Source organism: Kribbella pratensis (assembly GCF_004365355.1).
Taxonomy (GTDB): domain Bacteria; phylum Actinomycetota; class Actinomycetes; order Propionibacteriales; family Kribbellaceae; genus Kribbella.
Map to the genome: position 1 here is coordinate 226,083 of NZ_SODP01000004.1, position 57,671 is coordinate 283,753.

A 57,671-nucleotide genomic window follows, 5' to 3' on the forward strand; every position below is an offset into this window, starting at 1 on the left:
GTCGACGGCGACCACGGCACGAAGTGCGACCCGCTGCGGTACCCCTTCGGCGCCTTGTCCGCGGGCACGAGCTTCCAGGTGCGGCCACCGTCGTACGTGATCGAGGCCGCCTTGACCGCGTCGGTCGGCTTCTCGAAGTCACCGCCGACCGCGACGCCGAACAGCGGGTTGCGGAAGGCGAGGCTGAAGATGCCGGCCGCCTGGCCACTGGCCATCGGCGAGTCCGAGACCCGCCAGTGCCGCCCGCCGTCGCTCGTCCGGAACACCCGCGGCCGGTCGCCGCCGCCGGTCGCGAACCACGCGGTCCGTCCGGGTCCCGCGACCAGGCAGGTCCCGCTGGCCGCGAACGCGAACTCGCCGGGCAGCGCGGCCGGCATACCGGCGTTCGACTGCACCTTCCACGACTGCCCGCCGTCCGACGTCGCCGCGATCCGGAACTTCCCGTCGACCGGGTCGCTCATCGCCAGCCCGTGCTTGTCGTCGTTGAAGGCGAAGCAGTCGTAGAACGCGTTCACGTCGGTGTTGCGGAACGTCTCGGTCCAGTGCTTGCCGCCGTCGACGGTCCGGTACACGCGCGAGTCCTCACCGACCCCGATCGACAGCGCGACCGCCCGCTTCGCGTCGAACGCCTCGACATCGCGGAACTGCAACGCCTCCGCACCCGCCGGGCTGACGTTCTGCCAGTGCTTCCCGCCGTCGACGGTTCGCAGTACCGTCCCCGCGGTCCCACCCACCCAGGCGACGTCCTTGCTGACCGCCGCGAGCCCGCGGAACTGCGCCGTACTTCCGGTCGGCGTCAGCTCCCAGCGGTACGACGGCCCGCCGTGCGCCTGGGCGGGGATGACCTGGGACGACATCAACAACAGACCTCCTGCCGCGAGAGCGGCCACACGCAGGATTCTCATGCGCGAGAACCTAGCCCAACATCAAACCACCGTCAGCTGGAACGACTGCGTCGCGGCGCCGTTGCAGGTGAGTTGGACGAGTTGCGTGCTGTCGGCGGTGGAGCCGCCGGGGACCGTGAGGCATTTGCTGCTGAAGCGGCTGACGAAGTGGAAATAGCCGCTGCCTTCGGAGACGGCCTGCCATTGCTGGTTGTTGCCGTTGCTGTATGTCCACAACTGCAGGCCGGCGTTGTCGGCCGCGGACACCCCGGTCACATCGATCACCTTGGTGGCGTCGTTGCGGTTGTTGACGCGCGTGAATCCACCGGACGTCGGCTGGAACTGGAACTGCTGCGCCTGCGTGCCGTTGCAGGTGTACTGCTGGATGACGGTCCCGTTGGCGACTCCGGCCGCGCGGGCGTCGACGCACTTTCCGTTGCCCTTGTTGGCGAGCTGGTACCACGCGGTCAGCGACGGCTGGTCGACCGGCGGCGTCGTACCGCCACCACCGAGCCATTTCAACGCGTCCATCATGAACTGGTTCTGTGCCGGGCTGTCGAACGTCGACGAGAGCCGGGTGTTGGTCTCGTAATTCATCGCGTTGTGGCCGAAGTTCGCGTAGATCATCTTGTAGTTCTTGTTGGTCCAGATGATCGGGTAGTAGCCCGACGTCCAGATGTTGCCCTGCTGGTTGCCGACCGGGAAGCTGGACGGGTCGATCGAGGCCAGGACCTGAATATCGGGGTTGTTCCGCAGGTCGTTCTGCCAGCTGTACCACTCGCTCACCGACGAGCGGAACGTCGCTCCGGTGTTCACCAGTGAGGGATGCGAGCGGTTCTCGGTCCTCAGCGTGACCGCGCTCGGTCCCCAGGTGTTCGACTCGAACCGGCCGGTGCCGAGCAAAGTGTTGTTGAACCACGGCCAACCGCCACTCGCGTCGTTGTACGCCGACACGTGGAAGCCGAAGAACGCACCGCCGTGATCCATGTAGTTCTTGAACCCGTTGCGTTGCGCGTCGCTGTGTGGCGAATCGTCGAGGAACATCACCACCTGGTACTGCGATGCGCTCAAGTTGTTGAGCTGGTCCCAGTTGTTGGTCGATGTGTACGAGAAGCCGTTCTGCGCACCGAACTGCGGGAAGCGCTGATTCGCTTCCTTCTCGAAGTCGATGTGCGCGGCGTCGTAGGTGCCGCTGTAGAAGGCGAGCACGTTGAACGTCGCCTCGACCTTGGCGACCGCAGTGGAGGTGAGCCCGCTGATCAGCAGCACCAGTGCGAGCAGGAAGGCGGGCAGGCGAAATCGATCGGAAAGCATGGGGGCGGACCTTTCCGTCAGAACTTTATGAAATTTCAGAGCTTAAATTAACTCCCGATCTAAGCCCTGTCCAGAGTTCATCGCCTGACTGCCCAGAACACTCAGCAACTCCAGCTTCTCCGCGCTCTCGCTGCCCGGCTCCGCGGTGAACACGATCAGCGTCTGCTGCTGGTCCCGGTTGTCGATCAGCTCGCAGTACAGCTCGAGGTCCCCGACCGACGGGTGCCGGAACCGCTTGGTCCGGCTGTGCGCGACGACGACCTCGTGCGCGTCCCAGATCTTGACGAACTCCGGGCTCAGCTTCTGCAGCGCCTTCACGAGCGAGGCGGAGTACGACTTCGGTCCGTCGATGGTCGCGGTCGTGCGCAGCATCGAGACCAGCAGCTTGCTGTGCGTCGTCAGCTCGGGTTCGGCGTACAGCGTCCGGGTCTCGGGGTGGGCGAACCAGCGATAGACCTCGCTGCGCTCCATGCCCTGGAAGTTGGTGAGCTCACCGGCGAAGGCGACGTGCGTCGGCGTCTGCGCGAGCACCTCGCCGCACCGGTTGAGCAGCATCGCCGGGGTGTCGTGCAGGCGGTCGAGGATCCGCAGCATGCCGGGGTCGACGTGGCACGCCCGCGTCGCCCGCGGCGGCGTACCGTGGCCGGCCAGCAGGAACAGGTGGTCGCGCTCCTCGAGTGTCAGCCGGAGCGCGCGGGCGATCGCGCCGAGCATCTCGACCGACGGCTGCGGGCCGCGTCCGCCCTCGAGCCGGCTGTAGTAGTCGGCCGACATCGACGCCAGCGCGGCGACCTCCTCGCGCCGCAGACCGGGGGTACGGCGCCTGCGCCCGCGGGGCATGCCCACGTCTTCGGGTTGCAGGGCCTCCCGGCGTTTGCGCAGGAAGTCGGACAGATCGGCGTACTCCATGACTCCAGTGTCCACGCCGCTCAGCCGTTATCCACTGCTTGCGGAGCAGTGGCTGAGCGCGGCCTGGTTGCCGTCGGCATCCGGTCGCAGGCTGGAGACATGAAAACCACAGGGAACACGATCTTCATGACCGGCGGTACGTCGGGTATCGGCCTCGAGCTCGCCCGCCGGTTCCGCGACCTCGGCAACACCGTGATCATCAGCGGCCGCCGCCAGGAGCTGCTCGACACGATCGCCGCCGAGGACGGCATCGAGGGTATCTACCTCGACGTCGCCGACCCCGCCTCGATCACGGCCGCCTTCGAGAAGGTGACCGGCGCTCACGACGTCAACGTGCTCGTCACGATGGCCGGCATCATGCAGATCGAGGACCTCCGCGACCCAGGTCACCTGCCGACCGCGGAGCAGACCATCGACATCAACCTGCTCGGCACGATCCGCGCTGTCGCCACCTTCACACCGTACCTGCTGAAGCAGACCGACCCGGTGATCCTGACCGTTTCGTCCGGTCTCGCCTCGGTGCCGCTGACGATCACCCCGACGTACAGCGCCACGAAGGCCGCGATCCACAGCTACACCCAGAGCCTGCGGATCCAGCTCGCGGACACCGGCATCCAGGTGATCGAGCTCGTCCCGCCGGCGGTGCAGACCACGCTGATGAACCAGGAGAACGACGAGCGCGCGATGCCTCTCGACGAGTACCTCGACGAGACGATGCGCATCCTCCAGGACCAGCCCGACGCCGAAGAGGTCCTCGTGGACCGGGTCCGCTTCCTCCGCCACGCCGAACGCGAGAACCGCTACGAAAACGTCCTCGGCGTCCTGAACTCAGTCCACTAATGCCTGCTCGATGCGCTCGACCTTCGCGGTGAGCTGGCCGGTGTACCCGGGCCGGATGTCGGCCTTGAGGACGAGGCTCACGCGGGGCGAGACGGCGGCGACCGCGTCGACGGCCTGTTTCACGACGGCCATCACCTCGTCCCACTCGCCCTCGATGTTCGTGAACATCGCGTTGGTCTCGTTGGGAAGACCGGAGGCGCGGACGACGCGGACGGCCTCGGCCACCGCCTCGCTCACCCCTCCGGTCTCGTCACCGGCCGACGGGCTGATGCTGAAAGCGACGATCATGCGTCCAGTTTGTCAGGCTCCTCGGCAGCGCGGCGCTCGGCTCCAGATGTGGTCAGCAGCGCCTTCTCCTTGATGAACAGGACCGCGACCAGAGCGAGGATCGCGAACGGGACCGACATCATGAACAGGTCGGCCGTCGCGTCGCCGTACGCGTTCTCGACGACCGTGCGGACCTGCTCCGGCAGGTCCTTGATGTTCGGTACGGCGCTGCCGCCCGACGAGGCCCCGCCCGGGTTCAGCGTCTCGGTGACCTTGTTCGCGAGGATCGCGCCGAGCACGCTGACGCCGATGGTGCCGCCCATGCTGCGGAAGAAGCTCACCGCCGAGGTGGCGGCACCCAGCTCCCGAGCCGGTACGTCGTTCTGCGCGGCCAGCACCAGGTTCTGCATGACCAGACCGATGCCGACACCGAGCACGAGCATGAACCCCCACAGCATGTACTTCGACGTCTGAGCGTCGATCGTGCCGAACAGCGCCAGCCCGATCGGCAGCAGCACGCTGCCCACGATCAGGTAGATCTTCCACCGGCCGTACTTCGTGATCAGCCCACCGGCGATCGTCGACGCGACCATCATGCCGATGATCAGCGGCAGGCTCATCAGGCCGGCCTTGGTCGGCGAGTAGCCCTGCGCGATCTGGAAGTACTGGGCGAGGAACACCGAGCCGCCGAACATCGACACACCGACCAGCGCGCTGGCGATGATCGACAGCGTCACCGTCCGGTTGCGGAAAAGGTCCATCGGGATGATCGGCTCAGGGTGCCGGCGCTCGACCAGCACGGCGGCCACGAGCACGACCAGCGCCGCGCCGACCAGTCCGAAGCTCCAGCCGGAGACCCAGTCGAACTTGTTGCCGGCGAACGAGGACCAGACCAGCAACGTACTCACGCCGCCCATGATGAGGACCGCGCCCCACCAGTCGATCTTCACTTCCCGCCGTACGGTCGGCAGCTTCAACGTGCGCTGTAGCAGGATGATCGCCGCGAGCACGAACGGGACCCCGACGAGGAAGCAGGCCCGCCAGCCGAGCGGGGAGTCGACCAGGAAGCCGCCGAGCAACGGCCCGCCGACCGTCGCCGACGCGAAGATCGCACCGAAGATGCCCGAGTACCGGCCGAGCTCGCGCGGCGGGATGATCGCCGCCATCACGATCTGCACGAGCGCGGTCAGACCGCCGCCGCCCAGGCCCTGCAGCACGCGGCTGCCGAGCAGTACCTCGATGTTCGGCGCGAAGCCCGCGACCAGCGAACCGACCACGAAGAAGCCCAGCGACAGCTGGACGAGCAACTTGTTGTTGTAGAGGTCGGCCAGCTTGCCCCACAACGGCACGGTTGCGGTCATCGTCAGCAGCTCGAGCGTGACGACCCAGGTGTACGACGATTGGCTCGCGCCCAGGTCGTGGATGATCCGCGGCAGCGCGGTGGACACGATGGTGCCGGCCAGGATGGCCACGAACAGCCCCATCATCAGGCCGGACATCGCCTGCACGGTCTGCCGCGGGGTGAGTGCAACGGTGGCGGTGGCCTCACCCGCCGCCGGATCCGGCGTGGATGACGTCGTCGTCATGACTGACCTTTCGGGTCGAAGGCAGGATCGATGCCTTGGGCAAGTAGTTGGAAGCCTTCGCGGACGAACTCGAGGACGGGGCGGCCGGGCGCGGCCTTGTGCAGCTCCATCGCCACCCGGCAGGCCGCGCCTGCCGCGCTGACGATCAGCGCCGGACGGGTGGAGCCGGCCGGTTCGCCCATCCGTTCCGCGAGGGCGGCGGTGAGTTGCCGCTCGTCGTCGATGCTCGACAGCATCAGCTGGTACAGCAGGGTCGGGGAGCTCATGATCAGCTCACCCCGGCGGGACAGTTCGCCGTCGCTCTCCAGGTCGCGCAGGACGTCCTGGACGGCGTACCACATCGTGGTCAGCGGCGATTCCCCGGCGGGCGCCGTCCGCATCCGGTCCAGCGCCCGCTCGAGGTGCTCGGGATTGCGCCCGAGGATCGCGTGCTCCTTGTGCGGGAAGTAGTTGAAGAAGGTCCGCACCGACACGTCAGCCGCCTCGGCGATCTCCTCGACCGTGACGTGATCCGGCCCCTTCTCCAGCGCCAGCCGCAGCGCCGCATCGGCCAGCGCCGCGCGCGTCTGCAGCTTCTTGCGCTCCCGCAACCCACCCTCAGCCCCCACACGATCGAGGGTAAGAAAAACTTGCAGCCAGTGCAAACTATTAATCCTGCAACTTTGCAGGCCTGCAAGTATCAGCCCTGGCGGCGGACGAACTGCGGGAGCCGCAGGATGTTGTGCGGGTACGGGAGCGGGCGGTCCGCGGCTTCGGTCAGCCGGTCCATCTGGTCGTCGGTGAGTGCCCAGCCGGTTGCGCCGAGGTTGTCGGCGAGCTGCTCCGGAGTGCGCGCGCCGATGATCGGCGCGGTCAGCCCCGGCCGTTGCACGACCCAGCGCAGGGCGACCTGAGCCGGAGTACGGCGTACTTCGTCGGCCACGGCGCGCACCGCGTCGAGGACGCGCCAGGTCCGGTCGTTGTCGTGGGCGTCCCAGTCGGCCTGGTTGCCGCGGCTGCCCTCAGGCGGACCGCCGGCGTCCTTGCTGTACTTCCCGGACAGCCAGCCGCCAGCCAACGGGCTCCAAGCGATCACGCCGGCGCCCTCGGCGAGGCAGACCGGGATCAGGTCGAGCTCGGCGTCGCGGTCGAGGAGGTTGTAGAGCGGCTGCAGGCAGACGTACGGCTCCCAACCGTGCCCGCGGGACAGGTCGATCGCCTTCTGCAGCTGCCATCCGGTCAGGTTGCTCGCTCCGATGAAGCGGACCTTCCCGCTCGTCACGAGAGCGTCGAGGGTGCTCAGCGTCTCCTCGAGCGGGGTCGCGTCGTCGAAGACATGGATCTGGTACAGGTCGATGAAGTCGGTCTGCAGCCTCCTCAGACTGTCCTCGACACCCGCCAGGATGTGCTTCCGCCCGGCACCACGAACGGGCTGGCCCGGCCCGGCTTCGCCGTACACCTTGGTGGCGATCACCAGGTCGTCGCGATTCCGGTTCTTGAGCCAGCTACCGATGATCTCCTCGGAGGAGCCGGCCGAGTACGTGTCGGCGGTGTCGATCATCGTGCCGCCGGCGGCGACGTACTCGTCCAGGATCCGGTGGGCGGTGGGTTCGTCGGTCTCACTGCCGAACGTCATGGTGCCGAGGCACAACTCGGTGACCTCGAGGCCGGTCCGGCCGAGGAAGCGCTTGTCCATGCGGTTCAACGTATCCGCAACCGGGATCCACGCCGGTACTTTTCGGCGGTACTCCGTGTACTGCACGCCGTAGCGCTGCTGTAGCACTGGCTCCTCGTAAGCCTTCACGAAAGCGGCCATCACGGCCCACGCGATCACGCCGTACCCGAGGACCCGCCAGTCGAGGAACAGGAGAGCCTGCCCGAGGATCGCGGTGACCACGCCGACGTACATCGGGTTGCGGACGAAGCGGTAGTCGCCGCCGACCACGAGTTCCTCCGTCGGCGCGACCGGCGCCGGCGTACCGCGGCCTTCCCGGACGAAGCGGACGAAGGCTCGCAGTACGACGAACGCACCCGCGGCCACGATCACGAAGCCGGGCCAGAACCTCGGCGCCGCCCAGCCGCTGATCCACCACGGCAGCACGCCGCCCACCACACACGGCGCCGCGAAGAAGAACACCGTGCTGCCAAGGATGGCTCTGACCATCGGGAATCCCTTATAATTAATAGGAAGCCTCCGACACGGTTCCCGTGTGCGGAGGCTCTTTCGTATGACGACTCTTCTCTACAAAGCCGCCGGCGAAATCCGCGGTGACGACATCCTGCCCCTGAACGACCTGCGCGTGCACTACCCCGACCTCTACGAACGCCACTTCGCGAAGTACGCCGACCGCCCGCAGCGCGCGAGCGCCCCGGTCTATCCCCTCGACTGCACCTGGGCCGACGTCGTCTTCCTGTCACCGGTCCACCCGGCCCCGATCTTCGAAGCACTGCACGAGTCCGGCCGGATCGGCCCCGCCGTGATCAAGTACTGGACGCTCGACGCCGAGCTCCTCGACCCGGCCAGGACGTGCATCCTGCTCAAACGCCACGATCCCGCGCAGCGCCCGCAACCGCCCGAGGACTTCATCCCGTACTCCGCCGACGCCGCCGCCGCGCTCTCCACTCCGTCGGAGAAGGCGCTCCACCGCCTCCGCAACCTGAACGCAACCGAGCCGCTGTATCCCTGGGCCGACATCCCGCACATCCTGCACCGCGGCCCGATCCCCAAGCGCCTCTTCCGGACCAGCACCGGCACACCCGTGGTGAGTTGATCGCCAATTGGAGTTCGAGTCTGGTAAGAAATTGACTTAGGGTCGACCCACCCAATGCCGAGGAGGATCCTGTGTACAAGGTCAGCCGCACCGGCAGTCGCGCGCTCAGTGCCGGCGCCGCGGTTGCCACCGCCACCCTGCTGCTCGCAGGGTGCTCAGGCAACGCGTCCCAGGGCTCCGGGTCGGCCGGCTCCGACTCCACGTTGGTCTTCGGCATCACCGCGGACCCGACCCAGATGGTCCCGTGGACCAGCACCTCCGAGCAGTCGATCCAGGTGCTCTCGCAGGTCTACTCGACCCTTCTGGACACCGACGCGGACCACAATCCGGTCGCCGGCCTGGCGGAGCTCCCGAAGATCTCCGCCGACGGCATGACGTACACCTTCGCCCTGAAGAAGGGCCTGAAGTTCACCAACGGCTCCGCGCTCGACGCCACCGACGTCAAGTACACCTTCGACAAGATCATGGACCCTGACTCCAAGGCCAGCTCGAGGTCGTACTTCGCCTCGGTCGCCAGTGTCCAGGCGCCGGACCCCAACACGGTCGTGGTGAAGCTGAAGAAGCCGGACGCGTCGTTCCCCGTCGGGCTGACCGGGGTCAACACCGGCATCGTCCCGTCGGACGTCCCGGTCGACAGCTTGGAGACGAAGCCGGTCGGCTCCGGCCCCTACCAGTTCGTCGGCCGTACGCCGAACGAGTCGATCACGCTGCAGCGCAATCCGGACTTCTCCGGCGGCAAGCCCGGCGCGGCCAAGCTGGAGTTCCGCATCATCCCCGACGACCAGTCGATGGTCTCGGCGCTGAAGACCGGATCGGTCGATGTGGCGGTCTTCGACAACCCCGTGACGGCCAAGACCGCGACGTCGGACAAGGTCAAGGTCGACACCGTCTCCTCGCTGCAGTACCACGTGTTGCAGCTCCGGGCGGCGGCTCCGGTGCTGGCCAACGTCAACGCCCGGCTGGCGATCCAGTGCGCGATCGCCCGCAAGGAGGTGGTCGACTCCGCCGCGCTCGGTGCGGGCGACGTCACCGGCCCGATCACCTCCCCCGAGTTCAAGTCCGACCCGAATGCCCAGCCGTGCGCGACGCAGGATCTCGCGAAGGCGAAGGACTACCTGGCCAAGGCGGGCAAGCCCGGCGGATTCGCCCTCAACCTGATCACGTCGCAGGGCCTGTACTCGACCGCGGTGAACGAGGCCCAGAACGTCCAGGCCCAGCTCGGCAAGGTCGGCATCAAGGTCAACGTTCAGACGCTGGACTCGAACACCTATGTACAGAAGTGGCTCGCGGGAGACTTCGAGGCCGCCATCGCGCAGAACGGCGGCAGCGCCGACCCGAACACCATGTACGCCCGGTACTTCACATCCACCGGCAGCTACAACAAGGTGGCCGGCTACAGCTCGCCGGAGCTCGACAAGTTGTTCGCCGAAGGCATCGCCACCACCGACACGGCCAAGCGGCAGGCGATCTATAAGGAGCTGTCCGAGCAGCTGGTGAACAACGCGGCGTGGGTCTGGTTGTTCACGCCGAAGGAATTCATCGCGGTCAACACCAAGGTCAAGAACTTCGAGGCGCGCAGCGACGCGAGCCTGTCGACGCTCTGGAAAGCCTCGCTGTCCTGATGATGTACCTCCGTCACCCCATTACCCGACGGGTCGGTGAGGCCGTCCTGACGCTCGTGGGTGTGTCCGTACTGACGTTCGTGCTCCTCCGCGTTGTCCCCGGCAACCAGATCACCGCGTCGTACGGAACAGCTGCCGGTGAGCTGTCGCCGGAGCAGGTCCGGTCCCTCGAGGCGTACTACGGCCTCGACAAGTCGCTGCCGGTCCAGTACTTCGACTGGCTTCGCGGGGTCCTGACCGGCAACCTCGGCGTCTCCACCACCTCGCACGTCAGCGTGGCGCAGCTGACCGCGCAGGCGTTGCCGAACACCCTCGAACTGGCCGTGCTGTCGATCCTGGTCGGTCTCCTCCTGGGTGTGCCGCTGGGCGTGCTCGCCGCGAGCCGTCCGGGCAAGACCCGGGACAACCTCACGCAGTTGAGCAGTCTGCTGGCGTTGTCCGTTCCGTCGTTCCTGCTGGCCACCGTCCTGGCCAGCTGGCTGGCCAACAACTTCGGCTGGTACCCCAACGGCGAGGGATTCCGCACACTCGTCCAGGACCCCGGCCTGAACCTGCAGCAGATGATCCTGCCGGTCCTGGTGCTCGGCATCAGCATCGCTCCGCCCGTCCTGCAGACCACGCGGACAGCGATCCTGGCCATCCGCGCCGAGGACTACGTCCGCACGGCCCGGGCCAAGGGCGTGCCCGCACGACGCCTGCAAACCAGGCACATTCTGCGCAACGCCCTGATCCCGGTGGCGACGATGACCGGCCTGCAGTTCGGCTTCCTGCTGGGCGGCGCCCTGGTTGCCGAGCAGATCTTCGCTATCCCGGGGATCGGCCGGCAGGTCCTGCTCGGCCTCACCCAGAAGGAGTACGCCGTCGTGCAGAGCACCGTGCTGATCATCGCCACGATGTTCGTGCTGGTGAACCTGCTCACCGACCTCGTCTACCGCGTCGTCGACCCGAAGGCGCGGGTCCGATGAGCGCGGCGACCGAGCTGAACAACGTTCCCGACGTCCCGATCGACGCGACGCGGCGCACGCGCGCGTGGCTGTCGGCGTTCCGGACCCCGGCAGGCGTCGTCGGCGTGATCCTGATGCTGATCGTGCTCGTCGTCGCATTGCTGTCGCTGTTCGGCCTCACGCCGTACGACCCGGCGCACCAGAACGTCGCAGACTCGCTCAAGTCTCCCGGCTCGGGCCACCTGTTCGGCACCGACCAGTTCGGCCGGGACATCTTCTCGCGGGTCTCCTCCGGACTGGCGAATTCGTTGCGGATAGCAATCGTCTCGGTGGCCGCGGCCGCCATCTCCGGAACTGTGCTCGGCGTTCTCGGCGGCTACTACCAGGGAATCGTCGACCGCATCGTCGGCGTCGTCACCAACGTGCTTTTCGCCTTCCCGTCGCTGTTGCTGGCGCTCGCCCTGGCCGCGACGCTGAAGCGCAACTGGTTGACGGTCAGCCTCTCGATCGCCATCGTCTACCTGCCGATCTTCGCCCGCGTCGCGCGCGGGCCCGTACTGACGTTGCGCTCCGCCGACTACGTGCTGGCCTCGACCGCGATCGGCCGCAGCCGGTTCTCGACGCTGTTCGAGCACGTCCTGCCCAACATGCGCGGCATCCTGGTCGTCCAGATCACCCTGTCGCTGTCCTGGGCGATCCTGACCGAGGCCTCGCTGAGCTTCCTCGGCTTCGGTACGCCGCCGCCGGCCGCGTCGCTGGGTGGGATGGTGTACGACGCCCAGACGCTGTCCAGCGTTGCGCCGTGGATGCTGCTGTTCCCGGGCATCGCGCTGATCGTGGCAGTCATCGGTCTCAACCTGCTCGGTGACAGCCTCCGCGCCGCCCTCGACCCCAGGACCGGGGGCCGTCGATGACCGCACTCGGCGACGTCGTCGACCGGCTGCTCGGTCTCGGCGACGAGCGCCATCGGTCGGCCAGCGCGATCGTCGGAGTACGGATCGGCTCGAAGAGCCAGGTGGAGGCCGAAGGCTGGGCGGTGCTTCCGGGTCCCGGCGCCGCCGGTGTCCCGATGACTCGCGGGCTCGCCCTCGACCTTGCCTCCGTCACAAAGGTTGCCTCGACGACCACGCTCGCCATGTGTTTGGTCGCGGAAGGTCAACTGGACCTCGACGCACCGGCCCGGCGGTATCTCCCCCACTTCATAGGCGAGGCGACCGTCGAACAGTTGCTGACGCACACAGCCGGGCTACAACCTTGGTGGCCGCTGTACTGCGAACCGGGCGACCGCGACGCTGCCCTGCACCGTGCGCAGGCAATCCCGCTCGCCGCCGCGGCCGGCACCACGTGGAGGTACTCCGACCTCGGACTGATCCTGGCCGGACTTGTCATCGAACGCATCACGACGCTCAACCAGGCGGAAGCCTTCCAGAAGTTGGTCGCCGAGCCGCTGGCTCTGACCGCTTCCTATGGCTCGATCCCCGCCGGGCAAGCCGTCACCAGCGCAGACAGCGACGCCTACGAGTTCCAGATGATCGCGACCGGCCGGCCGTACGCGGTTCCCTTCACCACTGAATCGTTTGACGGTTGGCGCCACCGAGTCCTCCGCGGTGAGGTCAACGACGGCAACGCCGCCCATGCGCTGGGTGGCGTCGCCGGTCACGCCGGTCTCTTCAGTACTGTCGACGATCTCCTGCGTCTGGGTGCCGCCCTGCAGAGTGGAGAGCTGTTCGGTCGTGAAGTGTTGGAGCGATTCGCACGACCGACGACTATTCAGCCTGATCAGGCGGTCGGATTTCGCCGGACTACTCAAGGACCGCTGACGTTGCTCCACCACGGCGGATTCACCGGGACCTTCTTCGCCCTCGGGGTCGAGCGTCCCGTCGTGATCGCCGGTGGTGCCATGCGTCTCTACGGCACCCTCGGCCCGCTGGGATCAGCAGTCCCCACGGATCGCCTGGTCACCGGCGCCGAGATCAACGCCTGCCTGCTGGACGGCGCCGTACAACTGCTCGATCAGTCCGCGACCGCGAGTGAGGAACGATGACCATCAGCCCCGCACCGGCTCGCGAGCTGGTTCTGAAGGTGCGCGACCTGTCGGTCACCTTCAGCACCTCGCGCGGCGAGGTGGAAGCCGTCCGCAACGTCAGCCTCGACGTCGCCGCTGGTGAGACGCTCGCGATCGTCGGGGAGTCCGGCTCCGGCAAGTCCACCCTGGTCGCGTGTGTGAACCGGTTGCTGGCCGACAACGGCCGGATCTCCGGCGGCACGATCATGCTCGACGATCTGGACCTCACCGCCGCGAGCGAGAAGCGTATGACCGCCATTCGCGGTAACCGCATCGGTCTGGTCCCGCAGGACCCGATGACGAACCTGAACCCGGTGATGAAGATCGGGGCGCAGATCGTCGAGGCACTCGAGGTCCACGGGTTGGCCAAAGGGCAGGCCGCTCGCACCGAAGCCATCCGGCTGCTCGGAGAGGCGGGCATCAGCGATGCCGAGGCGCGCTTCAACCAGTACCCGCATGAGTTCTCCGGCGGCATGCGCCAGCGGGTGCTGATCGCGATGGCGCTCGCGTGCCGGCCCGAAGTACTGCTGGCCGACGAGCCGACCTCAGCGCTCGACGTGACCGTGCAGCGCCTCGTCCTGGATCAGATGGGGCAGCTCGCCTCCGAGCTCGGCGCCGCAGTACTGCTGATCACGCACGACCTCGCGCTGGCCGCGGAGCGCGCCGATCGGGTCGCGGTCATGTATCGCGGCGAGATCGTCGAGACCGGTCCGGCCGCCGAACTCATCGCGGATCCGCAGCACGAGTACACCCGCCGCTTGCTCGCCGCCGCGCCGGGCATGGCCAGTGCGAAGGTCGCTTCGGTACGTCCTGCCGCCGGTGAGGCAGAGCGGGAGAACCTGTTGGAGCTGACCGGCGCCGTCAAGAAGTACCGCATCCGTGGCCGCCATGACCCGTTCGTTGCCGTCGACAACGTCGACCTGGTCATCCCGCGTGGACAGACCGTCGCGATCGTCGGTGAGTCCGGCTCCGGCAAGTCCACGACCGCGCGCCTCGCGCTGCGGCTCGAGGATGCCGACGGCGGCACCGTTCGCTACCGCGGAACCGACGTCTCGGCTCTGCGGGGCAAGGAGCTGATGGCGTTCCGCCGTTCCGTCCAGCCGGTGTTCCAGAACCCGTACGGCTCGCTCGATCCGCGGTACACCATCGGACAGGTCGTTGCCGAGCCCTTGCGCGTGCACAAGATCGGCGACGCCGCTACTCGTCGGAAAGCAGTGACCGACCTGCTGGACCAGGTTGCCCTGCCGGCCTCTTTCGCCGACCGCTACCCGCACGAACTGTCGGGCGGTCAGCGGCAACGCGTCGCGATTGCGCGCGCTCTCGCGTTGAACCCGGAGCTGGTCGTCATGGACGAGGCGGTCAGCGCGCTGGACGTGCTCGTCCAGGAACAGATCCTGGACCTGATGGTCTCGCTGCAGGACGAGCTCGGACTCTCGTACCTGTTCATCAGCCACGACCTGGCCGTCGTACGACTGGTGTCCCACCACGTCTACGTGATGAGCGCCGGACAGGTCGTCGAGTCCGGCGACCCGGACACGATCTTCCGGTCCCCGCGCGAGGAATACACCAAGCAGCTGATCGCCGCCATCCCCGGCCACACCCTCACCGCGGCCTAGCGGGCCAGATACCGCCGTACGTCGTCGGCGACCTGCGCGCGGCTGTCCAGCTCGTACTTGCGCAGGATCGTGCTGAGATGGGATTTCACGGTGTTGAGGCTGATCCCGAGCTCGGTGGCGAGCTGGTCGTTGTCGTAGCCCTCGACCAGCAGTAACGCCACGCCCTGCTGCGCGGGGGTGAGGGCGGTGAAGCGGCGCTCCGGGCCTTCGTCGACGTCCAGCATCATCTCGATCAGTTCGGACTGGGTCTGCTCGGCGGACCGGATCAGGGCTTCGAGGTGGACCCTGACGGCTTCGGCCATCTCGCCGGCTTCGAGCGCTTCGGCCGCCGTCGTACGCAACGAGGCGATCCGGTTCGAGAGGTACTCCATGACATGGTCGGAGGTGAGTACGTCGGGAGTGTCGTCGCCGGCCGGCAGCAGGCGCAGGGCATCGCGGTCTTCGACCTCGCGGTTCAGCACCCGGGCGACCATCTCGGCGAGCCACTCGAACGCGCGAACCGCGTTGTCGTCGTAGCTGTCCGGCTCGTAGCTCTGCATCGAGATCATCCCGTGCAGCTGGCCCCCGGGCCGGAAGAGCGGCACCGTGACGGCATCGGCCGACTGCTTGCCGGTGTCACCGCACGGTACGCCGGCATTGAGCACGGCGCCGTCGTCGTACGCGAAGCGGTAAGTCTGGCGATGCTTGAGCAGCCAGGCCGTCTGACCGTTCGGTCCGTAGGTATGCGTCGCCGGATCGTCGAACTTGCCGCCGTCGTAGCCGTACGGATAGCGCACCCGGTTCGAGCCCTGCAGGAATCCGACATAGAACGTGTCGACGCGGGCGAGCTTGCACGCAACGCCGCGGACATAGTCGTACAACCCATGATGGTCGGCGCGATCCAGCGCCTCGATCTTGTGGAACGCCTCACGCAGGATGATCGCCGTCTCGGCATCGAGCCGGAGAGCTCCCTCAGGTTTTCCGATCGGCATGTTCTCCCCCTTCCAGTATGCACCGCCTGCAGTGCCGCCCCGGACAAGTGATCTGGTTCACTTCGGTGGATATACATAGCATTCCTATGTATATTTGGAGGTGTGATTGCTACGGAGCTGACTCGGCTCGGCGAGGATGTCGTCGTCGCGTCGTCACGGTTGAGCCGGATGGCGACCCGCGACGTGAACACGCTGCCGCACGCCGCGATGCGCGTTCTCGGGCGGCTGGACGAGCTGGGACAGGCCCGGATCAGTGAGCTGGCCAAGGCCGACCGGTGTTCCCAGCCGACGATGTCCAACCTCGTCCAACGCCTGGAAGAGCAGGGTTGGGTCCGCCGTGCGGCCGACCCGGCCGACTCCCGCGCCAGCCTGATCAGCCTCACCGACGCCGGCCTCGCCGAACTGAACAGCGCCCGGCGGCAAGCCGGCGTCGCCCTGGCCTCCCGGCTTCACCAACTCTCCGCGACGGACCTCACCACCCTGGAGGCCGCGGTCGCCGTCATCCACAAACTCCTCACCCTCGAACCTCTGGAGGACACGCCCCGGTGAGCAACTCATCGTTCCTGAAGCAGCCCAAGTCCGTCTGGGCGGTCGCGTTCGCCTGTGTGATCGCATTCATGGGCATCGGCCTGGTGGACCCGATCCTCAAGCCGATCGCCGAGCAGTTGCACGCGAGCCCGTCCCAGGTCTCGCTGCTGTTCACCAGCTACATGGCGGTCATCGGTGTCGCGATGCTGATCACCGGCGCGGTCTCGAGCCGGATCGGCGCCAAGCGCACCCTGCTGATCGGCCTGGCCATCATCGTCGTCTTCAGCGCATTGGCCGGCATGTCCAACAGCATCGGCATGATCGTCGCCTTCCGGGCCGGCTGGGGCCTCGGCAACGCGTTGTTCATCGCGACCGCCCTCGCCACGATCGTGAACTCGGCAGCCGGCTCGGTCGCCGAGGCGATCATCCTCTACGAGGCCGCCCTCGGCGTCGGCATCGCGGCCGGACCGCTCGTCGGCGGTGAGCTCGGCACGATCTCGTGGCGCGGCCCGTTCTTCGGCGTCGCCGTACTGATGACGATCGCGCTGGCCGCGACCGCGTTCCTCCTGCCCGCCTCGCCGCCGGAAGCCCGCCGTACGTCGATCGTCGAGCCGCTGAAGGCACTGCGGCACCGGTCGCTGGCGACCGTGGCGATCACCGCCCTGCTGTACAACTTCGGCTTCTTCACACTGCTTGCGTTCACCCCGTTCCCGCTGGCCATGTCGGCGCGGCAGATCGGTCTGATCTTCTTCGGCTGGGGCCTGTGTCTCGCGTTCACGTCGGTGTTCGTGGCACCGCGGTTGCAGCGCCGGTTCGGCACACTGCCGGTCGCGATGACTGTGCTGCTCCTCTTCAGCGCGGACCTCGCGGTCATGGGTCTCTTCGCCCACCACAAGGCGGTGCTGGCAATCGGCGTCGTCGTGGCCGGTTTGTTCCTGGGCATCAACAACACGCTGATCACCGAGGCCGTCATGTCGGCCGCTCCGGTCGAGCGCGGCACAGCGTCCGCGGCGTACTCCTTCGTCCGGTTCTCCGGCGGCGCGGTCGCCCCGTGGCTGGCCGGGAAGCTCGGCGAGGAGTTCAACATCCAGCTCCCGTTCTACGTCGGCGCGATCGCCGTCCTCCTGGCGGTCGGGGTCCTGGCGACCGGCTGGAAGCCCCTGTCCCACCTCCGCGTCCCCACCACCCACTCCAAGGCCGAAGCCGAAGCCCTCACCACCGCCGACGCCTGACCCGCGAGCAGCCAGCCACCCCCAACGGCCCGCCCCGCCGGAGCTTGCCGGCTCGCCGCCCCCAGACTCACCCGCCGGAGCTTGCCGATTCGCCGCCCCCAGACTCACCCGCCGGAGCTTGCCGATTCGCCGCCCCCAGACTCACCCGCCGGAGCTTGCCGGCAAGTGACGCAGCACCTCGTCTACGGCCGCGGCCGCTACCTCGGCGGCAGGCGGTAACACTCGCGGGGGACGACACACGTAGCGGTGGGCTTGAACAAGTTATTGCCTGTTCAAGCCCACCACTACGTGTGGCAGCCCTCGGTTGTACGAGGGATACGGGCGCCGGCTGACTCGGCCTACTTGCAGGTCATTGGGCGAGGATCGACTGCAGGGCCTTGGTGAGGGTTGTGCGGGTAGCGGCGGGGAGCCCGGAGGTGAGGGTTGTGCGGATGGCGGCGGGGAGCTCGGAGGTGAGGTCCTGGATCTGGTCGACGACCGCGTCGTGACACTGGTGGGCGAGGTCCTTGCCGGCGGCCGTGAGCTCGCCGGAGCTTGCCGGTTGCCGTCCCCGACTCCGCTCCCGGCCCGCACTCCCGTTGCCACACCCGACCCGCCCAACCCCGCCCAAACCCCGACCCGCCCAACCCCGCCCAAACCCCAACCCGCCCAACCCCGCCCAACCCCCCAACCCCGCCCGAACCCGAACCCGCCCGAACCCGAACCCGCCCCAACCCGAACCCGCCCGACCCGGCCCCGCCCGACCCGCCCCCTCCCCACCCGGACTCACGACCCCAGCCCCTGACCCGGCGGAGATCGCTTCTCCGGCGGGTCCTCGCCTTGGCTCTCGACTGGCGGACCATACCAAACCGTATGGTATGTTTTTGGGGTGGTTACGCGGACTGAGTGGTTGGATGCGGGGCTCGAGTTGTTGGCGACCGAGGGGGCGCCGGCGATCACGATCGAGCGGTTGACCGATCAGCTCGGGGTGACGAAGGGGTCCTACTACCACCACTTCGGGAGTGCCGGCGGTTTCAAGGCGGCGCTCATGGAGTACTTCGAGGCGCAGTACACGACCCGGCTGATCGACACGATCGACGCCGAGGACGCGAAGCCGCGGGCGAAGTTGGAGCACTTGTTGCGGTTGGTGCTGGCTGATCCGGATAGTGCGGCGTTGGAGATTGCCGTGCGGGCGTGGGCCTTGCAGGATCCCGAGGTGCGGGCCGCGCAGGAGCGGGTGGACGAGGCGCGGACGGCGTACCTGAAGGAGCTGTGTCGTGGGCTCGGCGCCGACGTTGATCCGGACCGGTACGCGCAGTTGCTGTATCTGATTCTCATCGGGGCCGAGCAGGTGTTGCCGCCGGTCGAACGCACCGATCTGCGCGAGATCTACAACCTCACTCTCCGCCTGATCGATTAGAGGGAGCGAACGATGCCGACCACCCTGCATGAGCTCGACGACCTGATCCCGGTCGCGGACGAGATCGACGTGAAGACGGCGAGCGGGGACGTGACGCTCCGGGAGTTCGTCGCGGGTGCGCTGGGCCACAGTCCGTTGTGGGTCAAGGGATTGTTCGCCATGAGGATCGCAGTCGCGGCCGTACTGCGTCTCAAGACAGTCGCGCCCGACTCGCGACGGATCCGCCCCGAGACCGTGAGCTTCACGCCCGGCGAGAAGAACGCGTTCTTCACGGTCCTGCGCGGTGAAGAGGACCACTACCTGCTGCTGAAGGTCTCCGACAACCACCTGATCGGCTACCTCGCATTCATCACCGACAACCAGCGGCCGGCCAAGTTCCAGGTCGTCACCCTCGTGCAGTACCTGCGACCGGCCGGGCGGTTCTACTACAACCTGATCCGCCCGTTCCACCACCTCGTCATGCTCAGCATGTGCGGAGCCGGCAAGACGTCGCACGCCAAGCGGTGAGCGCCGCCGCCGTACCGACCACGACCAACGCCGACGCGAAGATCAACCCGAGCAGCCGCCAAGGAATCGCCAACGCAGCAAGGCCATAGGGCCCCGCCGCGATCCCAGCCAGCGCGGCGGCCGCAACCAGAGCTCCGAGCAGTACGCCGACCACCACGACCGTCGCGGACTCCACCACCGCAATCGCAACGACCTGCCCACGCGTCAGCCCGGCCATCCGCCCCAACGTGAACTCACGCCGCCGATCAGCCGTCGACATCACGACTGCGTTGACCACCGCGACGGCCGTGAAGATCCCCGCCAACCCCATCAACGCAGCGAACAACCCCGAGTTGCTCCGCTGCTGCGCCTCGCCCCGCGCCTGCGCCCACTCCTCAACAGTCTGACCCACCATCGTCGTACCAGGGGCGAGCTTGACCAGCGTCTCGGTGCGCCCACCGGCAGGCAGCAGGCTCCGCGGGATGAAGAAGTTCTCGCTGACATCAAGCGTCTCCGGCATGATCGCGACAACCTTCACAGCGATCCGTCTGTTGCCAAGAGCAACTTTGAGCACCGACCCGAGCTTGTAACCCTCCACCGCCATCCCTGGCCCGATCGCGATCGTCCGCCCGGTCAACCGATCCAGCGAACCCTTCCGCGGCCGCAGCTTGTGCGTCTGCTGGTACGCCGCCGCGTCGATCCCGATCGCCTCGGAGTACACCGCATTCTTCCCCCGCGTGACAACGATCGGTACGGCGGTCTGCGCGGACGCGGCCACGATCCCCGGCCCCGGCGCAACCGCATGATCGACGACGACATCCGCCGTGATCAGGCGTTCCTGCTCCACCCCGACCGCCTTCGCCAGCGAGCCGAACGTCCCCCACAGCCCCACAACCAGTCCGACGAGCACGATCAACGGCGCCGCGGTCGCCGCGCTCCGCCGTACCGCGTGCAACACGCCGGCCCGCGCCAGGTCAGCGATCAAGTTGCCACGGACAACGATCGCGGGAAGACGACCGACAAGCGGTACGACGACCGGACTCAACTGGCTCAGCGCGACCGACCCGCTGATCATTACGACCAGCCCGATCATCAACCCGGCAACGAGATCCCGCGCCGCCTGTGCCGCGATCACCAGCACCACCGTGCCGAACGCAGCCGACAACCCCCAGAACCATCGCCACCCCGTCATCACCCGCCGTGCGGCCGACCCCTCCACGACCGCCTCGAGCGCACTGATCCGTGAAGCCCGCCAGGCCGCCGCGAGTACGCCGGCCAGCGCCGTACTCACGCCCACGATCATCGCCGCCCACACCGCACCCTGATCCCACGGCGCCGCGAACCAGCTCGGCAACATCCCCAACTGCACGAGCAGCCACGACTGCGCCCATGTAGCGACCACACCGAGAGGCAGCCCGACCACACTGCCCGCCAGCCCGAGCAGTCCAGCCTCGGTGACCACCATCAGACACAGATAGCCCCGCTGCGCCCCGACGAGCCGCAGCAGCCCGAACTCCCGCCGCCGCTGCACAGTCATGAAGCCGAACGTCGTACTGACGATGAACACGCTCAGGAAGACAGCCAGCATCACCGACATCCCCAGCAAGGTCGCGGCGCCGACGTACCCCTCCCGGACCTGGGCGCGCTGGTACACCGACAGCCCGGTCGGCAGCACGGGCCGATCCGTCGCAGCCAGCATCTGCAACCCGGACTGCACCAGCCCGACCCCTAATGCGACCGCAACCACCGCGCCGGCGAACAACTGCCACCTGGTCCGCAGCGCTCCCACAGACAACCTCAGCATGCGCCCAGCCAACCTGCTCCGACCGCAGCAGCACTCTGGCCTCAGCACCCGATCGCAGGTAGCCCGTGCGCTACCTCAGCACCTGCACCAGCGCAGCGACATCCTGCTGGTCGATCTCACGCGCACCTATCAGTGCCTGCATCAGCAACCCGTCCAGGGCAGCGACCAGCAAGGTCGCCTTCTGCGGATCCGCGGTGAACGTACGGGCGATCTCCGTCAACGGCTCCAACCACGCTCCAGCCGTTTCGCGGAGCTCCGGCCGCCGCGCGGCGTACAGATAGAGCTCGTACAGCGCGAGCGTCCGGCCACGCCGCCGTACGACGCTGTGCTCGATCAACCGCGCCAGCTCATCGGCCGGGCGCGCGCCGAGCTCGCTGCCCCGTCCGTGCAGTTCGACGGCGAGATCGTCGGCGGCCGATCGGAGGGCCGCGACGAGCAGATCGTCCAGCGTCGGGAAGTGGTAGGTGATCGAAGCGACCGACACATCGGCCGCGGCAGCCACCGCGCGATGGCTGACACCTGCGACTCCGTCGCGTTCGATGACGGTCAAGGTCGCGCGCAGCAACTCGCTCCGCCGCTGCTCACCGCGCAGCCGCCGACCGTCCGCAACCCTCCTGACCTGCACGAACAGCAAACTATCAGGACGTCTGTACGGATTGTTTTTGGTGCCCGGAATCGCGAGATCGACCGGTTTTCCCGTCTTAGGCTCGGATTTCGTGGCCAACGATTTGAGTACTGCGATGCGGCGCGCCTTGAAGCGTGCGGACGACGGCAAGACCCTCGACCCGGCGGAGGCGGAGGTGCTGCTCGGCGCGAGTGGCGACGCGCTGACCGCCCTGATGGCGACCGCGGCCCGCGTCCGCGACCAGGGCCTGGCCGACGCCGGCCGGCCCGGCGTCGTCACGTACTCGAAGAAGGTCTTCATCCCGCTCACCCGCCTCTGTCGGGACCGCTGCCACTACTGCACGTTCGCGACGACGCCGGGCCGGGTGCACGCGCCGTACCTCTCGCCGGACGAGGTGCTGGAGATCGCGCGGCAGGGCGCGGCCCTGGGCTGCAAGGAGGCGCTGTTCACGCTGGGCGATGCGCCCGAGGACCGGTGGGACGCAGCGAAGCAGTGGCTGGAGGAGGCTGGGTACGACAGCACGCTCGACTACGTACGGGCGATGGCGATCCGGGTCCTCGAGGAGACCGGCCTGCTGCCCCACCTGAACCCGGGCGTGATGTCGTGGCAGGACCTGCAGCGGTTGAAGCCGGTCGCGCCGAGCATGGGGATGATGCTCGAGACCACCTCGCGCCGGCTGTTCGAGGAGAAGGGCCAGCCGCACTTCGGGTCGCCGGACAAGGACCCCGCGATTCGGCTGCGGGTGCTGGAGGATGCCGGGCGGTCGAACGTGCCGTTCACGACCGGGCTGCTGATAGGGATCGGCGAGACACTGCCCGAGCGGGCGGACTCGATCTTCGCGCTGCGCAAGGTTGCCCGGCAGTACAACGGGATCCAGGAGGTCATCATCCAGGGGTTCCGGGTGAAGCCGGACACCGCGATGCGCAACGACGCCGACGTACCGCTGGACGAGTGGCTGGCCGCGATCGCGGTCACGCGGATCGTGCTCGGGCCGCGGGTACGGGTACAGGCGCCGCCGAACCTCGTCGACCTCGCCGAATGCCGTGCGCTGCTCGACGCCGGCGTGGACGACTTCGGTGGGGTCTCGCCGTTGACGCCTGACCACGTGAACCCGGAGCGTCCGTGGCCCCAGATCGACGACCTCGCCACGGTCACCGCCGACGCGGGATTCGTACTGCACGAGCGGCTGACGGCGCACCCGGAGTACCTGCGCGAACCGTGGTTGGACCCGCGCCTGATCTCCCACGTCGAGGCTCTGGTCGATCCCGCGACCGGTCTGGCGCGTGAAGAGGCAAAGCCCGTCGGCCTGCCGTGGCAGGAGCCGGACGGCGGCTGGGACAGCGTCGGGCGAACCGACCTCCACACGGCGATCGACACCGAGGGCCGTCGCACCGAAACCCGCTCGGACTTCGACGCCGCCTACGGCGACTGGGACGTACTACGAGAGGACGTCGCGGCGCGACGCGCGGCAGAAGCAGCGGCAACTGTCGGAACGACGGCCGGGGCGGCAACTGCCTCACCCGAGCGGATCTCCGCGGAAGTGAAGGCAGCGCTGGCCGCCGCTGAACGGGACCCGGCCGGGCTGTCCGACGCCCAGGCACTCACCCTGATGACGGTCACCGGACCGGCGCTCGACCAGCTTGCGCGGATCGCCGATGAGTTGCGGAAGGCAACGGTCGGGGACGACGTCACCTACGTGGTGAACCGGAACATCAACTTCACCAACGTCTGCTACACCGGCTGCCGGTTCTGTGCGTTCGCCCAGCGGCGCACCGACGCCGACGCCTACTCGCTGTCGATGGACGAGGTCGGCCAGCGCGCCGAGGAAGCCTGGGTCATCGGCGCCACCGAGGTCTGCATGCAGGGCGGTATCCACCCCGACCTCCCCGGTACGGCGTACGCCGACCTCGTCCGCGCGGTCAAGGATCGCGTTCCGCAGATGCACGTCCACGCGTACTCCCCGATGGAGATCGTGAACGGCTCGGTCCGCACCGGCCTGTCGATCGAGGAGTTCCTGATCTCGGTGAAGGAGGCCGGCCTGGACAGCATCCCGGGGACCGCGGCCGAGATCCTCGACGACGACGTCCGCTGGATCCTCACCAAGGGAAAGTTGCCCACGGCAAACTGGATCGAGGTGATCAGCACCGCGCACAAGGTTGGTCTGCCGTCCAGCTCGACGATGATGTACGGCCACGTCGACGCGCCGCACCACTGGGTCCAGCACCTGCGCACGATCGCCGCGGTCCAGGACCAGACCGGTGGTTTCACCGAGTTCGTCCTACTGCCGTTCATCCACCAGAACTCGCCGATCTACCTGGCGGGAGTCGCGCGCCCGGGTCCGACGTACGACGAGAACCGGGCGGTGCACGCGATGGCGCGGATCATGCTGCACGGGCGGATCGACAACATCCAGTGCTCGTGGGTGAAGCTCGGTGTCGACGGCTGTGTCGCCGTGCTGAACGGCGGCGTCAACGACATCGGCGGCACGCTCATGGAGGAGACCATCAGCCGGATGGCCGGCTCCAAGCACGGTAGCCGCAAGTCGATCGCCGAGCTCACCGCGATGGCGACCGCTGCCGGGCGACCGGCCCGGCAGCGCACCACGACGTACGGCGAGGTCCCGGCCCGCCCGTCGCTCGAACTGGCCTGATCACTGCACCGGGTCGAGGTCGACGGCATGCGTACGCCGCTTGGCCCCGACCCGGTGACCGATGGTGACGAGCAGGAACCCGACGGCATAGATCCCGGCGGTGACGCCGAGGTAGCCGAACGGCAAGGCGTCAGGGTCGGCCGGGAAGGCTTGGTGACTGTCGCCGACCCACGACCTCAGCAGGTAGAGCGTCTGGAATGTGAAGCAGTAGGCGAAGATCGCGATGTACGCGACGTACGCGGCGAGCCGGTTCCGCAGGAAGAATCCGAGCGGGAAGGCGAACAAGATGGTGGCGGCGGCAATCATGGGAAATCCCTTCTCGAGTAGCTGACTCCCCCACGGTCGCGTTCGCGGGCGGCGTACCGCATCGGTGCTGTCGCCGGACCTTGCCCGTGGACAGCCGCTACGTGCTGGCACTGGTGCGCAAGCGGCGGTCCGCGGTCATCATGTGGATGTGCTCCGGCGTCGGCGTCTGGTCGTCGCCGCGACGGTCTTGTTCGTCGCGGCCGCAGCCCTACGCGCGGCACTCGCCTACGGGCCGCCCTCGATCGGGCAGCCGGCCGACTGGCCGCTCACCAGCGCTCTGTTGCTGCCAGCGCTGCTGCTCGGTTGGCTGGTCGTAATACGGGCTCCGGCGAGTCCCATCGGACCGGCGCTGGCGCTGACCGCGACGATGCCTGCACTTGTCTTCACTGTCGAGGACTGGGGTATGACGGCACGGACCTCGACACCGTGGCCGGCGGCATCCGTAGTCGACAAAGTCGCGGTAGGGGCCTGGCCGTGGCTGTTCCTCGGCTTCGTCACGCTGGTCCTCCTGTTCCCGGACGGTCTACTGCCCGGCCGGCATTGGCGGTGGATCTGGGCTGCGATGCCGGTCTCGGCAGCTCTGGTGAACTTCGTCGTCGCCCGGGAAGACGCCGCGCGAACCGAGACCACGCCGGCACGGGCAGTCCTGATCGTCATCGCATTTGCGACGTTCCTGGCCAGCTTGCTCGCAGCCGCGTCCAGCCTGGTCGTGCGGTACCGACACGGCGATCAGCTCACCCGGCAGCGGCTGCGCTGGCTGATGGCTGCGGCCGTCGCGGTACCGATCCTGCTCGGCCTCAGCTGGCTGGCGAGCGCATTGGGTGCTCCCGGGACCTTGGCCTACACGTGGTTCCTGATCGCCATGCTCGTCCTCGTGCCAGGCGCGATCACGGTCGCGATCCTGCGGCACGACCTGTTCGACATCGATCGGCTGCTCGGCGCGACCGTCAGCTGGCTCGTGACGACTCTGATCTCCGCAGGCGTTTTCGCAGCCGTGGTTCTCGCGATCGGTGGGTTCTTCCCGGACCGGGTCGGCATCACTACCGCGGCCTTCGCGACCGCGCTGGTCCTGCTTCCCGTCTACCACTGGATCCATCGCACGGTCGGCCGAGTGGTCGATCCGGATCGCACGGTCGCGCTGGCCCGGATCCGCGACTTCGTACGGCGGGTGCGTGACGGCGAGGCGGAGCCGGAGCAGATCGAGGCCGTACTGCGCTCAGCGCTCGACGACCCCGGCCTGCGGGTCCTGCTGCGACGACCCGGGTCGGAACTCGAGCCGCCCGACGGCGCGATCCCGTTGCAGACCGGCGATTCCGTGGTCGGCGCGCTCGTCCTCGGTACGACGTCCGCGCGGCGAGTCCGGCGAGCACGGGAAGCCGTCGTCGAAGCCCGGCTGCCGATCGAGGTCAGTCGGCTGCAGCTCGAACTGCGTGAGGCGTTGACCGAGGTTCGGACCAGCCGCGCCCGGCTGATGGACGAGGTGAACGCCGAGCGGCATCGCCTGGAGCGCGATTTGCACGACGGCGCGCAGCAGCGGTTGATCGCGATCGGGATGCGGTTGCGATCCGTGCAGTACCAGCTCGAGCCCGGCGTACCGGCGTACCGCGAGCTGGATGAGGTCGTGGACACGCTCGAGGACACTGTCGCGGAGCTGCGGCGGATCGCGCATGGGGTTCGGCCGAGCCGGCTCGACGACGGTCTCGCGGTGGCGCTGCGTCACCTGGTCGCGGACAGTGCCCTGCCGGTCGATCTCGTCGTACCCGAACTGGACGTGGGCGAGAGCGCAGCGACAACGGTCTACTTCACTGTGGGTGAGGCGATCGCGAACGCATTGAAGCACGCGCGGGCGACCCGGATCTCGATCTCGGTCGGACTGACGGATCAGGTACTACGCGCGGTGGTGCGCGACGACGGCGTGGGTGGAGCCAAGGAAGGGTTCGGATTGACGTCATTGCGAGACCGGGTCGCCTCGGTCGGCGGGGAGTTCACCGTGGACAGCCCGCCCGGGGCCGGGACCTCGATCACGGTGGAGATCCCGTGCGCATCGTGATCGGCGAGGATTCCGCCTTGTTTCGTGAGGGTTTGAGCCGCCTGCTCACCGAGAACGGCCACGACGTCGTCGGTACGGCGGACGCGGCCGACGAGTTGGTCGACGTGGTTCGCGCGGCGGATCCCGATCTGGCCATCATCGACGTACGGATGCCGCCGACGATGACGGACGACGGCGCGCGGGCGGCCGTGATCCTGCGGGTGGAGTCGCCGGCGCGGCCGATCCTGATGCTGTCGCAGCACATCGAGACGCGTCACGTCGTCGGACTGGTCGGCACCGGCGGGTTCGGGTATCTGCTGAAGGATCGGGTCCTGCGCGTCGGGGACTTCCTCGACGCGATGCGCCGGGTAGTGGACGGCGGCTCCGCACTCGACCCGGCCATCGTCGCGGCGCTGGTGACGCCGACGCGTATCGACGATCCGGTTGCCGCCCTGTCAGCGCGGGAGCGTGAAGTGCTCGCGCTGGTGGCTGAAGGACGCTCGAACAGCGCGATCGCCGCGCACCTCGTGCTCGCCGAGCGGACGGTCGAGAGCCACATGCGCAGCATCTTCCAGAAGCTCCGCATCGACGAGGCGCCGGACACCCACCGCCGGGTGCTCGCCGTCCTCACTCAGCTGCGTCAGTGAGGATCTTGACAAGTGGTTAGTTGTTGCAGAAGGCAACATCTGCACGGAAAGTGAGGGAACTTTCACTGAGCGTCGCCTACTTCAAAGGCAATGCAAATGTTTGAACCGGATGATTCCCGGTACTAGCGGCCCCATGCCAACGTTGCCTTGTCGGCGACGGACGGGTCGCCGGCAACGGGTCCAGGTGGTTTCCCGACGAGCTCCCGTCCGCGACCGGACTGCACCTCCCCTGCCGGCCTCGGAATGAGCATCGGGCCCACCCTCCTTCGGGCCACTTGCCCTCTCGGGGCAACAGCAGGACGCCGGCCGTGCCGGTCGGGCGTTGGTCGCCAGTGAGGTGGCGACCAACGTCCGGCACGGTCGGCGTTTTTATGTGGAGACTTCCTCGCCGTACTGGTGCTGCTGGGGACCAGTACGGCGGGGAAGTTCCGTTTCCGGGGTCTGCCGGGTTCCGGTCTGCTAGTAGGGGTAGGTGTCGTCGCGCCGGGTCGGGTCCAGGTCCCACAGGGAGAACTCGACCACCTTGTGCGATTCCTCGCCGCCGCCGGGGATCAGCCCGAACGACTCGTACTCCTTCGAGCCGAGTCCGTCCAGGTAGCAGAGCAGCTCGAACGCCGACTGCGCGTCCTCGATGTCGTCGATCACTTCGTCGTTCTGCGCCTCGTCCGCGCGGCTCCGTACGTACTGCACGAAGGCCTCCGGGTCGGTCACCACGTAGTCGTAGCGCGCCTGATAGCTGAGCCGGACGCCGTCCTCCGGCAGCAGCGGCTCCCCCAGCTCCTCGAGATCGTCCAGACCACCGCCCTCGACGATCTCGCGGTAGTCCGCCGGGTCGTCGAAGTCGTCCGGTCCCAGCGGCAGGTCGTCCAGCTCGTCGGGGTCGTACGAGTCGATCCCGAGGAAGATGTCGCCCCAGCCACGTTCGTGCACCGCGTCCGCGAGCGCCCGGGCCTGGACCCGGACGTTCTCGATCGCGCCGGTGGCCCGCAGGTCGTGCAGGTCCAGAGCGTCGGCTTGCTCAAGCAGTACCCGGGCGAGTTCGCGGGCGGCCTCGGCAGCCGACGCGGGTTCGATCGACTCACTCATGCTGTGACGGTACAACCATCGGCACCTCCACTGCCGAGCCCGGTACTCCGAACGCGTCGACCAGCTCCACCGCGGCAGGCCGGACGGCCGCGCACAACTCGTTGACCAGCGCCGTGATCGCCTTCGACCGACCCGCCGACAGGCGCCCATGCTCGAGGTACCACGCGCGCTCCGCCTCGATCGTCGCCAGCGCATGCAGGTCGTACAGGTCGCGCAGCCGCTGTTTGATCTCCTCCGGGGCATCCCGCACCGCCGCCTGGAACGCTTCGAGGACGACCCGGTCGACATGCGCGCGCCCGGCCGCGATCACGTGGTCCTGGCACCGGTTGAACACGTCGAACGGCTCATCGCCCGCATCGATACCGGCCTTCAACCGCCGCGCGACGCCGGACAACATGTGCTCCTCGCGGAACCGCAGCAACCCCGAGTGGTACGCATCGTCGCGCAACCCCGCATCCGGATCCGCCGCATCACTCCGATTCGGTACGACGTCCCGCAGCCGCTCGATCACCGGTCGGAGCGCAGCCTTCTCGACCGCGATCTCGACCGCCTGCGCCGCGATGAACCGCGCCGTACCGAGTGGATCGAGCTTTCCGAACGACTCCCGGTAATCGGTCAGCAGACCCTTAGCTACCAACTGGAGGAGGACCGTGTTGTCGCCCTCGAACGTCGTGAACACATCGGTGTCCGCCTTCAACGTGGCCAACCGGTTCTCCGCCAGGTAACCGGCGCCGCCACACGCCTCGCGGCACATCTGGATCGTCTCGGTCGCATGCCACGTCCCGAGCGCCTTCGTGCCGGCCGCCTGCGCCTCCAACGCCCGTCGATCGTGCTCGTCGCGATCGTCGTTGAACACCCGCGCGAACTCCTCGACCAGCTCGGCCTGCGCGAAATGCAACGCATACGTCCGCGCGAGCAACGGCAACAACCGCCGCTGGTGCATCCGGTAGTCGAGGAGCACCGTTTCCTCGGCCTTACCCGGAGCGCCGAACTGACGCCGCTGATCGCCGTACCTGATTGCGATCGTCAGGGCGACCTTGCTCGCGTTGATCGCCGCGCCGCCGACCGACACGCGTCCTTGCACGAGGGTCCCGAGCATCGTGAAGAACCGTCGGTCCGGGTTCTCGATCGCGCTGGTGTAGTTGCCATCGGCATCGACTTGGGCATAGCGGTCCAGCAGCGCATCCCGCGGCACCCGTACCTGGTCGAACACGATCCGCCCGTTGTCGACGCCGTTCAGCCCGAGCTTCGGTCCGCAGTCCGACAACCTCACGCCCGGCAGCGGCGTACCGTCCTCGGCACGGATCGGCACCAGCAGGCAGTGAACACCATGACTCTCACCGCCGACGACAAGCTGCGCGAACACCGCCGCCATCCGCCCATGCCGCGCCGCGTTACCGATGTAATCCTTCCGTGCCTCGTTCGTCGGCGTATGAACGACGAACTCTCCCGTTGTTTCGTCGTACGTCGCCGTCGTGCCGAGCGCCTGAACGTTCGACCCGTGACCGGTCTCCGTCATGGCGAAGCAACCGAGCAACCGCCCGCTGACCGCATCCGCCAGATAACGCTCGTGGTGCTTCTCCGTCCCGAGATGCAGGATCGCGCCGGCGAACAGGCCGAACTGCACACCCGCCTTCACCATCAGCGAAAGGTCACCGAAGGCCAGCGTCTCGAAGCCCGCGATGAACCCGCCGAGATCACCCTCACCTCCGTACTCCTTCGGATACCCACGCGCCGGCAGCCCGTCCGCCGCCGACTCCAGCAACAACTCGAGCACCTTGTCCCGGTACTCGTCCCGCGGCAACCGCACCGCCAGATCCGCCAACTCACCGTGCGCGGCCAACCTGTCCCGCACAACGTCCCGCGCCGCCTTGTACGGCCCGTCCAAGTAGTCCCGCATCCCCGATGTGCTCATGTCCTTAACTTATGCGGATTGCCAACCGCGATCCGTCATCGGTTCGTAACTGTGGAGAACCTGGCACCAATCCGCAGGTGCGGCGGTATGGTGTCTGCTGTGCCGAACTTGCGGGTTAGTGAGGCGGCGGCCCTTTTGGGGGTCAGCGACGACACGGTTCGGCGCTGGATCGATCAGGGGCGGTTGCCGTCGAAGCAGGAGAGCGGCCGCATGGCCGTCGACGGGCAAGCGCTCGCCGCGTTCGCCCAGGAGCTGGCCGACTCCCCGGAGCCCGGCCACACCACCGCCGCCTCGGCGCGCAACCGGATGCGGGGGATCGTCACCCGGGTGCTGAAGGACGGCGTGATGGCCCAGGTCGAGATGCAGGCCGGGCCGTTCCGCGTCGTGTCGCTGATGAGTCGTGAGGCAGCGGACGAGCTCGGCCTGGAGCCTGGGGTGGTAGCCGTCGCGTCGATCAAGTCCACCCATGTCGTCGTCGAAATACCGGAGGCCTGATGTTCCGCCGTACCGCGCTCGCCGCCCTCGCCACAGTTGCCGCCCTCACCATGGCCGGCTGTGGCGACGACAGCCCGGCCGCGTCGTCCGCGCCTTCGAGCAGCTCGAGCAGCACGCCCACAGTGTCCGGCACCATCACCGTGTTCGCGGCCGCGTCGCTGACCGGCACGTTCACCCAGCTGGGCAAGGACTTCGAGGCCGCGCATCCCGGCACGAAGGTCACCTTCAACTTCGCCGGCAGTTCCGCGCTCGCCAAGCAGATCAACGAGGGCGCGCCCGCGGACGTCTTCGCCTCCGCGGCGCCGAAGAACATGGGCGACGTGAAGGACAAGGGCACGCCGACCAACTTCGTTAGCAACACCCTCGAGATCGCCGTACCGAAGGGCAACCCGGGCAAGATCACCGGCCTGAAGGACTTCGCCGACAAGAACAAGAAGATCGCGCTCTGCGCCGTACAGGTTCCGTGTGGTGCGGCGGCCGACAAGGTGTTCAAGGCGACCGGCATCACCGCGCAGCCCGACAGCCTCGAGCAGGACGTGAAGGCCGCGTTGACCAAGGTCGGTCTCGGTGAGGTCGACGCCGCGCTCGTCTACAAGACCGACGTACTGTCCGCCAAGGACAAGGTCGAGGGCATCGAGTTCCCTGAAGCGAGCAAGGCCGTGAACGAATACCCGATCGCCACGCTGACCAAGGCTCCGAACGCTGCCGGCGCCCAGGCGTTCGTCGACTACGTCCTGTCCGACAAGGGCAAGGCAGTCCTGAGCGCAGCCGGCTTCTCCGCACCGTGAGCCGCCGTGGCAGGAGCACGACCGGGCGACTGCCCCTCGTACTCCTGCTGCCTGCTCTGGTCGGACTGGCGTTCCTGCTCGTCCCTCTGATCAGTCTGCTCGTCAAAGCACCTTGGTCGACGCTGCCGGCGAAGCTGCACAGTGCTGACGTCTGGCAGGCGCTGAGGCTGTCTCTGGTGTGCGCTACGTCTGCGACTGCGCTATGTCTGGTGCTGGGTGTTCCGCTGGCGTGGTTGCTGGCTCGCGGCGGGCTGCCAGGGCGTAGCTTGATCCGCGCGCTCGTGACAGTGCCTCTAGTGCTGCCACCGGTGGTTGGCGGCGTCGCACTGTTGCTGGTGCTCGGGCGGCGCGGTCTGGTCGGTCAGTACCTGGACTCCTGGTTCGGGATCTCTTTGCCGTTCACAACTGCGGGTGTGATCGTGGCAGAGGCGTTCGTGGCGATGCCGTTCCTGGTGATCTCCGTGGAGGGCGCACTGCGTGCCGCCGACCCGCGGTACGAGGAAGCGGCCGCAACACTCGGCGCAGGCCGTTGGACGACGTTCCGCCGAGTGACGCTGCCGTCTATCGCGCCCGGGATCGTTGCAGGGACTGTGCTGTGCTGGGCGCGCGCACTGGGCGAGTTCGGCGCCACGATCACCTTTGCCGGCAACTTCCCGGGCCGTACGACGACTATGCCGCTGGCTGTCTACTTGGCATTGGAGACTGATCCGGATGTGGCCGTCGTACTGAGTCTCGTGCTGCTGTTGGTCTCTGTCGTCGTACTGGCGTCTCTGCGCGAGCGCTGGATCAGCGGGCTGCAATGACTCTGTACGCCGACCTGCATGTGACGCGTGGTTCGTTCACGCTGTCCGTCGACCTGACTGTGGAGCCAGGTGAGGTAGTCGCACTCCTCGGCCCCAACGGCGCCGGCAAAACCACTGCGCTCCGTGCGATCGCCGGACTGCTCGCGCTGGACGGCGGACGCATCGCACTGGACTCCTCTGTCTGGGATGAGCCGCCGCGCACCTTCCGTACGCCCGACCGGCGACCGATCGGCGTCGTCTTCCAGGACTACCTGCTCTTCAACCACATGAGCTGCCTGGAGAACGTTGCGTTCGGCCTCAGAGCCCGCGGCGTCGAGAAGCAGACCGCCCGAGCAGAAGCTGCCCGTTGGCTAGAGACCGTTGGACTGTCGGAGTACGCCGGTGCGCGGCCTCGCGCTCTATCCGGCGGCCAGGCCCAACGCGTGGCCCTGGCCCGTGCCCTGGCGACCGACCCCGAGCTGTTACTGCTCGACGAACCACTCGCCGCCCTGGACGCCAGCACCACACTCCACGTACGAGCCGAACTGGGCCAACATCTCCGCCGCTTCGAAGGCCGCACACTCCTCGTCACCCACGACCCGCTCGACGCCATGGTCCTAGCTGACCGCCTGGTCATCATCGAGAACGGCCAGGTAGTCCAAGAGGGCAAACCCACCGAGGTAGCCCACCGCCCCCGCACCAGCTACGTAGCCCAACTAGTGGGCCTGAACCTTTACCGAGGCACAGCAACCGGCACCACCGTCAAGCTGTCGGCCGGCGGCACCATCACCCTCGCCGAACCAGCCACCGGCCCGGTCCACGTCGCCTTCCCACCCACCGCGGTCAGCCTCTACCCCACCGCCCCCGCCGGCAGCCCCCGCAACACCTGGCCCGCAGTAGTAACAGGCATAGAACAACACGCCCACACAGTCCGAGTCCGCCTCAACGCCTCCCCCACCGGCCCAGCCGACCTCCTCGCCGACATCACCCCCGCCGCCGTAGCCGACCTCCACCTGGCCCCCGGCCAACCCCTCCAAGCCACCCTCAAAGCCACCGAGGTCCACACCTACCCGGTGTAAGAACGCCGACCTGCGAACGTGCGAAGGAGCTTCGCACGAGATAGCGCGCATCAGGTTACGGGTTGTGATGGCATCGGGACGGATTGACATGTTGTTACGGGCGGATTCACGCTCAGGGTGCGCAGTACGGTAACGAAGAGTGTTTAGTTACTCACTCGTAGTGTGTGGATTCTTCACACGAGAGTGATGACATCGTGCACTACGCCGAGCCCTAGGACGGCGCCCAAGATGTGCCGGGGCACCACGAAAGGGGGTCGGACAGTCATGCATGAGAGTTACGAGTTCTATTGCCTTGCGGATCGGCGGTTCTACGAGACGCCGGCCAATCGCGGTGCTCAGCATCCGGATTTCGCCATCGCCGGGCGGGCGGTGCCGGACGGGTGGCGGCATGTGCCGGGTGAGCAGTGGATGCACTACGCGCCCGACAATCTCCGGCTGCCCGCGCAGGGGTGGAAGATCCACGTGTCGGCGCGGTTGCAGGACGTGGAGCAGACGCTCGAGGCGGTGTGGGAGTACTGCGTCCCGCGCGGCATCGCGTTCAAGTTCCTGCGCAACGAAGCCGTCCTGGTGATGGTCAACTCGAAGGCTGCTCCCCGCGGGTCGAGCGGCAAGCTGGTGACGATCTACCCGGCCGACGACGCGCAGCTCGAGCTCGTGCTCGGGGAGCTCAACGAGATCCTCGCCGGCGTCGAAGGCCCTTATATCCTGAGCGATCTGCGCTACGCCGAAGGTCCGCTCTTCGTCCGGTACGGCGCATTCGTCAGCCGGCACTGCCTGTCCCCGTCAGGCGAACGGGTCCTCGCCATCGAAGATGCCCAGGGCAACCTTGTCCCGGACCACCGCGGCCCGACCTTCGTCACGCCGCCGTGGATCACGCTGCCGGACTTCCTGCAGCCACACCTGGACGCGCGCAACTCGGTCACCACGAACGACCTCGCGTACACGATCGACGGCGTCATCCAGTTCTCGAACGGCGGCGGCGTGTACGTCGGCCACCACAACGAGACCGGCGACCGCGTCGTGCTCAAGGAAGGTCGTCCGTACGCCGGGCTCGACATGGCCGGCCGGGACGCGGTCGCGCGGATCGCCCACGAGCGCGACATCCTCGAGCAACTCGACGGCCTCGACGCCGTACCGAAGACGCACGACTACCTGCAGCTGGGTGAGCATCACTTCCTCGTGCAGGAGCACATCGACTCGGTGTCGCTGCAACGCGAGCTCGTCCGGCGGTATCCGCTGACCCACCCGGATGCGACCGAGGCCGACAAGGCGGAGTACGCCGAATGGGCGGCCGCGATGATCGCCAAGGTCGGCGAGGCCGTGGGACAGCTTCACGAGCGCGGTGTCGTGTTCTGCGACCTGCATCCGGACAACCTGCTGCTCGACGCGAACGGCAAGCTGACGCTGATCGACTTCGAGGTCGCGACCAAGGCCGAGGACCAGGCCCGTTCCACGCTCGCCCACCCCGGGTACGCCGCTCCGCAGGACCGCCAAGGCGTCGACGTCGACCGGTACGCGCTCGCCTGCATCGCGCTCGGCATTTATGCGCCCCAGGCAACCATCTTGCTGAACCTCCATCCGGGCAAGGCGTTCCAGCTCGCCGACATGATCGCCGATACCTTCCCGGTGCCGCGGGCCACGCTCGACGAGGCGGTCAAGACCATCGTCGGCCCGGGCAAGACGCACGACCCGGCGATGGTCGACCTGGCGCTGCCCGGCGAGGCCGAGTGGACCGACGTACGCGACGCGCTCACCAAAGCCATCGTCGCCAGCGCGACGCCGGAACGCACCGACCGGCTGTTCCCCGGCGACATCGCACAGTTCCGCGACGGCGGCGGCATCGACCTCGCGACCGGTGCAGCCGGCGTGCTCTACGCGCTGAGCAAGACCGGCGCCCGGTTCCCGCAGTATGACGAATGGCTGCGCAAGCGAGCCGTCGACACCGAGACCGGCCCGGGCCTGTACGACGGCCTCCACGGTGTCGCGCATGTGCTCGAGGACCTCGGCTACCGGCAGGACGCGCTCGACCTGGTCGACCGTACGCTCGCCGACGACTGGAGCTCCCGCGAGCTCGGACTGCACTCCGGCCTCGCCGGCATCGGTCTGAACCTCCTGTACTTCGACACCGAGCCGACGCTCCGCGCCAAGGCCGTCCGCGTCCTCGATCTGGTCGCCGATCGGCTGCAGGTCGAAGTACCGGAGATCAGCGGCGGCCAGCACGCGCGCGCCGGGCTGATGTACGGATCGTCCGGACCGGCGCTGCTGTTCCTCAATGCGTTCGAGCAGCTCGGCGACACCGGTCTGCTCGACCTCGCCGAGATCGCGATCCGGCAGGACCTCAAGAGGACCGTGCTCACCGACGACGGGATGCGCCAGGTCAATCAGGGCTGGCGGACCCTGCCGTACCTCGAAGAAGGCTCGGCCGGCGTCGCACTGGTCCTCGAGCGGTACCTGCGCCATCGGCCGTCCGAAGAGCTCGCTCTCGCTCTCAAGGAGCTGAAGCGGGTCACGCACTGCGACTACTACGTCCAGCCCGGCCTGTTCATGGGTCGCGCCGGCTTGCTCCTCACCGCCGCTGCACTCGGCGAGGACCAGGCGACGGTCGACGACCTCGTGCACGGTCTCGGCTGGCACGCGATGCCGTTCGAGGGCGGCCTTGCGTACCCGGGCAACCAGCTGCTCCGTCTCTCGATGGACCTGGCGACCGGATCGGCCGGCGTCCTGCTGGCCCTGGGTGCGGCACTGCACGATGCGCCGGTCGCCCTCCCGTTCCTCGGACCTCCCCAGTGGTCCGAGTCCATGTCCCGACGATCTGCACCGAAGGAGGTGTAAACACATGGCACTTCTCGACCTTCAGGGTCTGGAGACCCCGGGTTACGGCCACGGCGGCCACCACCACGGCGGCTCCACGCTGACCGTGCTGGGCTGCGCTTCGCAGACCCCGAGCAACCTGAGCCTGCTGCTCTGCCACTGATACGGCACCTGTAATGCCAGGTAGAGGCCCTGGGTGGGCGGCAATCCACCCGGGGCCGACCTGCATTCGGGTGCCGATCGGGCCCGCCGGTGACCGACTCGCCTCGGTCGCCGGGCGGCTTCTTGTAGCTCAACGAACTGGTGCTCGTTGTGTTGGTGGGGGACGGAAGGAGAGCGAGGTGATCGATTCCGTGCAGTCCTATCCATGCGCCGAGCGCTTGTCGCTCGTGGAGCAGGTGCACGGTCGTAGCGTCGCGGACCCGTACCGCTGGCTCGAGGACTCCTCGACCGCGGAGACCAAGGACTGGTCAAGGGCTCAGGACGACCTGTGGCTGACGTACGCCGGCACGCTGAGCAGCCGGTTCCGCTGGAAGAACCGGGTGCGACAGCTGTCCGCGGTCAGCAGCGTGTCCACACCTGTCTGGCGTGGCGGCCGCTGCTTCACGCTGCGGCGCGAGCCGGGCCGGCAGCCCGTACTCTTCGTCGACGAGACTCCGCTGATCGATCCGAAGCGGCTCGACCCGACGGGACTGACCACGCTCGACGCCTGGCAGCCGTCACCGGACGGCACCAAGCTCGCGTACCAGCTCTCCCGCGGCGGCGACGAGCGTTCCACTCTGACCGTCGTCGATGTCACGACGGGCGAGCTCATCGACGGCCCGCTCGTCGGCTGCCGCTACTCCCCCGTCGCCTGGCTCCCCGACGGCAGCGCGTTCTACTACGTGCGCTTCCGTCAGGTACGACGCCATCGCTTGGGCGACCCCGATGACACCACGATCCTCGACCGCGAAGCGTCCTACGGGCTGGAGCTGAGCGCGGACGGCCGCTGGCTGACGATCTGTACGACGAACGACCTGTGGTTCGCGGACCTGTCGAAAGATGAGCCGCCCGCACACCTCCCGCAGGAATCCACCACCATCATGTCGGTCGGCCCTGACAACCGGCTGTACGTCGTGACGGCCGACGGGATCCGCATCGGCGACCCGACCGAGCCGACTGTCTGGCGTGACTACATCCAGCTGGATGCACCGCTGACCGGCCTCGCGATCCTCGACGAAGTCGTCCTCACAAGCACAACCAGCACGATCACCATCCACGATCGCGAGACGGGCCGCTACCAAACAGACATCGACCTCCCCGGCTTCGGATCGGTCGGATCCCTGAGCGCCCACCGGAATCAGGCCTGGTTCACCTACACGGACAGCGTGACGCCGCCCACGGTCTACTGCTACGACGCGAGCACCGGCCAAATAACAGGGCCGACTAGCGGCCGGGCAGCAGAAACGCAGCGACTGAACTACACGTCCCCCGATGGCACCGAGCTCGAACTGAACGTGATCGGCAAGCCAGGCGGACCGACGATCCTCTACGGGTACGGCGGCTTCGGGCAATCGCTCACGCCGACGTACTCCGCCTTCGCGCTCGCCTGGGTCGAAGCCGGCGGCGCCTTCGTGACCGCGACCGTTCGGGGCGACGCAGCACACCGCAACGCGACGAAGCAGCAGACGATCGACGACTTCATCGCCGGCGCCGAGCACCTGATCACCGAAGGCTGGACCACCGCCGACGAGCTCGCGATCTGCGGTGAGTCCAACGGCGGTCTACTGGTCGCGGCCGCCCTCACCCAACGGTCCGAGCTCTTCGCCGCGGCCGTCTCCTCAGCCCCACTCACCGACATGCTCCGCTACGAACTCTCAGGTCTCGGCGAACGCTGGACCGCGGAGTACGGCTCGGCCAAGAACCCCGACGACTTCGAGACGCTCGCGAGCTACTCGCCGTACCACAACGTCAAGAGCGGCGTGAAGTATCCGGCGGTCCTGCTGACGGCCTTCGGGAACGACACCCGCGTGGATCCCTTGCACGCAAGGAAGATGTGCGCGGTGCTCCAGCACGCGACCGCGAGCCAACGGCCGGTGCTGCTCAGATTCGAGCCGGATGCAGGTCATACGACCGGCGGGATCAACCTGGCCGCAGACATGCTGGCCTTCCTCGCCACCGAGACAGGCCTGGACCGATGATCACCTTCAAAGAGGTGGCGAAACGTGGTCGCGGCTGGCTCCCGCTGATCGGTCTCAACGCGCTCATCGGTAGCGGCGTGACGCTCGCGCTGCCGACCATCCTCGGTCGTTCCGTTGACGCGATCGTGGCCGGCAGCGGGTACACCCGCTGGCTGATCGCCGCCGCCGCGCTGATCGGCCTGGGCATCGCGGCGAGCATCGTCGACGCGTTCGCCGGCGCGGCCTGTGTCGCTGAGACCACGGCCTGGCTACGTCATCGCTTGGTCCGGCACGTGGTCCGCGGCGGCCCCGCCGGGACGCGCGACTTCGAGACCGGTGACCTGGTCACCCGAGTCTCGGCCAACGCCACGGACGCCGCTCAGGCCGGACCGGCCGCGGTGACAGCCATCGCCGCGATCGCGCCGCCGCTCGGCAGTCTCGTCCTCCTGGCGGTCATCGACCCGTGGCTTGCCGCCGCGTTCTTCGGCGGCGTACTGCTGGTGATCGTCGTCCTGTGGACGTTCGCCAAGCGGACCGCCGACGTCAGCCTCAACTATCAGGAGACCCAGGGCCGGATCGCCGCCCTGCTGTCCGAGTCACTCACCGGCATCCGCACGATCACAGCCGCTGGTACGACGGAACGCGAAGAGCGCCGCATCCTCGGCCTCCTGCCCGAACTCCACCGCAACGGCGTCGTCACCTGGCGGATCCTCGCCCGCTCCGGCGCCCAGGCCGCGGTCGTCGGCCCGCTCGTGCTCGTCGCCGTACTCGCGGTCGGCGGTGTGCAGCTCGTCGCCGGCCACATCACCGCGGGCGAGCTGTTCGCCGCCTCGCAGTACGCCGTGCTCGGCGCCGGCCTCGGCAACCTGACCGGTGTCCTCGGCGAACTCGCTCGCGCGAGGGCCGGCGTACGCAGGTCCGCCGAGGTGATCGCGATCGACCCGATCCCCCACGGCACGCTGCCGGTCCCGGCCGGACCGGGGCTGCTCAGCTTCGACGGTGTCAGCGTGATCGCCGACGGGAATGTCCTGCTGGACAACGTGAATCTCGACCTTCCGGGCGGGGTCACCGTCGCTGTCGTCGGCCCGAGCGGTGCCGGCAAGTCCGTCCTCGCAGCGGTCGCGGCTCGGCTGCGGGATCCGTCGACGGGGCAGGTGTCGCTGGACGGCGTACCGCTGCAGGCCATCAGCCGCCGTGCGCTGCGGAGCGCGGTCGGCTGCGCGTTCGAGCGTCCGCAGTTGGTCGGACGGACGGTGGGCGAGGCGATCGATCCGCACGCGGTCAGCCCGATCCGGGCGCTGGCCGCCGCGCGTGCCACCCATGCCCACGACTTCGTCAGCCGACTGCCCAACGGCTACCTCACTTCGTTGCGCAAGGCACCGATGTCGGGCGGCGAACGTCAGCGGCTCGGCCTCGCCCGCGCCTGGTCGGCCAGCCGCCTCCTGGTACTCGACGACGCCACGTCGAGCCTCGACACGGCCACCGAGCGCCAGATCACCCGCACGCTGACCGAGGACCGGCACCAGCGCACCCGCCTCATCGTCACGCATCGCCCCGCGACCGCGGCCCGCGCCGACCTGGTCATCTGGCTCGACCACGGCCAGATCCGCGCCATCGCCCCCCACGCCGACCTCTGGCACAACACGTCGTACCGAGAAATTTTCGGATGAAACGAGAGCTGTCGTACGGCGTCACCGCGCTGCGGAAACGAGCCACGGTGAAGTTGGTCGCGTGGTCGGTTCCGGAGATCCTGCCGACGGCGGTGTACGGGATCGCGGTGGCGCGGGCGACGGACAACTTTCTCGCCGGGCACGCGTGGCAAGGCATCGCCTGGCTCGCCGGGCTGGTCGCGACAGCAGGCCTCGGCGCTGCCGGGGCGCGACAGGTCTATGCACGGCTCGGCGACCTCGTCGAGCCGCTCCGCGACGATCTGGTACGACGGGTCGTCGGCGGCGCGCTGCGCTCGGGAGACGACGGTGCCGTCGCGCGGCTGAACCGGCAGGTGGAGATCGTCCGCGACACGTTCGCGGGATTGGTCCTGGTACTGCGAAGTTTCGCGGTCACGTTGTTCGGCGTGCTCACCGGACTGCTGTCGCTGGCTCCGCTCGTGGCCGCGTTCGTCGTACCGCCGTTCCTCGTCGGATTCGCGTTGTCGCTTGCGGTGCTGGGGATGGCGGCGGATCGGGTCCGCGCGTCGTTGACGGCCGACGAGGAGCTGGCAGCGTCGGCGGGCATGGTGTTCGGCGGCGTCCGCGACGTCACCGCGGCAGGCACCGAGGAGTATGCCGAATGGTTGGTCGGCCAGCCGATCGAGGCGCACGCGGCGGCGGAGCGCGCGCTGGCGAAGGTCGCGGCCCTGCGAACGCTGTGCTTCGCGGTCGGAGGGTGGCTGCCGCTGCTGATCCTGCTCGCGACAGGGCCGTGGCTGGTCGACCGCGGTGTCAGCACCGGCACGCTGCTCGGTGGGCTCACCTACGTGCTCATCGGCTTGCAGCCTGCGCTGAACACGGTGATGAACGCACTCGGCGACAGCGGCCTGCGGTACGTCATCACGCTCGGCCGGATCCTCGACACGTCCACGCCGGTGGACCAGCCGCGGCCGGTCGACGAACTGAAGGGCTATCAGGTCCGGCTGCGCGGACTGACGTTCGCGTACGGACCGAACGCCGAGCCTGTACTCGACAAACTCGAGCTGACCATCCCCGAGGGCGAGCACCTTGCGGTGGTCGGACCGAGCGGTATCGGCAAGTCGACGCTGGCCGGCTTGGTCTGCGGCATGCTCACCCCAACGGATGGCCGCGTGCTGCTCGGCGGGGCGCCACCGACCGAGGTGACCACAGACGAACTCGCCAGGACCAGGGTGCTCATCCCGCAGGAGGCCTACGTCTTCAGCGGCAGCGTGCACGACAATCTCACCTATTTGTTGCCCGATGCAACTACAGACCAGGTCAGGCAAGCAGTCGAAGCAGTGGGTGCCACGCAGCTGATCGAGCGACTCGACGAGATCCGGCCGGGCGAGCTGTCCGCCGGCGAGAAGCAACTGATTGCGCTGGTCAGGGCCTATCTCTCACCCGCACCGCTGGTCATGCTCGACGAGGCGACCTGCTTCCTCGACCCGGAGGCCGAACGTCAAGCCGAAGAGGCGTTTGCCCAGCGCAACGGGACGCTGATCGTCATCGCCCACCGGATCAGCTCAGCCCTCCGCGCGCGTCGCATCCTCGTCCTCGACGGGAACCAGGCCGCGATCGGCACGCACGCCGGCCTGATGCGCACGTCGCGTCTCTACCGCGACCTGCACGGCAGCTGGACGCCCAGCGCTCAGATCCAGCCCGCATCCTGAGCTTTGCGGATCGCCTCGATCCGGCTCCGGGAGCCGGTCTTCGCGAGGATCCGGGACAGATAGTTCCGCACGGTCCCGGCGCTCAAACTGAGCGTGCGCGCGACCTCCTGCGCGGTCGCTCCCGTGGTGACCTGACGCAGTACTTCGCACTCGCGATCGGTGAGCGGGTTGTCGCCCGCCTTCAACGCAGCAACAGCAAGGCGTACGTCGACCACCGGCAGGCCCTTCGCCACATCACGCACAGCCTGGACCAGCTGATCAGTCGTCGCGTCAGTCGCGATCAGCCCGATCCGCGGCGCCTGCTTCACCAACGCCAGGCTGGTGGCCGCGATGGCCTCATGGTCGATCAGCACCAGTACGCCGCGACCGGCGAGCTTGCGGCAGAGCTCCTCGATCCGGATCCGGCCGGGCAGCTGTGGATCGAGCAGGAACACGTCCGGGCGCCGCCCGGCCACCTGGAGGACGTCCTCCGAGCGGTCCAGCTCTGCCACCACGTCCAGGTCGTTCTCTCTTGCCAGCACCGCGGCCAGTGCACCACGCACCAACGTGCCGCGATGGCCGAGAGCCACTCGGATCACGCCTACTGCCCCCATCACATCCGTCGCCTCATCCGCCGGCGCCGCGCAACCCCGACGGTCTCTGCCAATTTCGAGGCGGCAGCTGCCGGGACGGCGGTACCCGTGCTTCGATCAACGAGTGAACTCGCCCGATGACACGCAGGAATCAACGGTTTGTCCCGGCTGCCGCGCCGTACTTCCATCGTCGGAGTGGCCCGGGACCCCGAAGTACAACGCCTCGCCGGAGTGTGCGGAGGTCGCCGGTGAGCTGCTCGGCTTCGAGGTCGAGCACGCGGCCCGCCTCGGATACTTGCACCAGCTGCGGATCGACGCGTACGGCGGACAGCACGTCAACCCGGACGCCCCGCGCATCGGCCCGGTGTTCGCGCTGAACGGGCTCTACATGTTCTTCGAGCGCGGCTCGGGCAACCTCGACGTACGCACGGCTCACGGCATCATGGCGAACGCGTACGACGACTGGCCGCGGCTCGTTCCGCCGGATCGGGTCGGCGAGCTCACGGCGTACGACGTCCTGATGTCCGGCGGGGTCGACGAGGTTGAGTCGGCCCTGCTCAAGTGGGCTCGCGAGGTCTGGGAGTCGTGGCCGGACGACGTCCGGGACACGATCCGCGAACTGACCGTGAAACTGGTCCCGGAACGCTATTTCAAACGTTGATAAACCGATCGGTTCACCGCCCTCCGCGCTGGGCGTGTCGGCCCGGAAACCGTTCTGTTGTTGGGGTTTCGGTACGTCAGAGCATGGAAAAAGTTCGGGGCAGATCCGGATCTGCACTTGCGTTTCGCGCGAACCTCACCGAGGATGACTCAGGTCGCGTCGTTACCGTGGCGTGATCATTCGGACGCTGTCCTGTGACCTGCTGTGGGATGTGTCCGGATTGCCCCTCCCCCTGCACGAGGGCCTGGTGTGCCTCACCATGCCCGAGCTCACAAGGAGCGCTTCCTGATGTCCAAGGCCCGACATGCGCGCGCCCGGCGAAGTACTCGCCGGGTGGCTCGAACCCTCTCCATCGCCGGTCTGGGAGCCGGTATCACAGCCGCCGGAGCCGGCGCGGCGTTCGCAACCGATTACCAGGTCAAAGCCGGTGACACCCTCTCCGAGATCGCCCAGGCCAACGGTGCCGACTGGCACGAGCTGGCCCGGATCAACAACCTGAAGGACCCGAACCTCATCCTGATCGGGCAGACCCTGACCCTGGACGGCGCGAAGACGGCCAGTTCCGCGCCGAGGGTGGTCAAGAAGTCCGAGACCTGGAAGTCCGAGACCCGGAAGTCCGCGACCAAGAAGGCCGATCGCGACACCCGCTCGAGCCGGTCCGAGGACCGCCCGAAGGCGAGCAGCGGCAAGGCGAACCTGAGCGGCGCCTGGGCCAAGGTCGCCAACTGCGAGTCCAGCGGCAACCCGCGCGCCGTGAATGGTGCCGGCTACTACGGGTTGTTCCAGTTCGACCTGCAGACCTGGCGCAGCGTCGGTGGCTCCGGCAACCCGGCGAAGGCCTCGGCGGCCGAGCAGCTGATGCGCGCGAAGAAGCTCTACGCGCAGCGCGGCGCCTCCCCGTGGCCCGTCTGCGGCAAGTACCTGCGCTGAGCCGGCGACCGGGCGCGTCGGTGGCCAGACCGTCCTCCCCGCCACGTGCCCGGCACCCCTGGACCGCTTCCCGCTCATCGTGGCGGGTAGGCGCAAACTCATCCGTGATCGCGATGAGCGGGAAGCACCAGAGACTCAGCTGCGGGTGATGACCAGCATTTCGTTGGCACCGAGCTGGAACTCGTAGGGGACCTTGCGGATCTCGGTGGTCACGCCCTCGAGTGAGGCGAGCAGCTCCGGGAGCCAGGGGACCGGGTCGCCTGCACCCTGTTGCACCAGCGGGAAGATCCGAACCTCGGAGTTGCTGACCCGGATCAGCTCGCGCAACGCGGCCTCGTGCCAGTCCCGGTCGTACTTGTCCGACCAGGTGAAGAGCAGGTGCGAGCACAGCACCAGCTCGAAACGGCGATCGCCGAAAGGCAGGTCCGGCAGGCCTGCGGCGACGTACCGCTCCGGCGCCGCCATCACGTCCTGCAGGAACCGGTCGGCCGCCTCGATCCGGTACTGGTCCTTCCGCTCCGGGGATCCGTACCAGTGCCAGACGAAACTGCCCTGATGCGCGTCGACGATTCCCGACGTGGCCGGCAGGCTCCGCCGGACGCTGTCCACGAGTTCGGACGTCTCCAGCTCGTACGCCGGATCGGCGGCAATCGCGTCGACGCCGCGTTCGGCGGCCTCGGCGGTGAAGCCGGCGCCCCCGGCGCAGCAGTCGAGGATGGAGTCCGGGAGTTCCTTCAGGTCGAACATCGCTTCGTACTCGGCATACGAGCGCGAGGTCACCAGCACGGGTCTACCTTTCGACGGTTGTCTTCCGACGCAACCGGCGATCGAGAGTGGTCGCCCCGGCCGCCAGAGCCAGGAACAGTACCGCCACCAGCAGACAGTTCAGCAAGACCCGTCCGTACCCGTGCTCGTCGACGTTCACGAACGGGTACGGGTAGAACCCGACGAACGCGCCGCGGACCAGCGTGAACACCAGCCAGAGCAGCGGGAACACGATCGACCAGCCGACGACCCGCCAGTCGACCAGACCACGCGGACCGAACAGCAGCCATCCCAGAACACCCACGATCGGCGCGGCGGTGTGCAGCAGGAAATCCGCCACGGCAGCCCAACCGTGCAGATCGACCAGACCCGCCAGCACCGCGTGGGCGACGATTCCGGTCACGGCGATACACAGCACACCGTTCAGCCGGAGCGTGTTGAACAGCACGCCGCCCCTACGGCCCGGCTGCAGGGCGAGCACCAGCGCCGTACCGCCGAGCAGCAGGTTCGACTGGATTGTGAAGTACGCGAACACGTTGAACACGCGCTCCGGGTTGTCGGGGAAGAATCCGTCGTTCCCACTCGCCGTCACGAAGAGCTGGATGACGATCCCGCACACCACCACCGCCACCGTCACCGCAGCCCAGATCCGTCCCACCGTCGTCATGCACGAAATGTACGACGACCAACCCCTCGGACCGGGGACGTCAAACCGACTGCTTCTCGCGGTCCCGGTCGAACGAGTAGCTGAACGACACAATCGCGTCGATGACGAGCACGAGCGTCCACGCCCCGGCCGGCGCCAGCACCGCGTCGTACCCACGACCGGACAGCAGCCCGAGCCCGATCATGACCCCGACGCCCACGACGTACGAGACCAGGTGCCGGAACCACCCGGCCCGTTCGCGGCGTGCACGCTCAGGACCTCGCTTCGGCGGCTTCACCGGACGTGGCGCACCGCCGAGGAAGTGCGCCGCCCACTGGTCCGCCCACTTCAGCGTCTGGTGCCCGAAGCCGACGCTGACCCCGATGAAGATCGCGGCCAGTGAGTGCTTGAACGCCGGCTCGGCTCCGCGATGGATGTCGATCACGCTAGCCACCAGCATCACGACATCGACAAGCGGTACGGCGGCCAGCAAAACCATTCCGGCCTTCGGCAACTTCAGCAGGTACCGCGTGACCAGGCCTGCGGCGAGCAGCACCCAGAACCCGATCTCACACGCGGCGATCACAGCAACCAGCACGCCGTTCCCCTCCGAGTTTTTCAGCACGACTGTGTTGTAAAACGATACTAACACAACTGTGCTAAAAAGGACCGCATGCCGAAGATCGTCGACCACACCGCCCGCCGCGAGGAGATCGCCGAGGCGCTGTGGCGGGTGGTCCGCCGGGACGGGATCCGGGCCGCCTCCGTCCGGACGATCGCCGCCGAGGCGGGCTGGTCGGCTGGGGCGGTGCGCTACTACTTTCCGGATCAGGACGGACTGCTGAGCTTCGCGATGGACCTGGTCTCGCGGCGGGTGACCGAACGGGTCAGCGCGATCGAGCCCAAAGGCAGCATCGAGACCGTCGTGTTGCGGTATTTCGACGAGGTGTTGCCGCTCGACGCCGAACGCCGCGCGGAGTTCGACGTCTGGCTCGCGTTCATGGCCCAGGCTCGGGCCGAATCCGGCGCCGGCACTCTGCAAGAACATGTCGACACCGTGCACAACGGACTGCGCCAACTGTGCGAGTCGCTGCTTCGTTCGCTCGCGGACGCCGGCGTCCTCAAGGAGGGTCTCGATCTGCGTCGCGAGGTTGAGGTGTTGCATGCCCTGCTCGACGGCCTCGCCTTGCATGCGGCGATTCAGCCGGACCGTACGACGCCGACGCGGCTGCGGCAGCTGATGCGCCGGCATCTGGAGTCGCTGATGGCCCGGAACCCCTGAGAAACTGGGGGTTTTCGGAGAAGAATTGCCGCGACCGGTTCAAAACCTTGCGCCACGTGGCACGATCACCGCATGGAATCCGAGGGGGTGATCGTCGTCAGTGGAATCATGGCGGCGGGGAAGTCGTCGGTGTCCCAGATGCTGGCCGAAAGATTCCAGTACGGCGTGCATCTGCGGGGGGACGTTTTCCGGCGGATGATCGTCAGCGGACAGGCCTCGATGGCCGACGACGTGCTCGAGGCGCAGCGTCAGCTCCAGCTCCGCTACCGGCTTGCCTGCCTGGCCGCCGACGAGTACGCGAAGGCGGGTTTCACCGTCGTACTGCAGGACGTCGTGATCGGTGAACTGCTGCGCGAATTCCTCGACGGCATCCGGACCCGCCCGCGGTACCTGGTCGTACTGACACCTCGGCCCGAGGTCATCTCCGGCCGGCTCGGCGGCGCGCGTCACCTGGTCGACGAACTCGATTACGAGCTGCACGCGTTCAGTCCGCGGCGCGGGTTGTGGCTGGACAACTCCGACCTGTCGGTCGGTGAGACCGTCGACGCGATTCTCGGGCGACTCGACGAGGCCGTCTTCGACTGATGGCGGCTCTCCTTACCCGAGGGTAGTTTGTGTGGATGACCGTACGGCGGACGTCCTGCAACCTGTGTGAAGCGATCTGCGGTGTGCTGGTGACCGTCGAGAACGGCCACGTGACCGACATCCGGGGCGATGAGTCGGACCCGCTGTCCCACGGTCACATCTGCCCGAAGGCGGTCGCCCTTCGCGATCTCCAGGAGGACCCCGACCGACTGACCACACCGGTACGACGGACGTCCGACGGCTGGCAGGAGATCGGGTGGGACGCGGCGTACGAGCTCGTCGTCGACAAGCTCACCGGGATCCAGAGGGAGCACGGCCGGAACTCGATCGGCGTGTACCTCGGCAACCCGAACGTGCACAGTCTCGGTGCGCTCACGCACATGCCGACGATGGTCAGGCAGCTGCGGACCCGGAACAAGTTCAGCGCGACGTCGATCGATCAGCTGCCGCACATGCTCTCGTCGTACCTGCTGTACGGGCATCAGCTGATGGTTGCGGTGCCGGACATCGACCGGACGTCGTACCTGCTGATGCTCGGCGCGAATCCGCTGGCGTCGAACGGCAGCATGATGACGGCGCCCGGATTCGGGCGTCGGCTGAAGGACGTGCGGAAGCGCGGCGGCACGGTCGTCGTCATCGATCCGCGGCGCACCGAGACAGCGGCCGTCGCCGACGAGCATCACTTCGTCCGGCCGGGGACTGACGCCGCGTTCCTGCTCGCGTTGATCCATGAAGTGATCTCGCTGGGTGCTGCGCGGCCTGCGGAGTACGTCGACGGACTGGCGACGATCGAGACCGTGGTCGAAGCGTGGACGCCGGAGCGGGCCGCGGGGATCACGGGCATCCCGGCCGATGTGATCCGGCGGATCGCTCGTGAGTTCGCCCAGGCTGACCGGGCCGCTTGTTACGGGCGGGTCGGGGTGTCGACGCAGCAGTTCGGCGCGATCTGCCAGTGGGCGATCCAGGTGCTGAACATCATCACCGGGAACCTCGATCGCCCGGGCGGCACGATGTTCCCGCGGCCGGCGGTGAACGCGTTGCTCGGGCTGGGTCGCGGGCATGTCGGGGTCTGGAAGAGCCGGGTGCGTGGGCTGCCGGAGTTCGGCGGCGAGCTGCCGGTGTCGACGATGGCCGAGGAGATCCTGACGCCGGGCGACGGCCAGATCCGGGCCATGGTGACGGTGGCCGGCAACCCCGTGCTGTCGACGCCGAACGGCCGCAAGCTGGACGAGGCGCTCGGATCACTGGACTTCATGGTCGCGATCGATCCGTACATCAACGAGACGACGCGGCACGCGGACGTGATCCTGCCGCCGGCGCCGCCGCTCGAGCGCGACCACTACGACCTGATCTTCCACCAACTCGCCGTACGCAACACCGCGCGCTGGAACGACGCAGTACTCCCCAAGCCCGCGGACGCCCGGCACGACTGGGAGATCTTCCGGGATCTCGGATTGGCGTTGGTACGACGTACTGCGTGGAGCCGGCGACGCGTCGAGGTGACTGCTCGCCTGCGGGTCTCACCACGCCGGATCGTCGACGTCGGATTGCGGATCGGGCCGTACCGATTGTCGGTAGCGAAGCTCCGGAAGTCACCGGGCGGGATCGATCTCGGACCGCTGCAGCCCGCCTTGCCGGCCGCGCTGCATCACAAGTCGAAGCGGATCGATCTGGCGCAGCGGATGATCCTCGACGACCTGCCGCGACTGGATTCACTCAACGAACTGGACGGTCAGCTCCTCCTGATCGGTCGGCGCCACCTCCGCAACAACAACTCCTGGATGCACAACTCGGCGCGGCTGGTGAAAGGCAAGCCCCGGCACCAGCTGCTGATGAATCCCGGCGACCTGGCCGAGCGCGCACTCACCGACGGCCAGTTCGTCACGGTCACCTCCGCGGCCGGCTCGATCTCCGTGGAAGTTGCCTCCAGCAACGACATCATGCCCGGAGTGGTCAGCCTCCCGCACGGCTTCGGCCACAACCGGCCCGGCGCCCGCCTCACGATCGCGAACCAGGTGCCGGGCCAGAGCGTCAACGACGTGACCGACGCCGGCTACACCGACGCCGTAGCCGGTACCGCCGCGGTGAACGGCGTACCGGTCACGGTGACAGCGTCCTAACCCGGAGGCGCCGAACTGTCCCGGATGATCAGCAACGGCGTCGAGTACAGGTGAGCCTGGGGCTGGGCGCCGGAGATCAGGGCCAGCAGACGCCGGGTCACTTCCGCGCCGTAGCCAACGATGTTGTGACTGAGCGCCGTGAGCGTGGGATGGGTGATCCGGCACAGCGCCGAATCGTCCCACGCCACCAGCGTGAGGTCGTCGGGGACGCTGAGACCGAGGCCTTGGATGACGGCCAGGCCGGCCACCGCCATCAGGTCGTTGTCGTAGATGATCGCGGTCGGGCGGGGCGAGCCGGTGACGATATCCCGCGTGGCGGCAGCGCCCTGAGCGGCCGAGTAGTCGGTGTGATGGATGCGGGTCTCGAGCGACAACCGGCGGGCGGCCAACTCGAACGCCTGGTCGCGGATCCAGACATCGCCGTACTCCGGCGGCCCGGCGATGCGCGCGATCACCCGATGCCCGAGCGACGCGACGTGATCCAGGGCCGCGTTCATCGCCGCCGTCCCGTCGGTCCAGACGCACGGCATCCCGTCCGCGAGCGCCGGATCCCCGACCAGAACGGCCGGCAGACCGAGCTTGCGCAGTACCGGAAGACGGGGATCGGCGACGCGGAGATCGACGACCATCACACCGTCGACCCGGCGCTCGGCGGCCCATTTCCGGTACGTCGCCAACTCCTCGTCGAGATCGGCCACGACCTGCAGGGCCAGCGCGTACGACTTCTCCGCGAGAACCGACTCGACGCCGCCGACGAAGCCCATGAAGTACGGCTCCTCGATCAGGGTCTGCGCCGACCTCGCGAGCACCAGCCCGAACGTTTCGCTGCGCGCGGCGGACAACTGGCGGGCGGCCCGGTTGGGCGCCCACTCCAGCTCCGCGGCGACCTGCAGCACCCGCGCACGGGTGGCCTCCGACACCCCGGGCCGGTTGTTCAGCGCGTACGAGACGGCGCCTTGGGAGACCCCACAGCGACGGGCGATCTCCTTGATGGTCACACGGGACACAACGGTTCACTCCTCACGGGCGGCCGGACCGCTGACGGTCGGTCCGGAATCCTCCAGTGTGCTCCCGACTTGAACACCGTGTCATCACTTGAGCACACAAAGTGACCGTTTGATCAATCTCGGGAATCTGAGAGACCTGCCAGGTGACCGCCCAGTCGTTGGGCGGAGGGTGGTGCCGCCGGGGCTCGGTGGGATACCGTTGCCGTCGTTACTTAACCGGTTCGGCTTATCAGTCGGCGCAAACCCCAGGGCAGCGGGTGACGCGCCGCCGACAAGGAGAAACCAATGGTCGCAGTGGACCACCTGTCCCTCCAGTTGTACACGGTCCGGGGCAAGCTCGACGAGGACTTCGACGGCACCCTGGCGCGTATCGCGGAGATCGGCTACACGAAGGTCGAGCCCTTCGGTGTGACCGCCTACGCGGACCGTCTGGCCGACGCGCTGCCCAAGCACGGACTCTCGGCCCCCACCACGCACGCCGGCCTGCTGCGGGACGAGGCCGGCCCGATCTACGCCGCCGCCAAGCGCCTGGGCATCAGCACGGTGATCGACCCCCACACCGATCCCGCCCGCTGGCAGACCGCGGACGACATCAAGGTCATCGCGGACGGGCTGAACAAGGCCGCGATCGAGGCCGCCGACCACGGCATCACGGTCGGCTACCACAACCACCAGTTCGAGCTCGAGTCGAAGATCGGCGGCGTGCACGGGCTGGAGATCCTGGTCGACAACCTGTCCGACGACGTGATCCTCGAGGTCGACACGTACTGGGCGGCCGTCGGCGGCGCCGACGTACCGGCGCTGCTCGGCAAGTTCGGCGACCGGGTCAAGGCGATCCACGTCAAGGACGGCGACGGCACGCTGAACAACAAGGCCCAGGTCGCGGTCGGCGACGGCGTCATCGCGGTCCGGGACATCCTGGCCGCCGCACCGAACGCGCTCCGCGTGGTCGAGCTGGACGACTTCACCGGCGAGATCATGGACGCGGTCCAGGGCAGCTACACGTTCCTGACCGGAGAAGGGGCACCTGCATGAGCCCTGTCGGCGTAGGTGTGATCGGCGCCGGAGTCATCTCCGACGCCTACATCAAGAGCATGCAGAGCTTCCCGGACCTGAAGGTCGTCGCGATCGGCGACCTCCGGCCGGAGGCTGCCGCAGCGAAGGCCGAGGAGTACGGGATCGAGGCCCACGGCGGCCCCGAGGTCGTGCTGAACCACTCCGACGTCGAGATCGTGGTCAACCTGACCATCCCGATCGCACACGTCGAGGTGGCCCTAGCAGCGGTTGCTGCAGGCAAGCATGTCTGGAGCGAGAAGCCGTTCTCGCTGGACCAGGACAGCGGGCTCAAGCTGCTGGCCACGGCACAGGACGCGGGCGTGCGGCTGGGCTGCGCACCCGACACCATCCTGGGCCCCGGACTGCAGGAGTCCCGTCGCATCATCGAGCGCGGCGACATCGGTACGCCGCTGACCGCGCTCACCCTGATGCAGTCACCCGGCCCGGAGTCCTGGCACCCGAACCCGGCGTTCCTGTTCCAGGAAGGTGCCGGCCCGCTGTGGGACATCGGCCCGTACTACCTGACCACGCTGGTGCAGCTGTTCGGTCCGGTCGCCGCGGTCGCGGGGATCGGGTCGAAGTCGAAGGAGAAGCGCACGATCGGCTCCGGTCCACTGGCGGGGACCGACTTCGACGTGACCGTGCCGACGCACGTCAGCGCGATCGCGAAGTTCGAGTCGGGTCAGTCGTCGCAAAGCATCTTCAGCTTCGACTCGCCGCTGTCGCGGGCCGGGTTCGTCGAGATCACCGGCTCGGACGCGACCCTCGCCGTACCGGACCCGAACGGGTTCGACGGTGAGATCAAGATCCGTCGCCGCGGCGCCGACGACTGGGAGACCGTCGCCGAGACCAAGGCGGTGGCTCAGCGCGGCACCGGTGTGCTGGAGATGGCACGGGCGATCCGGGCCGGCCGGCCGCACCGGGCGACCGGGGCGCTGGCGTTCCACATCGTCGACGTGATGGCCTCCATCACCGATTCGATCGACACCGGCGCGTTCGTCGACGTGAACAGCGCGGTCGAGGTCGCGCCGATCCTGCCGGACGACTGGGACGTGACCGCAGCAACGCTATGACGAGCATCTTCCTCGATCCCCGGCGGACCGTCGTGTTCGCCGGGGACTCGGTCACCGACTGCGGCCGCCGCACCGACCCCGACGGGCTGGGCGGCGGTTACGTCCGCACCCTGTACGACGATCTCGGCGAACGCCGGCCGAAGATCGTCAATGCCGGCATCAGTGGCAACCGGGCGGCCGATCTGGCCGACCGGTGGGCAGACGATGTGCTGGCCCACGATCCGTCGCTGGTGTCGATCCTGATCGGGATCAACGACACCTGGCGGCGGTACGACGAGAACGACCCGACGACGGCGGAGTCCTTCGAGGCGTCGTACCGGGCGCTGCTCGACCCGCTGAACTGTCCGGTGGTCCTGATGGAACCGTTCCTGCTGCCGGTGAAGGACGGGCAGGACGCGTGGCGTGAGGACCTGGACCCGAAGCTCGAGGTGGTCCGGAAGCTGGCCGTCGAGTACGGCGCGATCCTGGTGCCGACCGACGTCGAACTGACGAAGCAGGCCGCGTCCGTCGGCCGCGAAATGCTCGCCGGGGACGGCGTGCACCCGAGCCCGGCCGGACACCGTGCCCTCGCCGACCTGTGGCGTCGGTACGTGCTGGACAACTGACCTCCGCCGATCCGCCGACGTACCGGCGCGGCTTTACTAAACCGGTTCACCCCTGGAGTCCGACTGTGACATCGCTGAAGACCTTTGACCTCACCACCGACGGCGGCGCCGCCTGGACCGTCCGCGCCGTCGACGGTCCGGTGCCCGACGGCCTGATCGACCGCCCGGTGGCCGCGACCGTGCCGGGCGAGGTGCACACCGACCTGCTCGCGGCCGGCGAGATCCCGGACCCGTTCGACGGCGACAACGAGTCGAAGCTGCACTGGATCGGACGGACCCGATGGAGCTACCGGACGACGTTCAGCTGGGCTGCTGACGGCAACGACCGGCAGGAGTTGGTCGCCGAGGGGCTCGACACGGTAGCCACCGTCACGCTGAACGGTCAGGAGATCGGCCGGACCGCGAACCAGCACCGGTCGTACCGGTTCGACGTCACGAGCGTTCTGGTTGCCGGGGACAACGAGTTGGTAGTCGAGTTCGAGGGTCCGGTGGCGGCGGCCGAGGCCGAGCGGGCGAAGGTCGGCAGCTGGCCGCACACCAACCTGCACCCGTACAACGAGCTGCGGAAGATGGCCTCGAACTTCGGCTGGGACTGGGGACCGGACGTCGCGACCGCGGGGATCTGGCAGCCGATCCGGATCGAGTCCTGGTCGGGCGTACGGATCGACGCGGTCCGGCCGCTCGCGGGCGCGGACGGCGTACTGAACACCTTCGTCTCGCTGGCCTGGACCGACACCGCCTCCGAGTACGCGACCGTCACCGTCGAGGTCGGCGGGACGACGCAGACCGCGAGTGTCAAGCCCGGGTGGGACACCGTCGTACTCACCAACACGGTCCCCGAGGTTGACCTCTGGTGGCCGCGCGGGCACGGCGAACAGCCGTTGTACGACGTGGTGGTCACGCTGGCCGACGACAGCTGGACCGGGCGGGTCGGCTTCCGCGACATCACCGTGAACGTTGCCCCGGACAACGACGGTACGCCGTTCGTGCTGTCGGTGAACGGCAAGCCGATCTACGTGCGCGGCGCGAACTGGATCCCCGACGACGCATTCGTGACCCGATTGAATGCCGAGACGTACAGGACCAGCATCCAGGACGCCGTCGATGCCGGTATGAACCTGTTGCGCGTGTGGGGCGGCGGGATCTACGAGAGCGAAGACTTCTACGACGTCTGCGACGAGCTGGGAATCCTTGTCTGGCAGGACTTCCTGTTCGCGTGCGCGGCGTACTCCGAGGAGGAGCCGCTGCGGAGCGAGGTCGAGGCCGAGGCACGGCAGGCGGTCACGCGCCTGAGCAAGCACGCCAGCCTCGCGGTGTGGAACGGCAACAACGAGAACATCTGGGGGTACGTCGAGTGGAGCTGGCGGGTCCCGCTGGCCGGACGGCCGTGGGGCGCCGGGTACTACCTCGACCTGCTGCCGAAGATCGTCGCGGAGCTCGACCCGCGGACGCCGTACTCCGCCGGTAGCCCGTACTCGTTCGACCAGTTCATCCACCCGAACGACGAGCGGCACGGGACCATGCACATCTGGGATGTGTGGAACCAGGTCGACTACACGACGTACCGCAAGTACAAGCCGCGGTTCGTGTCGGAGTTCGGCTTCCAGGGCCCGCCGGCCTGGTCGACGCTGACGTCGGTCGTCCACGACGCGCCGCTGGATCCGTACGGTTCGCAGATGCTGGTGCACCAGAAGGCATTCGAGGGGAACCTCAAGCTGGAGCGCGGACTTGGTGAGCACCTGCCGGTCTGGAAGGACATCGACGACTGGCACTGGACCACGCAGCTGAACCAGGCGCGGGCTGTTGCCTATGGCATCGAACACTTCCGCTCGCTGTTCCCGTTGAACACCGGCGCGGTGGTCTGGCAACTGAACGACAACTGGCCGGTCGTCTCCTGGGCAGCCGTCGACGGACACGGGATCCGCAAGCCGTTGTGGTACGCGCTGAAGCGGGTGTACGCCGATCGCCTGCTGACCGTGCAGCCGCGGGAAACCGAGCTGGTCGTTGCCGCGCACAACGACACGGACAACGCCTGGACCACCGAGGTGACGGTGACCCGACGGTCGACCGCCCGCGACGGTGAGGTGCTGGCCCGTGAGACCTTCACTCTCGAGGTGCCGGCTCGGTCCGCGAGGATCAGCGAACTTCCGCAGTCTGTTGCGGTGACGTCGAACCCGACGAGCGAGTACCTCGAGGTGCGAGGCGCCGACGGCAGCACGGCGCACTGGTACTTCGCCGAGGACACCACCCTGGAGTTGGTGGCCGACGCCTACTCGACCAGCATCACGAAGACCGATGGCGGCTACGACGTGACCGTGACGGCCACGGCGCTGGCCAAGGATCTGGCCCTCTTCCCGGACCGGCTGGACCGGGCGGCGCGGGTCGACTCCTGCTTGATCACGCTCTCAGCCGGCGAGACGCATACCTTCAAGGTCACGGGTGCGCTCGCCCCGTCCGAGGTCGGCGTACCCGTGCTGCGATCGGCCAATGAGCTGCTGAACTGATTTACGTCGAGACCTTGACTAAAGGTGTGGCGGGACCGCTACTTGGGAGTGAAACCCCCTGGTCCCGCCCCACCTCGGAGGTCTTGCCGTCATGCGCTCGTTTGCCATCGTCCTGCTGAGCCTCACTTCCCTGCTGGTGGCTCCGACCACCGCATCGGCCGCTTTACCGGCCTGTCAGCACTTCTACACCGGGCCGATCCCCGACCGGCCGGTCTCTGGCGGTCACGGCAACGGGACCACAGCACCGCCGTACGACGTCAGCAGCCGCTTGCCCGCGCCGAGTGGGATCAGCGGTGGTCTGGGGGCGGACGGGAAGGTGACGTTCACGTTCAACCGGGTAGCCGGCGCGAAGGCGTACCGCGCGTTCCGGAACGGCCAGGCGCTGCAATGGATCAGCGACTGGGGCCAGCCGACGCTGCAGGTCACGGACGCAAGCCCGTGCGCCGGTGCGCATTACCAGGTGTATGCGATGTCGGCCGAGGACACTTCGGCGTCGTCGATCGGCCAGATCAGTACGTCGTACCGGCTCGACTCGTCCAACCACCTGGCGTCGTACCGGATGCCGGTCGGGACCACGCTGAACTACCGGGTGTCGGCGTACAACGATGTCGCGCAGACTGCGCTCGGCTACAACGCCGGCACCGGGATCTGCGCGGTGGACGCCCGCATCATCCCGTGGGGCACTCGCCTCTACGTCCCCGGCTACGGCCACTGCTACGCGGCCGACATCGGCAGCTGGATCAAGGACGACATCGTCGACGTCTGGTTCCCGCCCGGCCCGGACGCTGACAACTGGGGGATCCAGCGGCTGACGCTGACCGTAGAGTGAGTGGATGCGCTTCGCCGTACCGCTGACCGAGTCGGCCGAGTTGCGGCCGCTCGAGCCGTGGCAGGCTGCTGAGTTCCTGGCTCACGTGAACAAGGCCCGCGACGCGCTTGCGCCGTACGCGCCGTGGGTCGAGGTGGTCACGGACGAGGAGAAGGCCCGGAGCTATCTCGGCCGGTATGCGCGCCGGCAGGCGGCCGACGAGGGCCGGATGTACGGGATCTGGCTCGATGGTGAGCTCGTCGGCGGCATGCAGTTCCGCGGCTTCGACACCGATCTGGGGATCACCGAGCTCGGCGCGTGGGTAGCGCCGGAGGCCGAGGGCCGCGGACTGGTCACGCGGGCCGCCCAGCGGATGATCGACTGGGCGTTCGGCGTACGCAGTCTCAATCGGGTCGAATGGCGCTGTACTGCGGACAACAGCCGGAGCGTTGCGACAGCGAAGCGCCTGGGGATGGTGCTCGAGGGCACGCTGCGACAGGCGTTCGTGCACCACGGCGTACACGACGTACAGGTGTGGGCGATGACCCGGACCGACTGGGAGCAGCGACCCTGGCGGTAGGCATACTGGGACATCGTGACCTGGGGGAAGCACGTAGCGGCCGGTGCCCTGCTGTTGACGCTTGTTGCTTGCAGCAACACCAGACCGGTCGAAACGCCGCAGACCCGCGCGCCTTCAGCGCCTGTGCGTACGGCGAAGCCGATCCGGCCGACCATTGCACCGGTGCAAGCCAAGCCTGGTGCGTCCACCAACGCGAAGCTCATGCCTGTGCTCGATCACGGGCCGCGGGACAGGAAGCAGATCGCGTTGACGTTCGACGCGGACCTGACTGCGCTGATGCGGAGACGGTTGGTCTCCGGCAAGGTCAAGTCGTACTACAACAAGGCGCTGATCGACGAGCTGCACGCACTGCACGTACCGGCGACCATGTTCCTGACCGGGATGTGGATGGAGCAGTACCCCGACGTCACCCGTCAGCTCGCCAACGACCCACTGTTCGAGCTGGGGACGCACACCTACGACCACCGCGGTTTCACCAAGCACTGCTACACGTTGGGCACTGTCCCACGCGACCAGATGCTCGCCGATGTACGCCGAGCCATCGTCGA

General features: G+C 67.8%; 54 protein-coding genes (2 of these 54 cut by a window edge). 35 read left to right on the plus strand and 19 right to left on the minus strand.

Annotated elements, in window-relative coordinates:
- The 3 genes in view from EV653_RS35470 to EV653_RS35480 are tightly spaced (at most 42 nt apart) and all read right to left on the minus strand, a layout consistent with a single transcriptional unit that may run on beyond the window.
- Window positions 1-905, minus strand: the 5' portion of a protein-coding gene (locus tag EV653_RS35470; protein ID WP_134109873.1) for a WD40/YVTN/BNR-like repeat-containing protein. 169 nt of this gene lie to the left of the window's left edge; 905 of the gene's 1,074 nt are visible here — the first part of the coding sequence; it begins with the start codon at window positions 903-905; its stop codon lies off the left edge, out of view.
- Between the two features lie 21 nt (window positions 906-926).
- Entirely contained in the window at window positions 927-2,198 is a 1,272-nt protein-coding gene (locus tag EV653_RS35475; RefSeq protein WP_134109876.1) for a ThuA domain-containing protein, read from the minus strand.
- Window positions 2,199-2,240: 42 nt separating this feature from the next.
- Window positions 2,241-3,107 carry a helix-turn-helix transcriptional regulator gene (locus EV653_RS35480; protein WP_134109878.1) on the minus strand — a complete coding sequence of 289 codons (867 nt, stop codon included), beginning with the start codon at window positions 3,105-3,107 and terminating at the stop codon, window positions 2,241-2,243.
- A 99-nt stretch (window positions 3,108-3,206) separates the two neighbouring features.
- Here EV653_RS35480 and EV653_RS35485 point away from each other — a divergent pair, with 99 nt between their 5' ends.
- Entirely contained in the window at window positions 3,207-3,947 is a 741-nt protein-coding gene (locus EV653_RS35485; RefSeq protein WP_134109881.1) for an SDR family oxidoreductase, read from the plus strand.
- On the opposite strand, the gene EV653_RS35490 is transcribed toward EV653_RS35485, so the two are convergent.
- From EV653_RS35490 to EV653_RS35505, 4 genes are all read right to left on the minus strand, one after another.
- Window positions 3,936-4,235 (minus strand): thiamine-binding protein, encoded by a 300-nt coding sequence (locus EV653_RS35490; protein WP_134109884.1) that lies wholly within the window; start codon window positions 4,233-4,235, stop codon window positions 3,936-3,938. The two genes, EV653_RS35485 and EV653_RS35490, sit on opposite strands and share 12 nt — an antisense overlap.
- Window positions 4,232-5,800, minus strand: a complete 1,569-nt coding sequence (locus tag EV653_RS35495) for an MDR family MFS transporter (protein WP_134109888.1) — start codon at window positions 5,798-5,800, stop codon at window positions 4,232-4,234. The genes EV653_RS35490 and EV653_RS35495 overlap by 4 nt, the downstream gene beginning before the upstream one ends.
- Window positions 5,797-6,408: a TetR family transcriptional regulator gene (locus EV653_RS35500; RefSeq protein WP_134109891.1), complete on the minus strand. Its 612-nt coding sequence runs from the start codon at window positions 6,406-6,408 to the stop codon at window positions 5,797-5,799. The genes EV653_RS35495 and EV653_RS35500 overlap by 4 nt, the downstream gene beginning before the upstream one ends.
- Window positions 6,409-6,479: 71 nt before the next feature.
- Complete coding sequence (locus EV653_RS35505) at window positions 6,480-7,943, minus strand: aldo/keto reductase (protein WP_134109894.1); 1,464 nt, start codon at window positions 7,941-7,943, stop codon at window positions 6,480-6,482.
- Between the two features lie 64 nt (window positions 7,944-8,007).
- On the opposite strand from EV653_RS35505, the gene EV653_RS35510 reads away from it, so the two are divergent.
- The 6 genes from EV653_RS35510 to EV653_RS35535 all read left to right on the plus strand — a co-directional run bounded on the left by EV653_RS35510 (window position 8,008) and on the right by EV653_RS35535 (window position 14,797).
- Window positions 8,008-8,550, plus strand: a complete 543-nt coding sequence (locus EV653_RS35510; RefSeq protein ID WP_134109896.1) for a hypothetical protein — start codon at window positions 8,008-8,010, stop codon at window positions 8,548-8,550.
- A gap of 71 nt (window positions 8,551-8,621) precedes the next feature.
- Window positions 8,622-10,172: an ABC transporter substrate-binding protein gene (locus tag EV653_RS35515; RefSeq protein WP_202871983.1), complete on the plus strand. Its 1,551-nt coding sequence runs from the start codon at window positions 8,622-8,624 to the stop codon at window positions 10,170-10,172.
- Between the two features lie 2 nt (window positions 10,173-10,174).
- Complete coding sequence (locus tag EV653_RS35520) at window positions 10,175-11,137, plus strand: ABC transporter permease (RefSeq protein ID WP_255511223.1); 963 nt, start codon at window positions 10,175-10,177, stop codon at window positions 11,135-11,137.
- On the plus strand, window positions 11,134-12,030 hold the full coding sequence (locus tag EV653_RS35525; protein WP_202871985.1) for an ABC transporter permease: 897 nt from the start codon (window positions 11,134-11,136) through the stop codon (window positions 12,028-12,030). Before EV653_RS35520 ends, EV653_RS35525 begins: the two co-directional genes overlap by 4 nt.
- Window positions 12,027-13,160 (plus strand): serine hydrolase domain-containing protein, encoded by a 1,134-nt coding sequence (locus tag EV653_RS35530; RefSeq protein ID WP_134109903.1) that lies wholly within the window; start codon window positions 12,027-12,029, stop codon window positions 13,158-13,160. Before EV653_RS35525 ends, EV653_RS35530 begins: the two co-directional genes overlap by 4 nt.
- Entirely contained in the window at window positions 13,157-14,797 is a 1,641-nt protein-coding gene (locus tag EV653_RS35535; RefSeq protein WP_134109906.1) for an ABC transporter ATP-binding protein, read from the plus strand. The genes EV653_RS35530 and EV653_RS35535 overlap by 4 nt, the downstream gene beginning before the upstream one ends.
- Here the strand turns inward: EV653_RS35535 and EV653_RS35540 are convergent.
- Entirely contained in the window at window positions 14,794-15,768 is a 975-nt protein-coding gene (locus EV653_RS35540; RefSeq protein WP_134109909.1) for a LuxR C-terminal-related transcriptional regulator, read from the minus strand. The genes EV653_RS35535 and EV653_RS35540 overlap by 4 nt on opposite strands.
- Window positions 15,769-15,870: 102 nt before the next feature.
- On the opposite strand from EV653_RS35540, the gene EV653_RS35545 reads away from it, so the two are divergent.
- Both EV653_RS35545 and EV653_RS35550 read left to right on the plus strand, forming a co-directional pair.
- Entirely contained in the window at window positions 15,871-16,317 is a 447-nt protein-coding gene (locus EV653_RS35545; RefSeq protein ID WP_134109914.1) for a MarR family winged helix-turn-helix transcriptional regulator, read from the plus strand.
- Window positions 16,314-17,528, plus strand: a complete 1,215-nt coding sequence (locus EV653_RS35550) for an MFS transporter (protein WP_238160670.1) — start codon at window positions 16,314-16,316, stop codon at window positions 17,526-17,528. Before EV653_RS35545 ends, EV653_RS35550 begins: the two co-directional genes overlap by 4 nt.
- A 349-nt stretch (window positions 17,529-17,877) precedes the next feature.
- On the opposite strand, the gene EV653_RS35555 is transcribed toward EV653_RS35550, so the two are convergent.
- The gene (locus EV653_RS35555; protein ID WP_134109918.1) at window positions 17,878-18,138 is read right to left on the minus strand and encodes a hypothetical protein; all 261 of its coding nucleotides are present in this window, start codon (window positions 18,136-18,138) and stop codon (window positions 17,878-17,880) included.
- Between the two features lie 258 nt (window positions 18,139-18,396).
- Between EV653_RS35555 and EV653_RS35560 the strand changes: the two genes are divergently transcribed.
- Both EV653_RS35560 and EV653_RS35565 read left to right on the plus strand, forming a co-directional pair.
- Window positions 18,397-18,927 (plus strand): TetR/AcrR family transcriptional regulator, encoded by a 531-nt coding sequence (locus tag EV653_RS35560; RefSeq protein ID WP_134109922.1) that lies wholly within the window; start codon window positions 18,397-18,399, stop codon window positions 18,925-18,927.
- A gap of 12 nt (window positions 18,928-18,939) precedes the next feature.
- Entirely contained in the window at window positions 18,940-19,434 is a 495-nt protein-coding gene (locus EV653_RS35565) for a DUF2867 domain-containing protein (RefSeq protein ID WP_134109926.1), read from the plus strand.
- Here EV653_RS35565 and EV653_RS35570 read toward each other — a convergent pair.
- Window positions 19,391-21,217: an ABC transporter permease gene (locus EV653_RS35570; protein WP_238160671.1), complete on the minus strand. Its 1,827-nt coding sequence runs from the start codon at window positions 21,215-21,217 to the stop codon at window positions 19,391-19,393. The genes EV653_RS35565 and EV653_RS35570 overlap by 44 nt on opposite strands.
- Before the next feature lie 70 nt (window positions 21,218-21,287).
- Window positions 21,288-21,842 (minus strand): TetR/AcrR family transcriptional regulator, encoded by a 555-nt coding sequence (locus EV653_RS35575; protein ID WP_238160672.1) that lies wholly within the window; start codon window positions 21,840-21,842, stop codon window positions 21,288-21,290.
- 115 nt (window positions 21,843-21,957) lie between these two features.
- On the opposite strand from EV653_RS35575, the gene EV653_RS35580 reads away from it, so the two are divergent.
- On the plus strand, window positions 21,958-24,492 hold the full coding sequence (locus EV653_RS35580; RefSeq protein WP_134110974.1) for a bifunctional FO biosynthesis protein CofGH: 2,535 nt from the start codon (window positions 21,958-21,960) through the stop codon (window positions 24,490-24,492).
- Here the strand turns inward: EV653_RS35580 and EV653_RS35585 are convergent, their stop codons facing one another.
- Entirely contained in the window at window positions 24,493-24,798 is a 306-nt protein-coding gene (locus tag EV653_RS35585) for a hypothetical protein (RefSeq protein WP_134109934.1), read from the minus strand. It abuts the gene before it with no gap.
- Between the two features lie 148 nt (window positions 24,799-24,946).
- Between EV653_RS35585 and EV653_RS35590 the strand changes: the two genes are divergently transcribed.
- Window positions 24,947-26,848 (plus strand): sensor histidine kinase, encoded by a 1,902-nt coding sequence (locus tag EV653_RS35590; protein WP_134109938.1) that lies wholly within the window; start codon window positions 24,947-24,949, stop codon window positions 26,846-26,848.
- A complete protein-coding gene (locus EV653_RS35595) occupies window positions 26,836-27,474 on the plus strand; it encodes a response regulator transcription factor (protein ID WP_134109941.1) in 639 nt (212 codons plus the stop codon). The genes EV653_RS35590 and EV653_RS35595 overlap by 13 nt, the downstream gene beginning before the upstream one ends.
- 459 nt (window positions 27,475-27,933) lie before the next feature.
- On the opposite strand, the gene EV653_RS35600 is transcribed toward EV653_RS35595, so the two are convergent.
- A complete protein-coding gene (locus tag EV653_RS35600) occupies window positions 27,934-28,560 on the minus strand; it encodes a hypothetical protein (protein WP_134109944.1) in 627 nt (208 codons plus the stop codon).
- On the minus strand, window positions 28,553-30,475 hold the full coding sequence (locus EV653_RS35605; protein WP_134109949.1) for an acyl-CoA dehydrogenase family protein: 1,923 nt from the start codon (window positions 30,473-30,475) through the stop codon (window positions 28,553-28,555). The genes EV653_RS35600 and EV653_RS35605 overlap by 8 nt, the downstream gene beginning before the upstream one ends.
- Before the next feature lie 99 nt (window positions 30,476-30,574).
- Here EV653_RS35605 and EV653_RS35610 point away from each other — a divergent pair, with 99 nt between their 5' ends.
- The 9 genes from EV653_RS35610 to EV653_RS35650 all read left to right on the plus strand — a co-directional run bounded on the left by EV653_RS35610 (window position 30,575) and on the right by EV653_RS35650 (window position 41,929).
- Complete coding sequence (locus tag EV653_RS35610; protein WP_134109952.1) at window positions 30,575-30,970, plus strand: TOBE domain-containing protein; 396 nt, start codon at window positions 30,575-30,577, stop codon at window positions 30,968-30,970.
- A complete protein-coding gene (gene modA / locus EV653_RS35615) occupies window positions 30,970-31,758 on the plus strand; it encodes a molybdate ABC transporter substrate-binding protein (protein ID WP_134109955.1) in 789 nt (262 codons plus the stop codon). Before EV653_RS35610 ends, modA begins: the two co-directional genes overlap by 1 nt.
- Window positions 31,755-32,561 carry a molybdate ABC transporter permease subunit gene (gene modB, locus EV653_RS35620; RefSeq protein ID WP_134109958.1) on the plus strand — a complete coding sequence of 269 codons (807 nt, stop codon included), beginning with the start codon at window positions 31,755-31,757 and terminating at the stop codon, window positions 32,559-32,561. The genes modA and modB overlap by 4 nt, the downstream gene beginning before the upstream one ends.
- Window positions 32,558-33,619, plus strand: coding sequence for an ABC transporter ATP-binding protein (locus EV653_RS35625; protein WP_134109961.1), 1,062 nt, complete (start codon window positions 32,558-32,560; stop codon window positions 33,617-33,619). The genes modB and EV653_RS35625 overlap by 4 nt, the downstream gene beginning before the upstream one ends.
- A 264-nt stretch (window positions 33,620-33,883) precedes the next feature.
- Complete coding sequence (gene lanKC, locus EV653_RS35630) at window positions 33,884-36,451, plus strand: class III lanthionine synthetase LanKC (RefSeq protein WP_134109964.1); 2,568 nt, start codon at window positions 33,884-33,886, stop codon at window positions 36,449-36,451.
- A gap of 4 nt (window positions 36,452-36,455) precedes the next feature.
- Window positions 36,456-36,593 carry a SapB/AmfS family lanthipeptide gene (locus EV653_RS35635; RefSeq protein WP_130387812.1) on the plus strand — a complete coding sequence of 46 codons (138 nt, stop codon included), beginning with the start codon at window positions 36,456-36,458 and terminating at the stop codon, window positions 36,591-36,593.
- Window positions 36,594-36,771: 178 nt separating this feature from the next.
- Window positions 36,772-38,610, plus strand: a complete 1,839-nt coding sequence (locus EV653_RS35640; RefSeq protein ID WP_238160674.1) for a prolyl oligopeptidase family serine peptidase — start codon at window positions 36,772-36,774, stop codon at window positions 38,608-38,610.
- Window positions 38,607-40,259, plus strand: a complete 1,653-nt coding sequence (locus EV653_RS35645) for an ABC transporter ATP-binding protein (protein WP_134109970.1) — start codon at window positions 38,607-38,609, stop codon at window positions 40,257-40,259. Before EV653_RS35640 ends, EV653_RS35645 begins: the two co-directional genes overlap by 4 nt.
- Window positions 40,256-41,929, plus strand: coding sequence for an ABC transporter ATP-binding protein (locus tag EV653_RS35650; RefSeq protein ID WP_134109973.1), 1,674 nt, complete (start codon window positions 40,256-40,258; stop codon window positions 41,927-41,929). Before EV653_RS35645 ends, EV653_RS35650 begins: the two co-directional genes overlap by 4 nt.
- Here EV653_RS35650 and EV653_RS35655 read toward each other — a convergent pair.
- Entirely contained in the window at window positions 41,908-42,507 is a 600-nt protein-coding gene (locus EV653_RS35655) for a response regulator transcription factor (RefSeq protein WP_233714898.1), read from the minus strand. The two genes, EV653_RS35650 and EV653_RS35655, sit on opposite strands and share 22 nt — an antisense overlap.
- Window positions 42,508-42,625: 118 nt before the next feature.
- Here EV653_RS35655 and EV653_RS42390 point away from each other — a divergent pair, with 118 nt between their 5' ends.
- Together EV653_RS42390 and EV653_RS35665 are read left to right on the plus strand one after the other, a co-directional pair.
- Window positions 42,626-43,162 carry a DUF5946 family protein gene (locus tag EV653_RS42390; RefSeq protein WP_238160675.1) on the plus strand — a complete coding sequence of 179 codons (537 nt, stop codon included), beginning with the start codon at window positions 42,626-42,628 and terminating at the stop codon, window positions 43,160-43,162.
- 288 nt (window positions 43,163-43,450) lie between these two features.
- Entirely contained in the window at window positions 43,451-44,092 is a 642-nt protein-coding gene (locus EV653_RS35665; RefSeq protein WP_134109980.1) for a transglycosylase family protein, read from the plus strand.
- 135 nt (window positions 44,093-44,227) lie between these two features.
- Here EV653_RS35665 and EV653_RS35670 read toward each other — a convergent pair whose 3' ends face one another.
- Genes EV653_RS35670 through EV653_RS35680 form a run of 3 tightly spaced genes read right to left on the minus strand, consistent with a single transcriptional unit; the run spans window position 44,228 to window position 46,128 of the window.
- Window positions 44,228-44,878, minus strand: a complete 651-nt coding sequence (locus EV653_RS35670; RefSeq protein WP_134109983.1) for a class I SAM-dependent methyltransferase — start codon at window positions 44,876-44,878, stop codon at window positions 44,228-44,230.
- A 4-nt stretch (window positions 44,879-44,882) separates the two neighbouring features.
- Window positions 44,883-45,524: a Pr6Pr family membrane protein gene (locus tag EV653_RS35675; RefSeq protein WP_134109986.1), complete on the minus strand. Its 642-nt coding sequence runs from the start codon at window positions 45,522-45,524 to the stop codon at window positions 44,883-44,885.
- 40 nt (window positions 45,525-45,564) lie between these two features.
- Window positions 45,565-46,128 carry a 2TM domain-containing protein gene (locus EV653_RS35680; protein WP_238160676.1) on the minus strand — a complete coding sequence of 188 codons (564 nt, stop codon included), beginning with the start codon at window positions 46,126-46,128 and terminating at the stop codon, window positions 45,565-45,567.
- A 48-nt stretch (window positions 46,129-46,176) separates the two neighbouring features.
- On the opposite strand from EV653_RS35680, the gene EV653_RS35685 reads away from it, so the two are divergent.
- The 3 genes from EV653_RS35685 to EV653_RS35695 all read left to right on the plus strand — a co-directional run bounded on the left by EV653_RS35685 (window position 46,177) and on the right by EV653_RS35695 (window position 49,490).
- Window positions 46,177-46,785, plus strand: coding sequence for a TetR/AcrR family transcriptional regulator (locus tag EV653_RS35685; RefSeq protein WP_134109990.1), 609 nt, complete (start codon window positions 46,177-46,179; stop codon window positions 46,783-46,785).
- Window positions 46,786-46,857: 72 nt separating this feature from the next.
- Window positions 46,858-47,370 carry an AAA family ATPase gene (locus tag EV653_RS35690; RefSeq protein ID WP_130442227.1) on the plus strand — a complete coding sequence of 171 codons (513 nt, stop codon included), beginning with the start codon at window positions 46,858-46,860 and terminating at the stop codon, window positions 47,368-47,370.
- 35 nt (window positions 47,371-47,405) lie between these two features.
- Window positions 47,406-49,490, plus strand: a complete 2,085-nt coding sequence (locus tag EV653_RS35695; protein WP_134109992.1) for a molybdopterin-dependent oxidoreductase — start codon at window positions 47,406-47,408, stop codon at window positions 49,488-49,490.
- On the opposite strand, the gene EV653_RS35700 is transcribed toward EV653_RS35695, so the two are convergent.
- The gene (locus EV653_RS35700) at window positions 49,487-50,497 is read right to left on the minus strand and encodes a LacI family DNA-binding transcriptional regulator (RefSeq protein ID WP_134109995.1); all 1,011 of its coding nucleotides are present in this window, start codon (window positions 50,495-50,497) and stop codon (window positions 49,487-49,489) included. The genes EV653_RS35695 and EV653_RS35700 overlap by 4 nt on opposite strands.
- A gap of 285 nt (window positions 50,498-50,782) precedes the next feature.
- Here EV653_RS35700 and EV653_RS35705 point away from each other — a divergent pair, with 285 nt between their 5' ends.
- The 7 genes from EV653_RS35705 to EV653_RS35735 all read left to right on the plus strand — a co-directional run.
- Entirely contained in the window at window positions 50,783-51,532 is a 750-nt protein-coding gene (locus EV653_RS35705) for a sugar phosphate isomerase/epimerase family protein (protein ID WP_134109998.1), read from the plus strand.
- The gene (locus EV653_RS35710; RefSeq protein WP_134110001.1) at window positions 51,529-52,626 is read left to right on the plus strand and encodes a Gfo/Idh/MocA family protein; all 1,098 of its coding nucleotides are present in this window, start codon (window positions 51,529-51,531) and stop codon (window positions 52,624-52,626) included. The genes EV653_RS35705 and EV653_RS35710 overlap by 4 nt, the downstream gene beginning before the upstream one ends.
- Window positions 52,623-53,231, plus strand: coding sequence for an SGNH/GDSL hydrolase family protein (locus EV653_RS35715; RefSeq protein WP_134110004.1), 609 nt, complete (start codon window positions 52,623-52,625; stop codon window positions 53,229-53,231). The genes EV653_RS35710 and EV653_RS35715 overlap by 4 nt, the downstream gene beginning before the upstream one ends.
- Window positions 53,232-53,296: 65 nt before the next feature.
- Window positions 53,297-55,735, plus strand: a complete 2,439-nt coding sequence (locus EV653_RS35720; RefSeq protein WP_134110007.1) for a glycoside hydrolase family 2 protein — start codon at window positions 53,297-53,299, stop codon at window positions 55,733-55,735.
- Window positions 55,736-55,826: 91 nt separating this feature from the next.
- Window positions 55,827-56,564, plus strand: a complete 738-nt coding sequence (locus EV653_RS35725; RefSeq protein ID WP_134110010.1) for a 3D domain-containing protein — start codon at window positions 55,827-55,829, stop codon at window positions 56,562-56,564.
- A 4-nt stretch (window positions 56,565-56,568) separates the two neighbouring features.
- Entirely contained in the window at window positions 56,569-57,123 is a 555-nt protein-coding gene (locus EV653_RS35730) for a GNAT family N-acetyltransferase (RefSeq protein WP_134110013.1), read from the plus strand.
- A gap of 15 nt (window positions 57,124-57,138) precedes the next feature.
- On the plus strand, window positions 57,139-57,671 hold the 5' portion of the coding sequence (locus EV653_RS35735; RefSeq protein WP_238160677.1) for a polysaccharide deacetylase family protein. It continues 322 nt past the right edge of the window; the window shows 533 of its 855 coding nt (coding positions 1-533); its start codon is at window positions 57,139-57,141; its stop codon lies off the right edge, out of view.

Bases quoted from the DNA above. Each gene is read 5' to 3' on its own strand.
- EV653_RS35480 (WP_134109878.1), bottom strand. From the start codon at position 3,107: ATGGAGTACGCCGATCTGTCCGACTTCCTGCGCAAACGCCGGGAGGCC.
- EV653_RS35585 (WP_134109934.1), bottom strand. From the start codon at position 24,798: ATGATTGCCGCCGCCACCATCTTGTTCGCCTTCCCGCTCGGATTCTTC.
- EV653_RS35650 (WP_134109973.1), top strand. From the start codon at position 40,256: ATGAAACGAGAGCTGTCGTACGGCGTCACCGCGCTGCGGAAACGAGCC.
- EV653_RS35475 (WP_134109876.1), bottom strand. From the start codon at position 2,198: ATGCTTTCCGATCGATTTCGCCTGCCCGCCTTCCTGCTCGCACTGGTG.
- EV653_RS35605 (WP_134109949.1), bottom strand. From the start codon at position 30,475: ATGAGCACATCGGGGATGCGGGACTACTTGGACGGGCCGTACAAGGCG.
- EV653_RS35625 (WP_134109961.1), top strand. From the start codon at position 32,558: ATGACTCTGTACGCCGACCTGCATGTGACGCGTGGTTCGTTCACGCTG.
- EV653_RS35530 (WP_134109903.1), top strand. From the start codon at position 12,027: ATGACCGCACTCGGCGACGTCGTCGACCGGCTGCTCGGTCTCGGCGAC.
- EV653_RS35645 (WP_134109970.1), top strand. From the start codon at position 38,607: ATGATCACCTTCAAAGAGGTGGCGAAACGTGGTCGCGGCTGGCTCCCG.
- EV653_RS35730 (WP_134110013.1), top strand. From the start codon at position 56,569: ATGCGCTTCGCCGTACCGCTGACCGAGTCGGCCGAGTTGCGGCCGCTC.
- EV653_RS35690 (WP_130442227.1), top strand. From the start codon at position 46,858: ATGGAATCCGAGGGGGTGATCGTCGTCAGTGGAATCATGGCGGCGGGG.
- EV653_RS35695 (WP_134109992.1), top strand. From the start codon at position 47,406: ATGACCGTACGGCGGACGTCCTGCAACCTGTGTGAAGCGATCTGCGGT.
- EV653_RS35635 (WP_130387812.1), top strand. From the start codon at position 36,456: ATGGCACTTCTCGACCTTCAGGGTCTGGAGACCCCGGGTTACGGCCAC.
- EV653_RS35665 (WP_134109980.1), top strand. From the start codon at position 43,451: ATGTCCAAGGCCCGACATGCGCGCGCCCGGCGAAGTACTCGCCGGGTG.
- EV653_RS35565 (WP_134109926.1), top strand. From the start codon at position 18,940: ATGCCGACCACCCTGCATGAGCTCGACGACCTGATCCCGGTCGCGGAC.
- EV653_RS35685 (WP_134109990.1), top strand. From the start codon at position 46,177: ATGCCGAAGATCGTCGACCACACCGCCCGCCGCGAGGAGATCGCCGAG.
- EV653_RS35725 (WP_134110010.1), top strand. From the start codon at position 55,827: ATGCGCTCGTTTGCCATCGTCCTGCTGAGCCTCACTTCCCTGCTGGTG.
- EV653_RS35705 (WP_134109998.1), top strand. From the start codon at position 50,783: ATGGTCGCAGTGGACCACCTGTCCCTCCAGTTGTACACGGTCCGGGGC.
- EV653_RS35520 (WP_255511223.1), top strand. From the start codon at position 10,175: ATGTACCTCCGTCACCCCATTACCCGACGGGTCGGTGAGGCCGTCCTG.
- EV653_RS35715 (WP_134110004.1), top strand. From the start codon at position 52,623: ATGACGAGCATCTTCCTCGATCCCCGGCGGACCGTCGTGTTCGCCGGG.
- EV653_RS35675 (WP_134109986.1), bottom strand. From the start codon at position 45,524: ATGACGACGGTGGGACGGATCTGGGCTGCGGTGACGGTGGCGGTGGTG.
- EV653_RS35540 (WP_134109909.1), bottom strand. From the start codon at position 15,768: ATGCCGATCGGAAAACCTGAGGGAGCTCTCCGGCTCGATGCCGAGACG.
- EV653_RS35525 (WP_202871985.1), top strand. From the start codon at position 11,134: ATGAGCGCGGCGACCGAGCTGAACAACGTTCCCGACGTCCCGATCGAC.
- EV653_RS35505 (WP_134109894.1), bottom strand. From the start codon at position 7,943: ATGGTCAGAGCCATCCTTGGCAGCACGGTGTTCTTCTTCGCGGCGCCG.
- EV653_RS35510 (WP_134109896.1), top strand. From the start codon at position 8,008: ATGACGACTCTTCTCTACAAAGCCGCCGGCGAAATCCGCGGTGACGAC.
- EV653_RS35485 (WP_134109881.1), top strand. From the start codon at position 3,207: ATGAAAACCACAGGGAACACGATCTTCATGACCGGCGGTACGTCGGGT.
- EV653_RS35600 (WP_134109944.1), bottom strand. From the start codon at position 28,560: ATGAGTGAGTCGATCGAACCCGCGTCGGCTGCCGAGGCCGCCCGCGAA.
- EV653_RS35580 (WP_134110974.1), top strand. From the start codon at position 21,958: ATGCGGCGCGCCTTGAAGCGTGCGGACGACGGCAAGACCCTCGACCCG.
- EV653_RS35570 (WP_238160671.1), bottom strand. From the start codon at position 21,217: ATGCTGAGGTTGTCTGTGGGAGCGCTGCGGACCAGGTGGCAGTTGTTC.
- EV653_RS35710 (WP_134110001.1), top strand. From the start codon at position 51,529: ATGAGCCCTGTCGGCGTAGGTGTGATCGGCGCCGGAGTCATCTCCGAC.
- lanKC (WP_134109964.1), top strand. From the start codon at position 33,884: ATGCATGAGAGTTACGAGTTCTATTGCCTTGCGGATCGGCGGTTCTAC.
- modA (WP_134109955.1), top strand. From the start codon at position 30,970: ATGTTCCGCCGTACCGCGCTCGCCGCCCTCGCCACAGTTGCCGCCCTC.
- EV653_RS35535 (WP_134109906.1), top strand. From the start codon at position 13,157: ATGACCATCAGCCCCGCACCGGCTCGCGAGCTGGTTCTGAAGGTGCGC.
- EV653_RS35495 (WP_134109888.1), bottom strand. From the start codon at position 5,800: ATGACGACGACGTCATCCACGCCGGATCCGGCGGCGGGTGAGGCCACC.
- EV653_RS35490 (WP_134109884.1), bottom strand. From the start codon at position 4,235: ATGATCGTCGCTTTCAGCATCAGCCCGTCGGCCGGTGACGAGACCGGA.